52 protein-coding genes, 1 pseudogene and 1 riboswitch (1 of these 54 only partly in view) are annotated in these 57189 nt (G+C 64.3%); of the genes and pseudogenes, 30 read left to right on the plus strand and 23 right to left on the minus strand.

Going from position 1 to position 57189, the window contains the following annotated elements; genetic code table 11:
- Positions 1–56: 56 nt before the first annotated feature.
- On the plus strand, positions 57–479 hold the full coding sequence (locus FJV83_RS02090; protein ID WP_142884926.1) for a GNAT family N-acetyltransferase: 423 nt from the start codon (positions 57–59) through the stop codon (positions 477–479).
- Here the strand turns inward: FJV83_RS02090 and FJV83_RS02095 are convergent.
- The 9 genes from FJV83_RS02095 to murA all read right to left on the minus strand — a co-directional run bounded on the left by FJV83_RS02095 (position 476) and on the right by murA (position 11259).
- A complete protein-coding gene (locus tag FJV83_RS02095) occupies positions 476–1591 on the minus strand; it encodes an anhydro-N-acetylmuramic acid kinase (protein ID WP_142885063.1) in 1116 nt (371 codons plus the stop codon). The genes FJV83_RS02090 and FJV83_RS02095 overlap by 4 nt on opposite strands.
- Positions 1591–2592, minus strand: coding sequence for a serine hydrolase (locus tag FJV83_RS02100; protein WP_142884927.1), 1002 nt, complete (start codon positions 2590–2592; stop codon positions 1591–1593). The genes FJV83_RS02095 and FJV83_RS02100 overlap by 1 nt, the downstream gene beginning before the upstream one ends.
- A 223-nt stretch (positions 2593–2815) precedes the next feature.
- Positions 2816–4564: an ABC transporter ATP-binding protein gene (locus FJV83_RS02110; RefSeq protein ID WP_142884929.1), complete on the minus strand. Its 1749-nt coding sequence runs from the start codon at positions 4562–4564 to the stop codon at positions 2816–2818.
- Complete coding sequence (locus FJV83_RS02115; RefSeq protein WP_142884930.1) at positions 4561–5400, minus strand: ABC transporter permease; 840 nt, start codon at positions 5398–5400, stop codon at positions 4561–4563. The genes FJV83_RS02110 and FJV83_RS02115 overlap by 4 nt, the downstream gene beginning before the upstream one ends.
- Complete coding sequence (locus tag FJV83_RS02120; protein WP_095771191.1) at positions 5400–6359, minus strand: ABC transporter permease; 960 nt, start codon at positions 6357–6359, stop codon at positions 5400–5402. Before FJV83_RS02120 ends, FJV83_RS02115 begins: the two co-directional genes overlap by 1 nt.
- 34 nt (positions 6360–6393) lie before the next feature.
- Complete coding sequence (locus tag FJV83_RS02125) at positions 6394–7911, minus strand: ABC transporter substrate-binding protein (RefSeq protein ID WP_095786720.1); 1518 nt, start codon at positions 7909–7911, stop codon at positions 6394–6396.
- A gap of 124 nt (positions 7912–8035) precedes the next feature.
- Positions 8036–8959, minus strand: coding sequence for an N-acetylmuramic acid 6-phosphate etherase (gene murQ, locus FJV83_RS02130; RefSeq protein ID WP_142875309.1), 924 nt, complete (start codon positions 8957–8959; stop codon positions 8036–8038).
- Positions 8960–9121: 162 nt separating this feature from the next.
- The gene (locus FJV83_RS02135) at positions 9122–10006 is read right to left on the minus strand and encodes an N-acetylglucosamine kinase (protein ID WP_142884931.1); all 885 of its coding nucleotides are present in this window, start codon (positions 10004–10006) and stop codon (positions 9122–9124) included.
- Positions 10003–11259, minus strand: a complete 1257-nt coding sequence (murA, locus tag FJV83_RS02140) for a UDP-N-acetylglucosamine 1-carboxyvinyltransferase (RefSeq protein ID WP_142884932.1) — start codon at positions 11257–11259, stop codon at positions 10003–10005. Before murA ends, FJV83_RS02135 begins: the two co-directional genes overlap by 4 nt.
- Positions 11260–11423: 164 nt before the next feature.
- Between murA and FJV83_RS02145 the strand changes: the two genes are divergently transcribed.
- The 4 genes from FJV83_RS02145 (at position 11424) to FJV83_RS02160 (ending at position 15640) form a co-directional block, all read left to right on the plus strand.
- A complete protein-coding gene (locus FJV83_RS02145; protein ID WP_095786716.1) occupies positions 11424–12284 on the plus strand; it encodes a MurR/RpiR family transcriptional regulator in 861 nt (286 codons plus the stop codon).
- A 353-nt stretch (positions 12285–12637) separates the two neighbouring features.
- Positions 12638–13468 (plus strand): transporter substrate-binding domain-containing protein, encoded by an 831-nt coding sequence (locus FJV83_RS02150; RefSeq protein WP_185973307.1) that lies wholly within the window; start codon positions 12638–12640, stop codon positions 13466–13468.
- A gap of 64 nt (positions 13469–13532) precedes the next feature.
- Positions 13533–14831 (plus strand): cation:dicarboxylase symporter family transporter, encoded by a 1299-nt coding sequence (locus tag FJV83_RS02155; protein WP_246691778.1) that lies wholly within the window; start codon positions 13533–13535, stop codon positions 14829–14831.
- A complete protein-coding gene (locus FJV83_RS02160; protein WP_095786714.1) occupies positions 14828–15640 on the plus strand; it encodes an amino acid racemase in 813 nt (270 codons plus the stop codon). The genes FJV83_RS02155 and FJV83_RS02160 overlap by 4 nt, the downstream gene beginning before the upstream one ends.
- Before the next feature lie 11 nt (positions 15641–15651).
- On the opposite strand, the gene FJV83_RS02165 is transcribed toward FJV83_RS02160, so the two are convergent.
- The 3 genes from FJV83_RS02165 to FJV83_RS02175 form a co-directional block, all read right to left on the minus strand.
- Complete coding sequence (locus FJV83_RS02165) at positions 15652–15816, minus strand: helix-turn-helix transcriptional regulator (protein WP_179295777.1); 165 nt, start codon at positions 15814–15816, stop codon at positions 15652–15654.
- A 58-nt stretch (positions 15817–15874) separates the two neighbouring features.
- Positions 15875–17230, minus strand: a complete 1356-nt coding sequence (locus FJV83_RS02170) for a glutamine synthetase family protein (protein ID WP_095771183.1) — start codon at positions 17228–17230, stop codon at positions 15875–15877.
- A gap of 289 nt (positions 17231–17519) precedes the next feature.
- Positions 17520–18218: a GntR family transcriptional regulator gene (locus FJV83_RS02175; protein ID WP_095771182.1), complete on the minus strand. Its 699-nt coding sequence runs from the start codon at positions 18216–18218 to the stop codon at positions 17520–17522.
- A gap of 555 nt (positions 18219–18773) precedes the next feature.
- Between FJV83_RS02175 and ftsZ the strand changes: the two are divergent.
- The 7 genes and pseudogenes from ftsZ to FJV83_RS02210 all read left to right on the plus strand — a co-directional run.
- Positions 18774–19730, plus strand: a pseudogene (ftsZ, locus tag FJV83_RS02180) (cell division protein FtsZ); the annotation flags it as partial.
- A 253-nt stretch (positions 19731–19983) separates the two neighbouring features.
- On the plus strand, positions 19984–21027 hold the full coding sequence (locus FJV83_RS02185) for a substrate-binding domain-containing protein (protein ID WP_142884933.1): 1044 nt from the start codon (positions 19984–19986) through the stop codon (positions 21025–21027).
- A 36-nt stretch (positions 21028–21063) separates the two neighbouring features.
- Positions 21064–22335 (plus strand): ABC transporter substrate-binding protein, encoded by a 1272-nt coding sequence (locus tag FJV83_RS02190; protein ID WP_142884934.1) that lies wholly within the window; start codon positions 21064–21066, stop codon positions 22333–22335.
- A 167-nt stretch (positions 22336–22502) separates the two neighbouring features.
- A complete protein-coding gene (locus FJV83_RS02195) occupies positions 22503–23348 on the plus strand; it encodes a sugar ABC transporter permease (protein ID WP_142875315.1) in 846 nt (281 codons plus the stop codon).
- Positions 23349–23361: 13 nt separating this feature from the next.
- Positions 23362–24207 (plus strand): carbohydrate ABC transporter permease, encoded by an 846-nt coding sequence (locus FJV83_RS02200; protein WP_142884935.1) that lies wholly within the window; start codon positions 23362–23364, stop codon positions 24205–24207.
- A gap of 21 nt (positions 24208–24228) precedes the next feature.
- Entirely contained in the window at positions 24229–25269 is a 1041-nt protein-coding gene (locus FJV83_RS02205; protein WP_142884936.1) for an ABC transporter ATP-binding protein, read from the plus strand.
- A 22-nt stretch (positions 25270–25291) separates the two neighbouring features.
- The gene (locus FJV83_RS02210) at positions 25292–26569 is read left to right on the plus strand and encodes a trehalase family glycosidase (protein ID WP_142884937.1); all 1278 of its coding nucleotides are present in this window, start codon (positions 25292–25294) and stop codon (positions 26567–26569) included.
- A gap of 17 nt (positions 26570–26586) precedes the next feature.
- Here FJV83_RS02210 and FJV83_RS02215 read toward each other — a convergent pair whose 3' ends face one another.
- Positions 26587–27312, minus strand: a complete 726-nt coding sequence (locus FJV83_RS02215; RefSeq protein ID WP_095786709.1) for an MgtC/SapB family protein — start codon at positions 27310–27312, stop codon at positions 26587–26589.
- A 106-nt stretch (positions 27313–27418) separates the two neighbouring features.
- Positions 27419–27577: a peptide ABC transporter permease gene (locus FJV83_RS02220; protein WP_095771174.1), complete on the minus strand. Its 159-nt coding sequence runs from the start codon at positions 27575–27577 to the stop codon at positions 27419–27421.
- A gap of 188 nt (positions 27578–27765) precedes the next feature.
- On the opposite strand from FJV83_RS02220, the gene FJV83_RS02225 reads away from it, so the two are divergent.
- The 11 genes from FJV83_RS02225 (at position 27766) to FJV83_RS02275 (ending at position 40639) form a co-directional block, all read left to right on the plus strand.
- Entirely contained in the window at positions 27766–28740 is a 975-nt protein-coding gene (locus tag FJV83_RS02225) for a sugar-binding transcriptional regulator (RefSeq protein WP_095198847.1), read from the plus strand.
- A 46-nt stretch (positions 28741–28786) separates the two neighbouring features.
- Positions 28787–30232, plus strand: coding sequence for an extracellular solute-binding protein (locus FJV83_RS02230; RefSeq protein WP_095771173.1), 1446 nt, complete (start codon positions 28787–28789; stop codon positions 30230–30232).
- A gap of 158 nt (positions 30233–30390) precedes the next feature.
- Complete coding sequence (locus tag FJV83_RS02235; RefSeq protein WP_095771172.1) at positions 30391–31314, plus strand: sugar ABC transporter permease; 924 nt, start codon at positions 30391–30393, stop codon at positions 31312–31314.
- Between the two features lie 9 nt (positions 31315–31323).
- Complete coding sequence (locus FJV83_RS02240; RefSeq protein ID WP_095771171.1) at positions 31324–32181, plus strand: carbohydrate ABC transporter permease; 858 nt, start codon at positions 31324–31326, stop codon at positions 32179–32181.
- A 2-nt stretch (positions 32182–32183) separates the two neighbouring features.
- The gene (locus FJV83_RS02245; RefSeq protein WP_095771170.1) at positions 32184–33302 is read left to right on the plus strand and encodes an ABC transporter ATP-binding protein; all 1119 of its coding nucleotides are present in this window, start codon (positions 32184–32186) and stop codon (positions 33300–33302) included.
- Positions 33299–34423, plus strand: coding sequence for an ABC transporter ATP-binding protein (locus FJV83_RS02250; protein WP_142884938.1), 1125 nt, complete (start codon positions 33299–33301; stop codon positions 34421–34423). The genes FJV83_RS02245 and FJV83_RS02250 overlap by 4 nt, the downstream gene beginning before the upstream one ends.
- Positions 34423–35976 carry an FGGY-family carbohydrate kinase gene (locus FJV83_RS02255; protein ID WP_095771168.1) on the plus strand — a complete coding sequence of 518 codons (1554 nt, stop codon included), beginning with the start codon at positions 34423–34425 and terminating at the stop codon, positions 35974–35976. The genes FJV83_RS02250 and FJV83_RS02255 overlap by 1 nt, the downstream gene beginning before the upstream one ends.
- 10 nt (positions 35977–35986) lie before the next feature.
- Positions 35987–37027, plus strand: a complete 1041-nt coding sequence (locus FJV83_RS02260) for a 2-hydroxyacid dehydrogenase (RefSeq protein ID WP_095786706.1) — start codon at positions 35987–35989, stop codon at positions 37025–37027.
- A 45-nt stretch (positions 37028–37072) separates the two neighbouring features.
- Positions 37073–38590, plus strand: a complete 1518-nt coding sequence (locus tag FJV83_RS02265) for a glycerol-3-phosphate dehydrogenase (RefSeq protein ID WP_095791233.1) — start codon at positions 37073–37075, stop codon at positions 38588–38590.
- Positions 38590–39648, plus strand: coding sequence for a class II aldolase (locus FJV83_RS02270; RefSeq protein ID WP_185973308.1), 1059 nt, complete (start codon positions 38590–38592; stop codon positions 39646–39648). The genes FJV83_RS02265 and FJV83_RS02270 overlap by 1 nt, the downstream gene beginning before the upstream one ends.
- Positions 39649–39697: 49 nt before the next feature.
- Positions 39698–40639 carry a TIM barrel protein gene (locus tag FJV83_RS02275; protein WP_095771164.1) on the plus strand — a complete coding sequence of 314 codons (942 nt, stop codon included), beginning with the start codon at positions 39698–39700 and terminating at the stop codon, positions 40637–40639.
- Between the two features lie 61 nt (positions 40640–40700).
- Here FJV83_RS02275 and fba read toward each other — a convergent pair whose 3' ends face one another.
- Positions 40701–41765: a class II fructose-bisphosphate aldolase gene (gene fba / locus FJV83_RS02280; RefSeq protein WP_142884940.1), complete on the minus strand. Its 1065-nt coding sequence runs from the start codon at positions 41763–41765 to the stop codon at positions 40701–40703.
- 275 nt (positions 41766–42040) lie between these two features.
- Between fba and FJV83_RS02285 the strand changes: the two genes are divergently transcribed.
- From FJV83_RS02285 to FJV83_RS02295, 3 genes are read left to right on the plus strand one after another with little or no spacing between them, the layout of a single operon-like run.
- Positions 42041–42811, plus strand: a complete 771-nt coding sequence (locus tag FJV83_RS02285) for a DeoR/GlpR family DNA-binding transcription regulator (RefSeq protein WP_142884941.1) — start codon at positions 42041–42043, stop codon at positions 42809–42811.
- Positions 42812–42858: 47 nt separating this feature from the next.
- Positions 42859–43617, plus strand: a complete 759-nt coding sequence (locus FJV83_RS02290) for a triose-phosphate isomerase (RefSeq protein WP_142875322.1) — start codon at positions 42859–42861, stop codon at positions 43615–43617.
- A gap of 27 nt (positions 43618–43644) precedes the next feature.
- The gene (locus tag FJV83_RS02295; RefSeq protein ID WP_095791237.1) at positions 43645–44085 is read left to right on the plus strand and encodes an RpiB/LacA/LacB family sugar-phosphate isomerase; all 441 of its coding nucleotides are present in this window, start codon (positions 43645–43647) and stop codon (positions 44083–44085) included.
- On the opposite strand, the gene dhaL is transcribed toward FJV83_RS02295, so the two are convergent.
- The 4 genes from dhaL to FJV83_RS02315 all read right to left on the minus strand — a co-directional run bounded on the left by dhaL (position 44082) and on the right by FJV83_RS02315 (position 47787).
- Complete coding sequence (gene dhaL / locus FJV83_RS02300) at positions 44082–44717, minus strand: dihydroxyacetone kinase subunit DhaL (RefSeq protein WP_142875323.1); 636 nt, start codon at positions 44715–44717, stop codon at positions 44082–44084. The two genes, FJV83_RS02295 and dhaL, sit on opposite strands and share 4 nt — an antisense overlap.
- Before the next feature lie 15 nt (positions 44718–44732).
- Positions 44733–45746: a dihydroxyacetone kinase subunit DhaK gene (locus FJV83_RS02305; RefSeq protein ID WP_185973309.1), complete on the minus strand. Its 1014-nt coding sequence runs from the start codon at positions 45744–45746 to the stop codon at positions 44733–44735.
- Positions 45747–45815: 69 nt separating this feature from the next.
- Positions 45816–46289, minus strand: a complete 474-nt coding sequence (locus tag FJV83_RS02310) for a 6,7-dimethyl-8-ribityllumazine synthase (RefSeq protein WP_142875325.1) — start codon at positions 46287–46289, stop codon at positions 45816–45818.
- Between the two features lie 77 nt (positions 46290–46366).
- Positions 46367–46511, minus strand: a riboswitch (FMN riboswitch).
- 100 nt (positions 46512–46611) lie between these two features.
- Positions 46612–47787: an MFS transporter gene (locus FJV83_RS02315; protein WP_142875326.1), complete on the minus strand. Its 1176-nt coding sequence runs from the start codon at positions 47785–47787 to the stop codon at positions 46612–46614.
- Between the two features lie 48 nt (positions 47788–47835).
- On the opposite strand from FJV83_RS02315, the gene FJV83_RS02320 reads away from it, so the two are divergent.
- Positions 47836–48375: an Lrp/AsnC family transcriptional regulator gene (locus FJV83_RS02320; RefSeq protein ID WP_142884942.1), complete on the plus strand. Its 540-nt coding sequence runs from the start codon at positions 47836–47838 to the stop codon at positions 48373–48375.
- An 11-nt stretch (positions 48376–48386) separates the two neighbouring features.
- Here the strand turns inward: FJV83_RS02320 and mtnA are convergent, their stop codons facing one another.
- Positions 48387–49481 carry an S-methyl-5-thioribose-1-phosphate isomerase gene (gene mtnA / locus FJV83_RS02325; RefSeq protein WP_142875328.1) on the minus strand — a complete coding sequence of 365 codons (1095 nt, stop codon included), beginning with the start codon at positions 49479–49481 and terminating at the stop codon, positions 48387–48389.
- A complete protein-coding gene (gene mtnK / locus FJV83_RS02330; protein ID WP_142875329.1) occupies positions 49478–50749 on the minus strand; it encodes an S-methyl-5-thioribose kinase in 1272 nt (423 codons plus the stop codon). Before mtnK ends, mtnA begins: the two co-directional genes overlap by 4 nt.
- A 137-nt stretch (positions 50750–50886) precedes the next feature.
- Here mtnK and FJV83_RS02335 point away from each other — a divergent pair, with 137 nt between their 5' ends.
- The 3 genes from FJV83_RS02335 to FJV83_RS02345 all read left to right on the plus strand — a co-directional run bounded on the left by FJV83_RS02335 (position 50887) and on the right by FJV83_RS02345 (position 54573).
- Positions 50887–52398, plus strand: coding sequence for a sugar ABC transporter ATP-binding protein (locus tag FJV83_RS02335; RefSeq protein WP_142875330.1), 1512 nt, complete (start codon positions 50887–50889; stop codon positions 52396–52398).
- 81 nt (positions 52399–52479) lie between these two features.
- Positions 52480–53475: an ABC transporter permease gene (locus FJV83_RS02340; protein WP_095791243.1), complete on the plus strand. Its 996-nt coding sequence runs from the start codon at positions 52480–52482 to the stop codon at positions 53473–53475.
- Between the two features lie 45 nt (positions 53476–53520).
- The gene (locus FJV83_RS02345; RefSeq protein ID WP_096455692.1) at positions 53521–54573 is read left to right on the plus strand and encodes a substrate-binding domain-containing protein; all 1053 of its coding nucleotides are present in this window, start codon (positions 53521–53523) and stop codon (positions 54571–54573) included.
- 66 nt (positions 54574–54639) lie between these two features.
- On the opposite strand, the gene FJV83_RS02350 is transcribed toward FJV83_RS02345, so the two are convergent.
- Positions 54640–56694: a bifunctional aldolase/short-chain dehydrogenase gene (locus FJV83_RS02350; protein WP_142884943.1), complete on the minus strand. Its 2055-nt coding sequence runs from the start codon at positions 56692–56694 to the stop codon at positions 54640–54642.
- A gap of 86 nt (positions 56695–56780) precedes the next feature.
- A protein-coding gene (locus tag FJV83_RS02355) for a sugar-binding transcriptional regulator (protein WP_095786694.1) crosses the window boundary here: on the minus strand, positions 56781–57189 show its 3' end. 557 nt of this gene lie beyond the right edge of the window; the window shows 409 of its 966 coding nt (coding positions 558–966); the start codon falls outside the window, past its right edge; its stop codon occupies positions 56781–56783.

The raw sequence follows: 57189 nt of genomic DNA on the forward strand, positions 1-57189 counted from the left end.
AGCCTCGTGCTCCGCAACCCTTCATCCCATCCAGCCGAGCTTTGCGGAAAGAGCCCATGAACACGACACTCGAAACAACGGCAAACCCCTTGCCGGAAGACCTCGCCTTTCTCGGCGAGCGTCTGACGGCATTCAATGACGGCGATGTCGGCGCCTCCCAAAGAAAGGCGCTCGCTGTGTTCGTGCGCGACGAGGATGGCGCGGTCGTCGCGGGCATTTCGGGCTACACCGCCTGGGGCTGGCTCTACGTGCAGTGGCTGTGGGTCGATGAAAGGCTGCGCGGCCAGCACATGGCAGGCCGGATGCTGGACGCGGCCGAGCAGGAAGCCGTGGCGCGCGGTTGCAACAACGCCTGGATCGACACCTTCAATCCAAACGCCGCCAAGGTCTACCAGCGCCAGGGCTATCAGCTCTTCGGCAGGCTGGCCGATTTCCCGGTCGGTCGCAGCCGCATCTTCCTGCAGAAGAGGCTGGTTTAGCCGGCAAGCTTTCCGCCGCGCATCGGCTGCGGCGCGCCGGTGGTGCTTGGAAAACTGATCGGCAGGCCGCGCAGCACGCGCACCGCCAGGAAGGCAAAACATTCTGCCTCCACCGCGTCGCCGCTCCAGCCGAGGTTTTCCGCCTGCACCACCTCGACGCCGGCGCGGTTCGCGAGCATTGCCATCATCGTCGGATTGTGGCGCCCGCCGCCGCTGACCACCAATTTTCGGGGCCGGCTCGGCAACAGGTCGAGTGCCTTGCCGACGGCGCCGGCCGTGAAGGCGGTGAGCAGGGCCGCGCCATCCTCGGCATTGAGGCCGTCGGCCATGGCTGCGCCGAAATCGAAACGGTCCAGCGATTTGGGATAGGGCTTGGTCAGATAGGGATGCTGCAACAGCTTGGCGAGCCGGGCCTCGTCGACCTTGCCCGCGCGGCCGAGCGCGCCGTCGCGGTCCATGTCGCCGAGCCCCTTCGATTTGATGAAATCGTTGAGCGGCGCATTGGCCGGTCCGGTGTCGAAGGCGACGACATTGTCGGCGCCGTCCCACCAGGTGATGTTGGCGACCCCGCCGAGATTGAGCACGGCCACCTCGCCACTGGCGCCGGCGCTGCGCATCAGAGCAGTGTGATAGGCGGCGGCCAGTGGCGCGCCTTGCCCGCCGGCGCGCATGTCGGCCGAGCGGAAATCGTAGGCGACCTTGGTGCCCAACAGGGAATGCATCAGCTCGCCGTCACCCAATTGCCGCGTCTGGCCGAGCCGCCCGACCTGCGGTGCGCGATGCAGCACCGTCTGGCCGTGAAAGCCGACGACGCCGATATCGGCCATCGTCATGCCGTAGCCCTCGACCAATTCGTTGACCGCCGCCGACTGGGCACGCGTCAGCGCTTCCTCGGCCTTGCGGAAGATCGCCGGTTCCGGCCCGACAAAATTCCAGGCCCGCGCCGCCGTCAGCGTCTCTTCCAGCAGCGAGCGGATCGATGGGGGATAAGGCATCAGCCGGTAGGTGCCGAAATCATCGATGCGCTCGCCATCGGTCTTGATCAGCGCGACGTCGATATTGCCGTCAAGCACGGTGCCGGTCATCAGGCCGACGGCCCAGATTGGTCCCATCATTGAACTCCATTCATCAGATCGCCGACCGCTTGCCGAAGCTGAACGATTCCGCTGTCGAAATGACGTGTCGGATGGATCCGGTTGGTGAGCAAGGTCCAGGCCTTGCCCTTGTCGAAATCGATCCACAAGCCGGTGCCGGTAAAGCCGGTGTGGCCGATCGTTCCCGGGCTGCACAAGGCCCCGCCGGACCAGCCGTCATAGGAGCGCTCCCAGCCATGGGTGCGGGTGGCGGACAAGGGCGTGCGCATCAGCGCGGTCGAATTCTTGGAAGCACCGGACAGCAGCCCTTGCGCGAAATCAAGCACCGAAGCCGCCGTGCCGAACAGCCCGGCATGACCGGCGCCTTGCAGCGCCGAGCAATTGTCGTCGTGGACCTCGCCGGACAGCACACGATGGCGCCAGGTGCAGTCCTCGGTCGCCGCGGCGGCATCCGGCTGCGTGGACCAGGCAAATCCGGTGCCGGGATCCATGTCGCGGATGGTCTTGCCCGACACCCGCTCCAGCGCAAAGCCGAGCAGGATGAAATTGATGTCGGAATAGACGGGGTCACGGGCTCGCCATTCGCGCTGCAGGATGAAGGCACGCAGCAATTCGGGATCGCGCCCGTAAGTGTAGATCGGTTCGACAGCCGGGAAGGGGGTCTGGTGGCCGAGGCACTGGCGAAACGTCACCTTCCGCTCCCACGCCGATTGATCGTACTGGCGAAGGTCGGGCAGCACGGAGGTCAGCGGCGCGTCGAGATCGATGACGCCGGTTTCCGCCAGCGCCAGGATGCGCGGCGTGGTGAAGATGACCTTGGTCAGCGATGCCAGGTCGAACCAGGTTTCGACGGTCATTGGACGCTGCTTGGGCACGAGGTGCGCCGAGCCGATTGCCCTGACGATGCGATGGCCATTGCTGTCGACAATGCCGAGCACGCCGCCGGGAATGCGCTTGGTGGACACCGCGGCTTCCAACGGTGCGAACGAGCGGTCGAAGAGCTGGGCGAGGGCGCTCAACGCCACCCTCCTCTTGAAAGGCCGAGATCCTTTGCGCCCCCCTCTGTCCTGCCGGACATCTCCCCCACGAGGGGGGGGATCAGCAGCGTTGATGTTCCGCCAACCTTCCAACGTTGGAGATTGGCGAAAGCCGCGACGACATCCGATCTCCCCCCATGTGGGGGAGATGCCCGGCAGGGCAGAGGGGGGCGCTGTCCCGCTAACCTGAGATATCCCTGGGCCATCACGCCTCGACCCTCGCCATATGATCCCTGCCAAACTGCTCCCATTTCGCCGGCGCCGGCTCGAACCCTTGCGGGCGCACCAGCGAGGGAACCTGGCGGGTGTCGATCTCGAAATGCTCGCGCCGCCGCTCGATGGTCGGAACGGCGGCGATCAGCTTCTTCGTATAGGAGTGCTTCGGTTTCGACAGCACCGAGGCCGCGTCGCCGATCTCGACGATCTGGCCGGCATAGATGACGGCGATGCGGTGCGCGATCCGCTCGACCACCGCCATGTCGTGCGAGATGAAGAGATAGGCCAGACCGAACTCGCGCTGCAATTCGACCAGCAACTCCAGCACCTTGGCCTGCACCGAGACGTCCAGTGCCGACACCGCCTCATCGAGAACGACCACCGACGGGTTGAGCATCAGCGCGCGGGCAATGCACAGCCTCTGCCGCTGGCCGCCAGAGAATTCATGCGGATAGCGCTGCAGGCTATTTCGGGGCAAGCCGACGCGTTCCAGCAGGCTCGCCATTCTGGCGCGTGTCTCGGTGTCCACACGACCACCATTGGCGATCACCGGTTCGGCCAGGATGCTCTCGATGGCCAGCCTCGGATTGAGCGAGGCGTAGGGGTTCTGAAACACCATCTGCACGGGCTTGGCGCGGCGCTCCGCGGAAGCCTTTCGAGTGCCAACCGAGAAGCTGCCGCGCGTCGAGCGCACCAGCCCAAGCACCGCCTTCGCGGTGGTGGATTTGCCCGAACCGCTCTCGCCGACGATGGCCAAAGTCTCGCCCGGCATCAGGTCGAAATCGACGCCATCGACGGCATGCACGGCGCCGGTGGCGCGGCTGAAGAAATTGCTCTTGAGGGGGAACCGCACCACCAGTCCGTCGACCTTCAAGGCCGGCTCCGTGTTTTCACCCTTGTCGCGCAGGCCGTCCGCGCGGGTCGCGCTTCCATTGGCGAAATGCGGCACGTCCTGCAGCAGATGCTGGGTGTAGGGGTGCCGCGGCCTGTCGAGGATCTGGTTCAGCTCGCCTTGCTCCACGGCCTGCCCGTTCTGCATCACCATCACCTTGTCGGCGATGCCGGCAACCAGGCCGATATCGTGGGTGATGAAGATGACGGACATGCCTGTTTCGCGCTTCAACTCGGCCAGCAGCGCCATGATCTGCGCCTGCACGGTGACGTCGAGCGCGGTGGTCGGCTCGTCGGCGATCAGCAGGCGTGGGTTGCAGGCTAGCGCAATGGCGATCATCACCCTTTGCAGCATGCCGCCCGACAGCTGGTTTGGCGTGTATTTCAGCCGCCGCGCGGCATCGGGAATACGCACGCGGTCGAGCGCATCCTTGGCCGCCGCCGTGGCTTGCCGGCCGGTAAGGCCGCGATGCAGCCGGAACGATTCCTCGATCTGTGTGCCGATGGTCAGCACCGGATTGAGCGAGGTCATTGGCTCCTGGAAGATCATGCCGATCTCGGCACCGCGAATGCCGGTCAGATGCGGTTCGGTGGCAGTTATCAGGTCGAAGAGGCTGCCGTCGGCCCGCTTCAACATCATCGCGCCGCCGGTAATGCGGCCGCCGCCAAAATCGATCAGCCGGTTGATCGACAGCGCGGTGACGGATTTGCCCGAGCCGCTTTCGCCGACAATGGCCAGTGTTTCGCCATCGGCGAGGTCGAAGCTGACGCCGCGCACCACCTCGTTGGTGTGCGGATCGCGGCCGAAGCCGACGCGCAGATCGCGGACCGACAGCAGCGGCGTCATGCCGGCACCCTCCGCATCCTGGGGTCAAGGATATCGCGCAAGGCATCACCCAGCAGGTTGAAGCCGAGGATGCTGATCATTATGGTCAGTCCCGGAAAGATCATCAGCCAGGGCGCGGTCTCCATCAGATTGCGGCTGTCGCTCAGCATCAGGCCGAGCGAGGCGGCGGGCGGCTGTGTGCCCAGCCCAAGGAAGCTCAACCCGGCTTCCGTCAGCAGCGCCCAGGCCAGCGCCAGCGTCACCTGCACGGTCAGCGGCGCCACCAGATTGAGCAGCAGGTGCCGCGTGACGATGTAGCTGGGACTGCTGCCGAAAGTGCGCGCGGCGTCGACGAATTCACGTGCCTTGAGCGACAGGGCAGGGCCGCGCACCACGCGCGTGAAGATCGGCGTGTAGACGATGCCGATGGCAACGACGCTGGTCCATGTGCCTGGCCCGGCGACGGTGACGATGAGCAGTGCCAGAAGGATGGCGGGGAAGGCCAGCAGCACATCCATGATGCGCATCACTACGCCATCCCAGCGGCGTCCGAGCCAGGCTGCGGCCAGCCCGAGCACGGTGCCGGCAAGGGTCGCGAAGGCCACCGAGAAGAAGGCGACGGTGAAGGATTGGCCGGTGCCGGCCATCAATCGGCTGGCGACGTCGCGGCCGAAAAGGTCGGTGCCCATCCAGTAGGCGCCGTTCGGTGCGTGCAGCCGGTCGACGCGGAACTGCGTGATCGGATTGTGCGGCGTCAGCCCGAGCAGGCCGAGGATGGCGATCATGACATAGATGCCGACGATGACGCCGCCGATGCGGCCGCTGCCATGGCCGAAGATGGCGCGCAGGATGCGCATCACTGCTCTCCCAGCCGGATGCGCGGATCGAGCGCGACATAGGCGAGGTCGACCAGGAGATTGACGATCATGAAGTTGAAGGCGATGAACAGCACGGCTCCCTGCACCAGCGCGTAGTCGCGCTGCAGGATGGCGTCCAGCACCATGCGACCGAGGCCGGGCAAGGCATAAATCTGCTCGACGATGACGGCGCCGCCCAGGAGATAGCCGAATTCGATGCCGCTCAGCGTCACCACCGGGATCAGCGCATTGGGGAGCGCATGCCGCCAGATGACGCTGCGGGCCGACGCCCCCTTGCTGCGCGCGGTGCGTACATAGTCATCGCTCAAAACGTCGAGCATGGCCGAACGCGATATGCGCGTGACCGACGCTGCGAAGGCAAAGCCGAGCGTGATGGCGGGCAGGATCAGTTGGCTGAGATTGCGCAAGGGATCTTGCCAGAGCGGCGCGAATTCGCCCATCGCCGGCAGCACGCCGAAGCCGGCCGACAGCGTGTAGATGATCAAGAGACCGAGCACGAAGCTCGGCGTCGACTGGCCGATCATGGCGACGACGCGGACCCCGAGATCGGACGGTTTGTCGCTATGCGTGGCGGCATAGATGCCGGCCGGCATGCCGACGGCAAGCGCGATGACCATCGACAGCAGAGCCAATTCCAGCGTCAGCGGGAAGCGTTCGAGGATGACATCGAGCACCGGCTTGCCATAGGTGACCGAAATGCCGAAATTGCCGTGCAGGATGCCGCCGATCCAGCGCCAGTACTGGACGAACCAGGGCTGGTCGATGCCGAAATAGGCGGCGAGCGAATCCCGCTGTGCCGGCGTCAGCAGCCCCGCCTCCGTCCCCAGCATCGCCGTGATCGAATCGCCCGGCACCATCCGGATCGCCACGAAGACAAGGATGGACACGCCAAGCAGGACGAGAGGAAACGTCGCCAGTCGTCGCATCAGATAGTTCACGCGAAGGATACCTCTCGTCCAATGCCTGCTGCGGCTACTTCTGGATGGTAACCTTGCTCAGGCTGAACAGCGTGCCTGTCGGCGTCGGCACGAAGCCGGCGATGTTCTTCTGCTGGGCCGTGTAGCTGTAGGAGGTGTAGAGCCAGATCCACGGCGACATCTCGGCGAGGTGCTTCTCGAATGCGGCGAAGATCGCCTTGCGTTTGGCCGGTTCGGTCTCGGCGCGGCCCTGCTGCATCTGGCTGTCCAGCGTGTCGTCGATGTAGTTGGCCACCTTCTGCAGATTGCCTGCCTTGGTCCAGTAGCGGTTGTACATCGTGTACGGGTCGGCGCGGCCGCCATTGAGCGCGATCGCCATGTCGAAATCGCCCTTCAGCCAGGCGTCGACATAGACGTTGAGCTCCATCATCTTGATGTCGAGCTTGACGCCGATTTCAGCCAGCTGCGACTGGATGACCTGGGCTTCCGCGGCCGCCGTCGGCGGCTCGCCGGTGGCGCCGATCACGGTCGCCGAAAAGCCGTCGGCAAAGCCGGCCTCGGCCATCAGCTTCTTGGCCTTTTCGACATCGCGCTTGTAGCAGAACAGCTGGCTCGGATCGGTCGCCAGCGCTGGGATGGTCAGCGGTCCGGTGACCTTGCCTTCGCCCAGCGAAGCCGTGTCCAGCACCTCCTGCCGGTCGATGGCGCAGGAGATCGCCTGGCGCACCTTGAGCTCGGTCATCGGCTTGCGCGACGGGTTGAGCTGCAGCACGTGATAGGCAAGCACCGGCACGCGGTTCAGCTGCAGGCTGGCCTCCTTCGGCACCAGTGTCGCGACCAGCGGATCGTTGAGCAGGGCGAAATCGATCTGCTTGGTGCGCATGGCGGCCAGGATCGCCGCTTCGTCCGGCAGCACGCTGATCTCGATGCCGTCGACGCCGGTCGCGCCGCCGGCCCAGTCCTTGTTGGCGCTGAGCACCTCCTTGGCGTTGGGGTCCCATTTGTCGAGCTTGAACGGGCCGGAACCAAGCGCCTTGGTGCCGATCGACCCGGCCTTGATTTCACTGGCTGGGACGATCGCCGCGTTGACATCGCTCATCGCCGTCAGGATCGGCACGTCGGGTTGCGACAAATGGAAGACGACGGTGGCCGCATCAGGCGTGTCGATGCCGGCGATCGACAGGAAATTGGCGCGCGCGGCCGCGCCGGTCTTCTCGTCGAGGATGCGCTCGAACGAGGCCTTGACGTCGGCGGAGGTGACGGCCGTGCCGTCCTGGAATTTCGCCTTGGGATCGAGCTTGAAGGTCAGCTCCTTGCCGTCCTTGGAGAATTCCCAGGAAGTGGCGATTGCCGGGATGATCTGCAGGCTGGCATCGACGCGCACCAGCGGCTCATAGATCAGTTCCAGGAGCCGCAGCGACGAAAAGGCCGTCTGTTTATGCGGGTCAAGTCCCGTGGCGTCCTGCGACCACGCCATGTGCAGCGTCGCGGCCTGTGTCGAAACCACAGCCACGCCGAGCATCGCGGCAACCGTGATGGCCGACAGGAGTGTTCTTGTGAGATGCCTTGCCATTTTCGTCTCCCATTATGATTTGAACTTGAGGCCTTGCAGTTTCTACGGACCGCTTCCAAGACACACATGCTTTGGAGTATCGGCCCAGTCTATGCGGCTTCACGCCGTCTTGTCTAAAGCGGCTTCATGCCGTCCTGTCGCTGATCGCCTTTCGCAGGAAACCTCCGGCCTTGCCGAGCGCCGCGCGCGCCGCCTCGACATCGAAGCCTGTGATCGCCACCAGGATCGCCAGCTTCACATCATTGCCGGTCTGGGCGAGCACCTGTTTGGCACGCTGCGCCGTGCAGCCGCTGGTCTGCATGACGATCCTGATGGCTCTCGCGACCAGCTTTTTGTTGGACGGGTTGAGGTCGACCATCAGATTCTCATAGCTCTTGCCGATGCGGATCATCGAGGCCGTGGTCAGCATGTTGAGCACCAGCTTCTGCGCCGTTCCCGACTTCAGCCGGGTCGATCCGGTGAGAACCTCAGGCCCGACGACCGGCGAGATGGCGATGTCGGCGATGCCGGCAATGGTCGATGCCGGATTGCAGGACAGGGCAACCGTGGTCGCGCCGACCTGCTTCGCATAGTTCAATCCGCCGATGACGTAAGGCGTGCGCCCGCTGACGGCGATGCCCACCACGACATCGTCCGGTGTGAGCCCGATCTCCTGCAGGGCCTGCGCGCCCATTTTCGGGTCATCCTCGGCACCTTCCGTCGACCGCACCAAAGCGTCCGGGCCGCCGGCGATCAGGCCGATCACCATGTCCTCGGGCACGCCGAAGGTGGGCGGGCATTCCGACGCATCGAGGACGCCGAGCCGGCCGCTGGTGCCGGCGCCGACATAGATAAGCCGCGCGCCTTTCTGGAAGGCAAGCACGATCCGGTCGACCGCGGCGGCGATTTCCGGCAGCACCTTTTCGACAGCCACAGGCACAATCCTGTCCTCGTCATTGATCTTGCGCAGCACATCGATGGTCGGCAGCAGGTCGATATCCATCGTCCGCGGATTGCGGCCTTCGGAAACCAGCAGGTCCAGCTCAGACATCAACCCTTGCTCGGTCATTCCAGTGCTTTCAAAAAATTCTGCTGCCGGCGTCCGACATGGCTCAACGGGCCACAGGCACACGGACCTTGGGTCCGTCATCATAGGTTTTTCATTGTTAACTTTTTAGAATTGGATATTCGTATCGTCAACAGGAAATTGGAATATTTTATTCCTATGTCGCTAAGCCTGCCCTACGCAGAATGATCTCTTGGCAAGGATGATCGCACCGGACACGGCGTCGCCGTCGGCGGGCTTCAGGCGGCGCCTTACATCGGGCGAAAGCCAGGGTTCGAGCGCACTGGCGAGGCCGCCCAGCAGGGTCACGCGCGGCGCGCCTTTTTCGAACAGCACCCGCACCAGCGTGTCGATCTGCTCGGCGGCACTTTGCACGATGCGTCGTCCGGCCGGATCGCCCTGGTCGGCATGGCGCATCACCATCGGCGCCAGCGCGGCGTAATCCGTGGCGCTGGCGCCGTCCATCCAGGCGACCGCTTCCATGGGATCGCCCTCGAAGCGCTGCATCACTTCCGCCAGCAGCGCCGTCCGCTCGTGCCGCCCGTCATGGGCGCGCAACGCCATTTGCACGGCTTTCAGGCCGAGATCGGCGCCGCTGCCTTCGTCGGAGATCGGAAAGCCATAGCCGCCGACGCGCAGGTCGCGCCCTTCGACGAAGCCGAGGCCGATCGAGCCGGTCCCGGCAATTACGATGGCGCCATCCCTGCCGGAATGGGCGCCCAGGCAGGCGCCGACACCGTCGCTGACGTAATCGATGCTCGCAAAGGGGTGCGCGATCGCCCGCAGCACTTCCAACGCGCCCTTCCGGCCGATACCGGCAAGCCCGATGCCGGCGCGGATCCGGGAGGTCTCGCTCGGCCCAAAGCCAGCCTCCTCGATCGCCGCACCAAAGGCTTTGGCTATGGAGGCCCAGGCCGCGTCGATGCCGAGCCGCGTCGTCGCCGGGCCGGACAGGCCCTGTCCAAGCACGTAGCCTTCCGCATCTTCGATACGAGCCCTGCAGCCGGTGCCGCCACCATCGACGCCGAGAAAATAGTCAGCGCCGCTCATGTGCTCAGCCGCTCGATGTCGGCACCGCAAAGCCGCAGCTTGCGGTCCAACTGCTCATAGCCGCGGTCGAGATGATAGACGCGGTTGATGATCGTCTCGCCTTCGCTGACCAGCGCTGCCAGAACCAGCGACACCGAGGCGCGCAGGTCGGTGGCCATCACCTGCGCGCCATGCAGTTTCTCGCCGCCGCGCACCAAAGCCATGGTGCCTTGCAGCTTGATGTTGGCGCCGAGGCGCATCAGTTCGGGCACATGCATGAAGCGGTTCTCGAAGATGGTTTCACGCAGCAGCGACGCACCCTCGGCGCAACACATCAGCGCCATGAACTGTGCCTGCAGGTCGGTCGGAAACCCCGGATAGGGTTCCGTCGTGAGATCGGCGGCCTTGAGCGGCCGGTCGCGCGACACGATGAGCCCGCGATCGCCGGGCCAGACGCTGACGCCGGTGGTTTCCAGCAATTGCACCACCGAGGCCATATGCTCGAGCCGGGCATGGGTGAGCTCGAGCTGGCCGCCGGTGATTGCCGCGGCGATGGCATAGGTCCCGGCCTCGATGCGGTCGGGAATGATGTCGTGCCTGGCCGCGTGCCAACCGGTGTCGCCGGCGATCAGGATGCGGTGCGTGCCGGCGCCCTCGATGCGCGCTCCCATGGCGTTGAGGCAAGCGGCGAGATCGGCCACTTCCGGCTCGCGCGCCGCGTTGAGGATCTCGGTTTCGCCCCTGGCCGTGGTCGCCGCCATCATGGCGGTTTCCGTTGCCCCGACGGACGGCGAGCTGAGCACGATGCGCGTCCCGGTCAGCCCGTTCGGCGCCGAAGCGACGATCAAGCCGTTCTCGATGGCGATCCTGGCGCCGAGCGCGGCGAGCGCTGCGACATGCATGTCGACCGGCCGCGCGCCGATCGCGCAGCCGCCCGGCAGCGAAACACGGGCATGGCCGAAACGGGCCAGCAGCGGCGCCAGAACCAGCACCGTCGCGCGCATTTTTCGTACCGTGTCGTAGGATGTCTCCTTGGAAACGGCGGCACTTGTGTCGATCATCGCGGCATGCGCCGATCGCGTCACTTCGGCGCCGTGAAGCCGCACCACGCCCAGCATGTTCTCGACGTCGGTCACATCAGGCAAATTGGTCAGCTCGAGCGGGTAGGGGCTGAGCAGGGCGGCCGCGATCTGTGGCAAGGCAGCGTTCTTGGCGCCGGAAATGGTGACCGCGCCTTCCAGTCTTGGTCCGCCGACGATCCGCAATCTGTCCATGGCTGAACCCTTTCGTGGCGAAAGCCCGGTCGGAGGCCGGTCTCTCCGGGAGAGCCATTCGATTCTCGAACCTGGCAGGTTCGAGATTTAATTCTGCGTTCTTGGCTGTCAATCGAAATTGGAATATTTTATTCCTCCGAGCATCGAAGCGCTCCTGAGGGTCCATGTCCGTTCTCAAGAAGATCAATGCGAAGCTCGACGGCATGGCGCCCGGCGACCGCGAGATCGGCCAGTACATCGTCGACAATCCCGACCAGATGCTGCGCCTGTCGACGGCAGCGCTGGCAGCCGAGATCGGGCGCAGTCAGTCGAGTGTCGTCAAGTTCAGCCAGAAGCTCGGCTATGCCAGCTACCAGGAACTCAAGCTCGCCGTCAGCGAGGCCAAGGCACAGGACTGGCAGGTGCCGGCCGGCGTCATCCACGGCTCGATCGAGGTTGGAGACACCTATCCGGTCATCCTCAAGAAACTGATCGGCAGCAAGCTTCTATCGATGCAGCAGACCGTCGCCGCCAACAGCGAGCGCATCATCTCCCGGACGCTGGAGCTGCTCGATGGCGCGCGCCGCATCCACCTGGTCGGCGTCGGCGCCTCCTCGCTGGTGGCGCGCGATTTCTCCTACAAGCTGATGAAGCTCGGCCGCAACGTGCTGCACGACAGCGACAGCCACATCCAGATGGCCAATGCCGCGACGCTCGGGCCTGGCGACGTGTTGTTCGCGCTGTCCTATTCCGGCGCCAGCATCGAAACCTTGCGCATCGCCGAGCTCGCCGCCAAGCGCGGCACGACAGTGATCGCCGTCACCGGCCTGCACGACAATCCGCTGAGCCGGGTCGCCGACATCCGCCTCTACACCATCGCCGACGAGGAGCGCGCGCGCTCTTCCTCAATCACCGCACGCGACGCGCAGCTGACGCTGACCGATCTGTTGTTCATCCTTTTTCTGCAGAAGCAGCCGGACGCCAACGACTATGTCCACAACAGCGAGGCTGCGGTCTCGGTGCTGAAGGCCGAGCGGTCCTCGTAGGCGTAGGCCGCCTGGTCGGCGGATGGGTTATCGCTGGCGGGGTCAGCAAGGCGCTACCAGGTCGTGTGCACCCTCAGCTTGAACGAACGGCCTTCGGCCAGGCGCGCCCGGTGCCGATCCAACCACCGGCTTGAACCGGCAGGTCGGCCCGCGATTGCCCTCAAACGTGCAGCAACGCGCCCATTTCCGCGATCTTATCTATCAGGAAATACTTATATTTTGAGATGCTGTGCCGCTTCGCTCACTATCCAGAAAGAGCGCAATGTAAAATATACGCTTACTTAACCTCCGCGTGCATACTGCGGAGTGGGCAGACCTGCTTGCTTGCTCTCCCGCACGAATTGAGAATGCGCATGTCGGTTACGCGTCGTACGCTGCTTATGGCCGGAAGCGGTGGGTTGCTGATCTCGCAGGCTCAGGCGGCCAGCACTCAGGCGCAGGACGCCCCAAAGCCCGTCGCAGGCGGCGATGTGTTGCGTATCGCAATGCCGGCTTTTGCTTCCAATCCGTTCTTCCCGGCCGATGGGCTGGGCGACAATGGCATAGACATGGAACTGGCGCACAGCATCGCTGCGCAGCTTGGCGTGGAGCCGGTGTTCGACCGCTCCGCCGCAACATTCGACGGCATGGTGAACCTGGTGAGTTCCGGCCAAGCGGATCTGGCGATCGGCAAGCTCAGCCGGACCCTTCAGCGCGGTCGGTCGATCGTCTATTCCCGGCCCTACGCCATGCTGCGCCAAGGGCTGATCGCCAACCGGCTCAACCTGGCGCGTATTGCGCAAGGCAAGCCGCCCGAGCAGATCATCCGCGAATTCACGGGCGATCTCGGCGTGATCGAGGGCTCTTCATTCGCCACCTATGCGCCGACAACCTTCCCGCACGCGCAGATCCGCCGCTTCGCCAGCTGGGATTTGATCATCGATGCGATCCGCAACGGGACGCTCGACATGGCCTACCGCGATGATTTCGAGATCAAGAAGCTGATGGTCGACGATCCGTCGATGACGGTCGTCGCGCGCTCGATCACGCTGACCGACAAGGTCGACACCATCGCCGTCGGCGTGCGGCCGGACAATCCGCACCTCGCGGCCTTTGTCGACCTCTATCTCGATCTCGCCCGGGGGCAGCAGGTCCTCAACACGGACGAGATCATCGCCCGCTATCGCCAGGGGAGCAAAGCCTGACATGGCCATCTCCGACGTAGCCGGTCCCGTGCCTTTCGATTGGCGCCTCGCGGCAAGGCGCATCTTGCGCTCGCCGGTGACGACGCTCGCGATGATCGGGGCAGGGATCCTGTGCGGTCTCTACTATCCGGCCTTTGCCCATGCGATCAGCCCTGTCGCGCAGCTCTACCTGAATTTCCTCAAGATGGTCGTCCTGCCTTACCTGGTCTCGTCGGTCATCTTCTCCATCACGGCGATGGTCCAGGACCCCAAATCGGTGCGTTACCTCGGCAAGGTGGGTATGGCCGTTCTGGTCGTGTCGTTCCTGGGCGTACTGGTGAGCGGCAGCTTGTCGCTGATCCTCCAGCCGGGCCAGATCGAGAACCCCCAGTCGCGAATCGAGCTTGGCGAGTTCATCAATTCGCAGGGCAGCGTCTCCACCGATCTCGCCTTCCCGTTCCAGCCGCCATCCAACGAAGGCGCCGACACCGGGCATTCGATCCTGCTCGACCTGGTGCCGAACAATGTCTTCAACGCGCTGGCCTCGGGCCAGACCATCCAGGTCCTGCTGTTCTGCCTGCTTTTCGGGCTCGCCATGGGCAAGATCCCCCAACCTTCGTCCATGAGCCTGACTCAGGCGCTCAACGCGGTCTACCGGGCCTGTACGGTCCTCACTAACTGGTTCATCTGGGGATTGCCCTTCGCAACCTTCATCCTGATCGCGGACCAGACCGCGACGACCGGGACCAAGCCGCTCATGCTGATGGGCGGTTACCTGCTGGTGATGGGGCTTTCCTGCCTCATATTCGTCGCCGGCGCCTTTGCCATTATCGCCATCCGGTCGCGGCGCAGCTACTGGACGACGATCAAGACCTGCCAGCCCCTGCTGATGGTGGCCATCACCACGCGCTCCACCGTCGCTTCGCTGCCGTGGGTCATCAACCTGTTGAGCGAGCGCCTGCGGTTCAACCTGGTGGTCGTCGAACTGCTGGTGCCGCTGCAGGCGGCGTTGCTGCGCACCGGCCCGGCGCTGCTCTACACCTCGGGCACCCTGTTCATCGCCCAGCTCTACGGCCATCCGCTCGGCGTGTCGGACCTCGTGCTCGTCGGCATCGCTTCCGCGCTTCTCGCACTCACGACCGGCGGCATGGGCAGCCTGCTCATCCTGTCCCAGATGTCCATCGTGTGCGGCTACCTGAAGCTCCCCTTTGAAGCGGCGTTCGCCCTGTTCGTCGCGGTGGATGCGGCCGTGGACACGTTCATGACGCTGGCCAGCGTTTGCACGGTCGCCGCGAGCACGGCAATGATCGCGCCCAGCCACAGGGAGGCGACGCAGCCTGTCGAAACCGTCTCGGAACACCTCGAAGCCGAGCCGGTCCGATGATCGACGACAGCATCCGTCCCCAACTCGGCATTATCGGCGGCCTCGGGCCGCTTGCATCGGCCGACTTCTACTTCAAGCTGACCCGAATGACCCAGGCATTCCGGGACAACGACCATGTGCCTGCCGTCATCCTCAGCGTGCCACAGCTGCCCGACAGGACCGAGGCGATCCTTGGCAACCATGACGGACCACTGGCGCCTCTGAAAGCCGCGGTCTCGACGCTCAATGTGCTCGGTGTTACCTGTATTGCCATGCCTTGCAACACCGCCCATCATTGGTACGACCAACTGGCGGCGAATTCGCAAGCGCAGATCGTCCATATCGGCGACGCAGCCGTGGCCGAAACGCGTCGTGGCCTGGACCGGGGCCGGGTTGCGATTCTCGCCACCCAGGGCACGCTGGTCTCCGGCTTCTATCAGGACAAGATGTCGGCGGCGGGATTTGGGCTCTGCCTTCCCGCGAACACCGAGTTCCAGGAGCGCGTCGACAACGCGATCAGTCTCGTCAAGGCCGGTTCGACGATGGAGGCGGCGATCGAGACCGAGCGCGCGCTTGATATCGCGCAAACGGCCGGCGCCGATGCCGCCCTTCTTGGCTGCACCGAACTGTCGGTGGTGGCCGCCAGCCTCAACGATGTCAGTGGATTGGTCGTCATCGACAGCAATGCGGCCCTGGCGCGAGCCTGTCTGACACGATTGGGTTTCGGTGCGCAAGACGCTCGGGGCCTGCTGGCCGTACCGCAGCTGCCGGGACATGACCGATCGCTGCACGCCAGTTCTGTCATACTGGCTAGATGCTCGGTTCCATGAAGGTGGAAATGTCACGGGCTGCCGGCGCTCTTCATCCAGGCGCCGGGCGTCACTCCGACCACGGACTTGAACACGCGCGTCAGATGCGCCTGGCCGAAGAAGCCGGTCGCTTCCGCGGCAAGCGCGGCGGCGTCATGTGCCATCATCGCCTTCGGCCTGCCGATCCGCGTCTGCATCTGCCAGCAATGCGGCTGCTGGAAAGTCGTCCGCGCCGATGCTTATGGTCAGTTGAGCCTAAACGCTTTCGAGATAGGTCTCGATCTCGAAATCGCTGACGTTGAGAGCAAACGTATTCAACTCCTGGCGTTTGCAGGCGACGAAGGAGTCGCGCAGGATCGCCGGGAAGATCTCCGCCACATGCGTACCGCTTTCGAAGGTGGCGATCGCCGAGGCCCAGTCCGGCGGCAGCTTGGCTGGTGCCGCGCCTTGTCCGTCGCTCCCGGTCGGCTCGCCCGGCGACATCTGCCTTTCGATGCCGATCAGGGCCGCACCCAATATGGCGGCAAGCACCAGATAGGGATTGGCGTCCGCCCCCGATACGCGATGCTCGATGCGGCGCGCTCCGGTCGGGCCGCCGGGAATGCGGATCGCGACCATGCGGTTCTCGTAACCCCAGGCGACCGCGGTCGGCGCATAGGAACGCGGGCGGAGCCTGCGGTAGGAATTGAAGTGCGGTGCGAACACCAGCGTGCTCTCGGCCATCGCCGCCAACAGCCCGCCGACCGCGTGGCGCATGGTTTCCGAGCCCTGGTCGGTGCCGTCGTCGAACACATTGCGCCCTTCGGCGTCGACCAGGCTGAAATGGACGTGAAAGCCGTTGCCGGCGCGGTCGCCATAGGGTTTGGCCATGAAGCAGGCGGCAAAGCCGTGCTTGCGGGCAATGCCCTTCACCGTGCGCTTGAACAGCACGGCGTCGTCGGCCGCCCGCAGCGCGTCGGCGACATGGTTCAGATTGATCTCGAACTGGCCGACGCCATTTTCGGCAATCGCCGTGTCGACAGGAATGCCTTGCGCCCGGCAGGCTTCGTAGACGTCGTGGATGAAGGCTTCGAAATCGTCGATCTCGTCGATCGACAGCGCCGCGTCGGAATCGAGGCGCCGCCCGGTGACCGGCGAGACAGGGCCGACCGGCCGCTGCGATTGCGGATCAACCAGATAGAATTCAAGTTCCGTTGCCGCGACCGGGGTCAGGCCGAGCGCCCTGTAGCGGTCGAGGATACGGGCCAGCGCCCGCCGGGGATCGCCGAGATACGGCGCGCCGCTTTCATCGGCGAGCCAGAGCGGGACAAGCGCGGTCGGATGCGCCGTCCAGTCCACCGGTAGGATGCCGCGTCCCGTCCATTGGCAGAGTCCATCGGCATCGCCGGTGGAGAAGACCAGCGTGTTGCCTTCGATATCCTCGCCCCAGATGTCGAGCCCGATCAGCGAATAGGGCATGCGCAGCTTGCCTTCCAGCGCCTTGCGGGCCTGCTCCACCGGTATGCGTTTTCCCCGCATGACGCCGTTGAGGTCGCACACCGCCGCCCTCAGGCTCTGTATGTCGCTTCTGCTTTCAAGCCAGCTCAGAACGTCCGCAATTGCATCGCTCAATTTTAAAACCTCTGGTTTTCGAAGGTGCCCAAGCCCTGCCGGCTGCGCTATCCCTGGTAAAAAACGCTTGTGAGTTTTCGGAAAGCCTATCCAGCCACTGCGGGATATTTTTCCTTATTTTTTCAAGTCACTAGCTGGGATATCGGGAGGCATTTCAAAACCAATTGCGCGATCTGCGATCGCAACATAGAGGCTAGAAGGCGGAAAGCCAAGGGGCATTCGGCATGCCTGCTTCGCCGCCGGGCTGGCACGATCGGCCTTTGGGGCGAGCGACTATCGCCGTCCAATCCTAGCCTCTGGCGCCCGGAAATCTGGCCTGGCGCAGGATGTGCGCCGCGCCTTCGTCGATGTCGCGAGCGATGGCCGCGCGAGCACGCGCCGCGTCTTGCGCCTCGATCGCGGCGACGACTTCCTCGTGATAGTCGATGTCGAGGATGGAGGCGAGATCGTCCTCGAACCCCATGGCGAGGTTCCTGAGGAAGGGGCCGACCTGCATCCACACGGTCTCGATCAGGAAGATCATCTGCTCGTTACCACAATGGCGATAGATCGAGAATTTGAAGGCGTAATTCTTCCTGAGATAGTCGTCGATATCGCCCTCGCGCGCAGCCAGGGTCAATTCGGTGCTGTGGCGTCGGATCGTCCGCAGATTGTTGCCGTTGATGCGCTTTGTCGCGAGTTCGGTCGCCGAGCCTTCCAGAATCGTGCGCACGGCGGTCAATTGCGAAAACCGTTCGGCCGAAATGACCGGCACTTCGACGCTGCCGTTCGGCATCGGGCTTAGCGCGCGCAGCGCCTGCAGCCGCATGAAGGCGCTGCGCACTGGCATGTCGCTGGTGCCGAGTTCCTTGGCGAGCTTGCGCGACGTCAGCTTCTGGCCGGGCGTGAACTGGCCCGACATCAGTGCCCGCACAAGCTCCAGATAGACCTTCTCATGCAGGGGTACGCTGTCGATGGCGCTCAGCCCGAATCGTGTTCTGTCGGCCATTGGCGGGCGCTACTTCGTTCGTTCTGAAATCTGGCCTGACGACGGCAGCCGCAGGTGATCCTGATTGGGCCGAGCACGGCGGACGCCGAAGTCAGCGATATATCGGTGCATGATAGACGCCTCAATCGTTACGCGGCAAGCCGTCAGCAATGCGGCCAAGGGCAGGTCGCGCGACACGATGCCGGCGCAGGCGGGAGATTGTCCTGCAGCCCGGTTTCGCGCAGCTCGGACAACGCAGCCGGCTTTGTCTGTGATTGGCATGCATGATCAGCGTCGGCGCCATGTATCGCGTTCGCCTCGGCGCAACGTTCGCTGGGCAGCGTAATTGCTGGCCTCTCGGCTTGGGTTGCAGGCACGCGGCATCCGCGTGGCGGTTTGCAATATCGCGCTCACAAATCTTGACCTTGCGCGCACTTGCACGTCCGGCCGCTCTCTGGCTTTTTGGGGCACCCATCCGAGCGGACTGATTCGCGTCATGCCGCTCGATTGCAGTGTCTTGCAGACAGTCTGCTCGTGGGTCGTGAAGCGCGCGCAATTGGCGAAGGAGAAGCAGGCATGGCCGAGTTCAAGAAGCCGGAAATCTCCGAGATGAGGCCCAAGATCACCGTTATCGGCGTCGGCGGCGGCGGCGGCAATGCCATCAACAACATGATCGTGGAGCAGCTTCAGGGAACCGAATTCATCGCCGCCAACACAGATGCCCAGGCGCTGACCATGTCGAAGGCGACGCGGTTGATCCAGCTTGGCGCGCATGTCACCGAAGGTCTGGGCGCCGGCTCGCTGCCCGAGATCGGTCGCGCCGCGGCCGAGGAATCGCTCGACGAGATCATGGACCATCTGGCCGGCACGCATATGTGCTTCGTTACTGCCGGCATGGGCGGCGGCACCGGCACCGGCGCAGCCCCGATCATCGCGCAAGCGGCGCGCAAGGCCGGCATACTGACGGTGGGCGTCGTCACCAAGCCCTTCACTTTCGAGGGCCGGCGCCGCATGCAGATGGCCGAGGAGGGCATCGAGCGGCTGCGCGAAGCCGCCGACACCGTGATCGTCATCCCGAACCAGAACCTGTTCCGCATCGCCGATGCCAAGACCACCTTCGCCGATGCGTTCGTCATTGCCGACCGGGTGCTTTATTCCGGCGTCAGCTGCATCACCGATCTCATCGTCAAGGAAGGCCTGATCAATCTCGACTTCGCCGACGTCAAATCGGTCATGCGGGGCATGGGCCGCGCCATGATGGGAACCGGCGAGGCATCAGGCGAAAGCCGGGCGATGAAGGCGGCGGAAGCCGCGATCGCCAACCCACTGCTCGACGAAGTGTCGATGAAGGGCGCCAAGGGCGTGCTGGTCTCGATATCGGGCGGCCGCGACATGACCCTGTTCGAGGTCGACGAGGCCGCCACCCGCATCCGCGAAGAGGTCTACGAGGATGCCGATATCATCGTCGGCGCCATCTTCGACAAGAGCATGGAAGGCCGTTTCAGGGTTTCCGTGGTAGCAACCGGTCTCGATAGGGCGATCGGCGACGCCGATGCCGGCATCGCGCATGACCATTCCATGCCGTCCGCGGCACGGATCTTGCAGTAGACTTTTCTCCTCGAATTGACGGAGCCTTGGGGAGGCGGCCTGCGGAATGACGCAGGCGCGCCGCACTTGCTTGCGCTCCATGTTCGGGCAAAACGGCCATCTCCGATCGAAATTTAAAACGTTTGCATTTTTGCAAAAGGCAATTACAAACGTTTCAAACTCGCCTGAGGGAGGATCGATGACCACCCGCGTCATCACGCTGAAGGAGCTTGCGGCAAGCCTCGACCTGTCGATCACGACGGTTTCGCGGGCGCTTGCAGGCCATGAGCAGATCGCGCTGAAGACGCGTGAGCGCGTCGCGCAGGCGGCGCGCCAGGCCGGCTATGTGCCCAACACCGCGGCGCGTACGCTCGTCTCGGGTCGCAGCGGTTTCGTCGGCCTCGTCCTGCCGATACGCGGCCCCAATCTTGTCGATTCCTTCCTGGGCGAATTCGTCACCGGGCTCGGCGAAGGGCTGGTCTCGCATGGCGCCGACCTCATTTTGGCCACGGCCGCACTTGGCCATTCCGAACTGTCGGTGCTGCGCCACGTCGTCGAATCGGGGCGCGCCGATGGCGTCGTCGTCACCCGCATTGCCGAGACCGACGAGCGCCTTGCCTATCTGCGCGAGCGTGGCTTCCCGTTCGTCGCTCACGGCCGGCTGCTCGACAGCGACTTTGGCTACAACTGGCTCGACACGGATGGCGCGCACGCCTTCGGCGAAGCCTTCGACATGCTCTATGATCTCGGCCACCGCCATTTCGGCCTGGTGACGATCTCGGAAGCGATGACCTTTCGCCATCTCAGGCAAGATGGCCTTGCCGCGGCCATCGCCCGGCGGGGCGACCCCTCGGTGCGGCTCGACGTGGTCACGGCGCCGCGCTTCGACCAAGAGGCGCGCATCGAGGCCGTCAACCGGATGCTGCGAGGCCCCGACAAGCCGACGGCCATTGTCGCTTTGTTCGACGAACTGGCGCTGACCGTGATGGAGGAGGCCGCCCGTGCGGGGCTCGGTGTGCCGCGCGACCTGTCCGTCATCGGCTTCGACAACATCGCCGCCTCCGCCTATGCGCCGCCGGGCCTCACCACATTCGACGCCTCGATCCGCCACTGCGCGCGCGAGATCGCCGACATGCTGCTCACTGTCATTGCCGAGAAACCCGGCAAGCCGCTGACGCGGCTGATCCGGCCGACACTGGTTGCGCGGGCAAGCCATGGGCCGGCGCCGCGGACAAGAAGCTGACGCCGCAATGCAGGCGCATATCCAGGGAGGAAGACCATGATGAGAACATTGAAGACATTGGCAGGAGTGGCGCTGACGCTGTCGGTCGCCGTCGGTGGTGCGCAGGCCCAGCAGGTGCTGTTCTGGTCGACGCAGGCGCGCCCGGTCGAAGAGACGCAGAAGATGCGCGACGAGGTGCTCAAGGGCTTCGAGGGCGCGGTCGACTATCAGGTTGCCGAGGACGGTCCCTGGCTCACCCGCCTGCAGGCGGAATTGCAGGCCGGCTCCGGCACGATCGGCCTGCTTGGCGGCCTGCACGGCGATTTCTCCACCGTCGGCGCCAACCTTGTCGACCTGTCGGCTGTCGATGTCGGCGGGGTCAAGGTCAACGAGGCCTACAAGAAGCTCGGCATGCTCGGCACCGGCGAGCAGAAATACATGCCCTGGATGCAGGCCACCTACCTGATGGCGGCCAACAAGCAGGCTCTGCAATATCTGCCAGCGGGCACCGATCTCAACACCATCACCTATGACCAGCTGATCGAATGGTCGAAGAATATCGCCGAGAAGACCGGCTCGCCGAGATTCGGTTTTCCGGCTGGCCCCAAGGGGCTGAAGCATCGCTTCTTCGAAGGCTTTCTCTATCCGTCCTACACCGGTTCGATGGTCACGAAATTCCGTTCGGCCGAGGCCGAGACGGCGTGGAACAAGTTCAAGGAATTGTGGCAGTACACCAACCCGAACTCGACCAACTATGCCTTCATGCAGGAGCCGCTGCTTTCGGGCGAAGTCTGGGTGGCGTTCGACCATGTCGCGCGGCTCGCCGATGCCTTCAACAAGAAGCCGGATCAGTTTGTCGCTTTTCCCGCGCCGGCCGGGCCTGCCGGCCGCGGCTTCATGCCTGTCGTGGCCGGCATTGCCATTCCGAAGACCTCGCCGGACCAGGAGAAGGCCAAGGCGCTGGTCGCCTATATGCTGAAGCCGGAAACACAGATCGCGACGCTCAAGGCGACCAATTTCTTCCCCGTCGTCGACGTCAAGCTGCCCGACGACATGCCTGCCTCGGTGAAGGCGTTCGGCCCTGCCATCGCCACCATGACCGGTGCTCCCGATGCTCTGCCGGCGCTGTTGCCGATGGGGCTTGGCGACCTCGGCGGCAAGTTCAACCAGGTCTACACCGACTCCTTCGAGCGCATCGTGCTCGGCGGTGAGGACGTGCACGGCGTCCTCGAACAGCAGGCCGCCGCCCTGAAGGCGATCATCGACCAGGCGAAGGCGCCATGCTGGGCGCCCGACAAGCCATCCCAGGGCGCTTGCCCGGTGGAATAGGCAGACCATGATCCCGAACCGAAGGACCGCGTCAGCGAAAAGTGGAAGCCGGTTTTCGCAAAAGATCATGGTCAAACGATAAGACATCCTCCCGAGGGGGCGTCCGGGGTTTGTTGCACTCCGGGCGCCCAGGCCGCGGCACGGCGGCATCGCAAAGGACAAACACCATGCACGGCAAGGCTCTGCCCTATCTGCTGCTGATGCCGGCGACGCTGTTCCTGTGCATCTTCTTCCTCTATCCATTCGCGCTCGTCGCCTTCGAGGCGGTGACCCGCGACGGCGCCTTCACCCTCGACAATTTCCGCACCATGGCGGGCAGCTGGAAATTCCCCGCCACGGTGCGCAACACCTTGCTGCTTGCCGCGATCGTCGTGCCGATCCAACTGACCATGGCGTTGCTGATGGCCAGCGTCGTGTCGCGGCTGGAGACCGGGCGCAGCGCAGCCCTTTACGTCTTCGCCATTCCGCTCGGCATTTCCGACCTCGCCGCCGGCCTGATCTGGCTCGCCATCTTCGACCAGTCCGGCTTCCTCAACACGCTGCTTTCCAGCCTGGGCGTCGTCGACAGGCCGGTCATGTTCCTCGGCTACCAGAGCAAGCTGACCATCTTCATCGCCGTGGCGCTGGCGGAGATCTGGCGGGCCACTGCAATCATGATGGTCATCCTCGTCGCCGGCATGGGCCTGATCCCCAAGGAATATTACGAGGCGGCCGAGGTGTTCGGGGCAAGCCCGTGGCAGCGCTTTGTGCGCATCACGCTGCCGTTGCTGCGCCCCAGCCTGCAGACGGCGATCATCCTGCGCGTCATCCTCGCCTTCGAGGTCTTCGCCGTGGTCGCGGCACTCGGCGGTACCAATCTGCCGGTGCTGATGGGCGAAACCTACAACTGGCAGTTCACGCTGCAGGACCGCAATGTCGCCGCCGCTTCGGCGCTGCTCATCCTCGCCATCTCGATCGGCTTCACGCTGTTTTTCCTCAGGGTGCTGCGTGTGCCCAAGGAGGCACGGATATGAAGGAGGCCCGGATATGAGCGCCGTTGCAGAGACGCCGGTCGCAGCCGTCGCCGACGCACGCAAGGCCGGCGACTGGCTGCTGTTCGCCACCGCCATCCTGCTTGGCGTCTGGGTGCTGTTGCCGATCTATCTGCTGATCGTCAACGCGCTGTCGTCGCCCGATCAGGTGACGGCTTTCCCAAAGCGCTTCTTCCCGTCCTTCGATCTCGGCAGCCTCTCGTTCTTCATCAATTTCGCCGGCGTTGCCAGGGCGCTGTGGAATTCGGTGCTCGTCGCCACGCTGACGATGATCCTGGCCATCGGTTTCGGCGCGCCGGCCGGTTACGCGCTGTCGCGCTTCGATTTTCCAGGGAAGGGCAGCTTCCGCTTCCTGGTGCTGATGACCAGGGCCTTCCCGCTGCCGCTTCTGGCGCTGCCGCTGGCGGTGATGTTCATCCGCACCGGCCTCGACGACACCGCCATCGGGCTGGCGCTGGTGCACACCACACTGGCGCTGCCGTTCGCCGTGCTGATCACCTTCTCGCTGTTTTCGGGCATTCCCGTTGAGCTGGAGGAAGCAGCCTGGACGCTCGGCTGCACGCGCTGGCAGGCCTTCCGCAAGGTGATCCTGCCGCTGGCGCTGCCGGGCATAGCCGCATCGGCGGTATTTGCCTTCACCATCTCCTGGAACGAGGTGTTCGCGGCTGCCGTGCTCACCATCGAAAACCGTACGCTGACCGCCTTCCTGCTGCAGAGCCTTGGCGAGTCGCCGCTCTACCTCAAATTCGCCGGCGGGGCGGCGCTGGTCGTGCCGGCGCTGATCTTCATCTTCGCCGTCCGCAAATACCTTTTCGCCATGTGGGGGATCGCCAACCGATGATGCGTTACACGGAGACGGCCCATGGCTGAAATCGCGATCAAGGGCGTGGCCAAGCGCTTCGGCGGCTTCACCGCGCTGCATCAGGTCGACCTCACAATATCTGACCAGGAATTCATGGTGCTGCTCGGCGCGTCGGGCTGCGGCAAAACCACGTTGCTCAGGATTGTCGCCGGGCTGGAACGCCCAAGCCAGGGCGAGGTGTGGATCGGTGGGCGCCGCGTCGACCATCTGCCGCCACGTGAGCGCGGCATCGCCATGGTGTTCCAGAACTATGCGGTCTTTCCGCATCTGACCGTGTTCGAGAACATCGCCTTCGGCCTGCGCATGAAGAAATTACCGCAGCGGGAGGTCGAGCGCCGCGTCAACCGCACCGCCGAACTCATGCACATCGAGCAATTGCTGAAGCGCTATTCCGGCCAATTGTCCGGCGGCCAGCGCCAGCGTGTCGCGGTCGCCCGCGCGCTCGCCATGGAGCCCGACGTCATCCTGATGGACGAGCCGCTGTCGAACCTCGACGCGCTGCTGCGGCTGGAAATGCGCGCCGAACTCAAGGGCGTGCTGGCGGCATCGAAGACCACCACCATCTATGTCACCCACGACCAGGTCGAGGCGATGAGCCTCGCCGACCGCATCGCCGTCATGCATCAGGGCCGCATCGTCCAGGCGGCCTCGCCGGTCGAGGTCTACCGCAATCCGGCCGCGCGTTTCGTCGGCTCCTTCATCGGCAATCCGCCGATGAATTTTATCCCGGCGACCAAGGCCGCGAACGGCAGCTGGACCGTTGCCGGGCTGACGCTGCCAGGTCCCAGCTTAGATAAGCAGAAGCTCGAATTCGCCATCCGTCCCGAGGATGTCGACGCGGGCGCCGAGGGTTTGCACGCCACGGTGCGCGTCATCGAGCCGCTCGGGCCGCACACGCTGGTCACCTGCGATGTCGAGGGCGGCCTGTTCCGCGCCATCCTGGACTCCAACGCCAGCGTTCAGGTCGGCGACGATCTGCGCCTGGCGCCCAAACCCGACCGCATCCGCTGGTTCGATCCCGAAACCACCAATGCCCTTTGACACCGAAAGCCCTGAAACGCCCATGACTTCTTCTGCCAATGCCGACATCATCGCCCGCGCCGTCGAGGTGCTCAGGGAGAACGACCATGGCGCCTACACCATCCCGACAAAGGATCTCTACCCGTTCCAGTGGAATTGGGATTCCTGCCTGACCGCGCTCGGCCTTGCCCATTACGACGAGGCGCGGGCCTGGACCGAGATGGAGACCTTGTTCGCGCATCAGTGGCCGGACGGCATGGTGCCGCACATCGTCTTTCATGTCTGGAACGACGGCTATTTTCCCGGCCCCGAAGTCTGGCGGACTGGCCGTCCGACAGCGACATCCGGCATCACCCAGCCGGCGGTCGCCGGCTTTGCCGCGCGCCGGCTGTTCGACCGGGCGAACGACAAGAAACTGGCGGCGGAGCGGGCTCGCGCATTGCTGCCGAAGATCGATGCCTGGCACCGCTGGTTCTATGAGAACCGCGACCCCAAGGGGGAGGGGCTGGTCGCCATCATCCATCCCTGGGAGTCCGGCCGCGACAATTCCATTGACTGGGACGATGCCTTCGAGCGCGTGCCGACCGACGGCGTCGAGCCCTATACGCGCCGCGACACCTTGCACGCCGACCCGGCGCATCGGCCAACGCGCGAGCAGTATGACCGCTACATCTGGCTGGTGCAGCACTTTCGCGGGCTTGCCTGGGACAATGCCAGGCTGCATGACGCCTCGCCCTTCCAGGTCGTCGATCCCGGCTTCAACGCCATCCTGATCCGTGCCGCGACCGATCTTGCCGATCTCGCCGAGGCGCTCGGCGAGACCGAAATTGCCGCCGCCAACCGTGCTCGCGCGCAAAAGGGCCTGGCGGCCATGGAGCGGCTGTGGAGCGAGGCGCGTGGCCAATACCTCTGCCTCGACCGCGTCACCGGCGATTTGATCGACAGCGCGTCGGTGGGCGGCCTCCTTCCGGCCTTCGCGGCCATCCCCAAGCCTCGTGCCGCCGCAATCGCCGCAACCGTCGAACGGCTTGCCGGCAAGGCACGCTATGTCGTGCCGTCGCATGATCCAGGCGATCCGCGCTTCGACGCCAAGCGCTATTGGCGCGGTCCGGTCTGGCTGGTGGTCAACTACATGATATCAGATGGGCTTACCGCCGCCGGCCACGGCCAAGTGGCGCGGCGCATCACTCAGTCCAGCCTCGATCTGATCCGGGAAAGCGGCTTTGCCGAATACTACGATCCGCTGACCGGCGAGCCGCTCGGCGGCGGCCGTTTCACATGGACGGCGGCGATGGTGATCGAGTTCCTGCGTGGTGCGTAAGTGCGCTGGCCGCCTCTTCAGGACGCTTTCTCGCCGATCAACTCAAACCGTTCGATCTCGCATTGCCGGGCGACCAGCGCCAGGATTTCCGTCGACGGTTCGATCGCGTCGGGCTGCTTCCATTCGAGATTGAACGAGTAGATGAAGCGGTCGCGGTCGGCGTCGTGCTCCATCATCGAAAGGCGCGCGTCATAGCCAAGCGGGCGCACCATCTCCTGAAGGTCGGGCGGGGATTCCTTCGCCCAGGAGACAGACAGGACCGCATGGTGGTCGCGCGGGATCCGGAGGTCGACCCATTTCAGCGCCTGAAGCGTCACCAGGGTCAGCAGCGTCGTGATTGCGGCAAGGCCGAACTGGCCGCCGCCAAACGCAAGCCCGATCATCGTCATGATCCACATCGTGGCGGCGGTGGTGACGCCGGTCACGAGATCGCCGCGCCGGAGGATGGCGCCGCCGCCGATGAAGCCGACGCCGGTCAGCACGCCAAGCGGAAAACGCAACACATCCATGCGAGCGAAGGAGTCCGCTCCCTTGCCCATCGTATCGAGCAGCAAGTTGGCCTGGATCATGGCAACCGCGGCGGCAAGCCCGACCAGGATGGTCGTCCGAAGCCCTGCGGTGTGGCCGCGCGCTTCCCTGTTCAGACCGATCAAGAAACCTGCCGCCAGCACAAGCAGGAGGCGTGCGACGAGATCGGGCCAGGTCGGATGAAGCGGCATATCGCAGCAAAGCGGTTCGAACATCGTTCCGTGCTCCGCCCCCCATTCCCGGGATTTTCAACACCGCCCGGCACCGATGGTTCCTCGCGGCGCTATGCTTCACGCCCTCGGGGCGAGCCTGGCGTGTCGGTCACCGGACGGCGAAACCCAGCACCAGTGCCAGGACAACGATACCGACCAGGCCGGCGATGAAGATGATTCGCTGCGCGCGGGTGCGCAGGATGATTTCGCCCTGCCTTGCGTCCTGTCCGGAAAAAACCGGTCCCTGCCTGCCGCGATCCTTGCTCATGACGTGCTCCTTCCGGCCGGCGCTGCGACCCTGAACCTCAACTGAAGAACCGTTTTGCCCCCCGGAGGTTCCAGCCGAACGCGCGGCCCATCGACCACGCCGCCGCGCGATTTGAACGGCGGCGCTTGACTCCGGCGAAGCCTTGTGAAAAATTTTGCAGCAATTGATAAAAATATCATAGGGTGGAAATGGTAGGGTTCGGCAACGGCCTCCTGCGCGACGACGAAACCAGCATGGCGACGCGTGCCGCGTGGCTTCACTATGCCGGCGGCCTGACCCAGTCCGAGGTCGCCAAGCGGCTGGGGCTGACCAGCCTCAAGGCCCATCGCCTCATCACCAAGGCCAACCAGGAAGGGCTGGTGAAGGTCTATATCGACGGCGAAGTGTCGGAATGCGTCGAGCTCGAGGATGAACTGTCCCGCCGCTACGGCCTCGATTATTGCGAGGTGGTTCCGGACTTCGATTCCGAGGATCTGCCGCTCAAGGCGCTCGGCATTGCCGGCGCGCAGTTCCTCAAGCGCGAGATCGAGCGCGGCGAGGAAGCGCTGATCGGCGTCGGCCATGGCCGCACGCTTGCCGCCTGCGTGGAATATCTGCCGCGCACCTCGACCGACAAGATCCGCTTCGTCTCGCTGCTGGGCGGCCTGACGCGCAAATTCTCGGCCAACCCGCATGACGTCATCCACCGCCTGGCCGAACGCACGGGCGCCGAAGCCTATGTCATGCCGGTGCCGATGTTCGCCAACACGGCCGAGGACCGCACCGTCCTGCTCGGGCAGAAGGGCATCAGCGAGGTCTTCGATCTCGCGCGCTCCGCCGACCTGTTGTTCGCTGGCATCGGCACCGCCGAACGCGAGGCGTCGCTGGTTGCCACCGGCATGATCGAAAAGGGCGAGATGGAGGAGATCCGCCGCAATGGCGGCGTCGGCGAATTGCTCGGCCATTTCTTCGATGAGGCCGGCAAGGCGGTGGCGACGACCGTTTCCGACCGGGCGCTGGCCTTGACGCGCGAGGACATTGCCAGCCGCCGGATCGTCGCCGTCGCCGGCGGCAAGATCAAGGTTCGCGCCATCAAGTCGGTGCTCGAAGGCCGCTATCTCAAGGGCTTGATAACAGACGAGCGGACGGCGCGATCGCTCGTGGAAGAGACGCCGGTCGGGTAGCCGGCATCAGTTTCAGTTGAAACTACCCTGTGGAGGAGAAGACGAAATGCATGAGAAAGAGAAAGACCTCATTGATGCCTTCCTGCGCGGACAAGTCGACCGTCGCGGGCTGATCAAGGGCCTCGGTGCCATGGGCCTTGCCGCCGGCACCGCCGGCACGCTGCTCAATCTTGGGCAGACCCGCGCGCTTGCCGCCGACTTCGACTGGCAGGCGCATAAGGGCAAGACCATCAAGCTCCTGCTCAACAAGCATCCCTATGCCGATGCGATGATCGCCGATCTCGAAAACTTCAAGAAGCTGACCGGCATGAACGTCGTCTATGACGTGTTCCCGGAAGACGTCTATTTCGACAAGGTCACGGCAGCCCTTTCGGCAAGCTCGCCCGAATACGATGCCTTCATGACCGGCGCCTACATGACCTGGACCTATGGCCCTGCCGGCTGGATCACCGACCTCAATGAATGGATCAAGGATCCGGCCAAGACCAACCCGAACTATGCCTGGGACGACTTCCTGCCCGGCGTCAAGAATTCCTGTGCCTGGAATGGCAAGCCGGGCGGCGCGCTGGGTTCGGATGATGCAAAGCAGTGGTGCATTCCGTGGGGCTTCGAACAGAACAACATCACCTACAACAAGGCGATGTTCGACAAGGCCGGCGTCACCATTCCCGGCAACATGGACGAGATGGTTGCCGCGGCGGCCAAGCTCACCAAGGATGTCGGTGGCGGCGTCTATGGCATCGGCGTGCGTGGCTCGCGTTCCTGGGCGACGATCCATCCGGGCTTCCTGTCGGCCTACGCCAATTTTGACCAGAAGGACCTCAACGTTTCGGCGGACGGCAAATTGTCGGCCGCTATGAACACCACCCAGTCCAAGGCTTTCCACAAGCAGTGGGTTCAGATGATCCAGGAGAGCGGCCCCAAGGACTGGTCGACCTACACCTGGTATCAGGTCGGCACCGATCTCGGTGCCGGCGCCTCGGCGATGATCTTCGACGCCGATATCCTCGGTTACTTCATGAACGGCGGCGACAACAAGATGGCCGGCAAGCTCGCCTTCGCAAGCTTCAAGGCCAACCCGGCAGCCAAGGCGGCGACACCCAACATCTGGATCTGGTCGCTGGCGATGTCCAATTTCTCGAAGGACAAGGACGCCACCTGGTATTTCATGCAATGGGCCTCCGGGCCGGAGCATGGGCTGTTCGGCGCGACCAAGATGGACTTCGTCAATCCGGTCCGCCAGTCGGTCTGGAAGGACGAGATGTTCCGCGAAAAGCTGAACAAGAGCTATCCCGGTTATGTCGAGATGTTCGACGCCTCGGCGCCGGGCGCCTCGATCAAGTTCACCGCTCAGCCGCTGTTTTTCGATCTCACCACCGAATGGGCGGCGACGCTGCAGAAGATGGTGGCCAAGGAAGTGCCGGTCGACGAGGGCCTCGACAAGCTCGCCGAAAGCATCAACGGCCAGCTCAAGGAAGCCGGGCTCGGCTAAGTCGCAACGAGGGCCGGCCTGCCTGGCCGGCCGGCCCTCATCACGCCTTTTCACGTTTGCGATGCGGTGCCGGAAGGTGGCCGCCATTCGCCCCACCGGTCGCCTTGCTCCCTTGGGCGGCCGGCAGGGCGAAGCGACAGCAACAACGGAGCAACTCGATGACTGCGGTGGTATCGCAAAGGCCCAAGCCATCCGGCTTCAGGATCAGCAAGCGGGTGCTGCCCTATGTGCTCAGCCTGCCGGCGTTGCTCGTCTGCATCGGCATCCTGATCCCGTTCCTCACCTCGGTCGTCTATTCCTTCCAGCGCTATCGGCTGAGCCAGCCTTGGGCGCGGCAGTTCAACTGGGGCGACAACTACATCTCCTTCTTCACCGACCCGAAATTCTGGAACACGCTCAAGGTGTCGCTGCTCTATGCCGGCACCACAGTCGTGCTGGAACTGCTTCTCGGCCTCGCCATCGCCTTGCTGCTGCAGAAGCGCTCGACGCTGAACAACTTCATCTCGATCATGCTGTTGATGCCGCTGATGACGGCGCCCGCACTTGCCGCGCTGATGTGGAAGCTGATGACCAATCCCGGCTTCGGCGTGCTCAGCTATGTCGCCAGCCTCATCGGCCTGCAGGATTTCCGCTGGGCGTCGTCGCCGTCGACGGCGCTGTTCACGGTGGTGCTGGTCGATATCTGGGTCTACACGCCCTTCATCATGATCCTGCTGCTCGCGGGCCTGCGCAGCCTGCCGACGCAGCCCTTCGAAGCGGCCGCGCTCGATGGCGTGCCGCGAAGCTTCGTCTTCTTCCGCATCACACTGCCGATGCTGACGCCCTACATCCTGACGGCGACTTTGTTCCGGCTGCTCGATTCCATCCAGCAGTTCGATATCATCTATGCGATGACACAAGGCGGGCCGGGCGACACGCTGACCGTCTTCCAGGTCGAGGCCTATCTCAACTTCTTCCAGTCGACAAATGTCGGCCGCTCGGCGGCGCTGATGATCATCCTGTGGGCGATCACCTATTTCCTCTCCAACATCTTCATCAAGAACTGGCTCAGGCTGCGCGAACGCGCCCGTGGCCAGGCATAGGAGGCCGGGATGGAACACACCTCGCTTCTCGAGCGCATCCTGCGCGGCATAGCCCTGACGCTGGTCGTGATCTTCTTCATGTTCCCGATCGTCTGGATCTTCATGATGTCGTTCCAGACCAACGAGACGATCCTGCGCATCCCGCCGCAGCTGATCTTCGAGCCGACGCTCGCCAACTACACCGCGCTGGTCACCGGCAAGCTGATGACCGCCGCCGGCACGCTCGACATCGCCTTCATGCGCAACCTCTGGAATTCGGTGTTCCTGTCGGTGACCTCGGTCGCGGTCTCGCTGCTTCTCGGCGTGCCGGCGGCCTATGCCTTCGCGCGCCACAAATTCCGAGGCTCGGAGGACATCGCCTTCACACTGCTGTCGTTCAAATTCGCGCCGGCGCTGCTGGTGCTGCTGCCGCTCACCCTCTATTTCCAGAAGCTCGGGCTCGCCAACACCTATGTCGGCCTGATCTGGGTCTACCAGCTGATCTGCCTGCCGCTAATCCTGTGGATCGTGCGCGGCTATTTCGAGGATATTCCGGCCGACATCGAATATGCCTACCGCATCGGCGGCCATTCCTGGTTCGCCACCTTCCGCAAGATCGCGCTGCCGCTCGCCGGTCCCGGCATCGCCGCCGCCGGCCTGCTCGCCTTCATCTTCGCTTGGAACAATTTCGTCTTCGCGCTGGTGCTGGCCTCGGCCGACAAGCAGCCGGTGACGGTCGGCGCGCTTGCCTTCATCACCTCCTCCGGCATCCAGTACGGCCAGATCTCGGCGGCCATCGTGCTCTCGATCACACCGACGCTGGCGCTCGCCCTCTATGCGCAGCGCTATCTCGTCGAAGGCCTCTCGCTTGGCGCGGTGAAAGGATAGACATGGCCAGCCTCGAACTCAAAAACATCGTCAAGCGCTACAAGAGCCAGACCGTCCTCGACAATCTGTCGCTGACGGTTGCCGACGGCGAGACCCTTGTCCTGTTCGGCCCGTCCGGCGCCGGCAAGACGGTGCTGCTGCGCCTGGTCGCCGGCGTCATCGATCCGGATGAGGGCAAGATCTTCATCGGCGGCGACGACATGACCGATGTCGACGCGGAATTCCGTGGCGTCGGCATGGCGTTCCAGAATTTCGCGCTGTTTCCGCATATGAGTGCGTTCGACAACATCGCAACGCCTCTGGAGGCCAAGCGGTCCTCGCCAGGCGCCATCAAGGCCGGCGTCGAAAGCGTCGCCAAGCTGTTGAAGATCGCCCATGTGCTCTCGCACAAGCCGCGCGCGCTTTCCAACGGCCAGAAGCAGCGCACCGCGCTTGCCCGTGCGCTGGTCGGTTCGCCGCCGCTGCTGTTGCTCGACGACCCCTTGCGCAATGTCGACGCCAAGCTGCGTTTCGAGATGCGGCTCGAACTGCCGCGCCTGCTTGCCGATCGCGGCGCCACCGTCGTCTACGTCACCCAGGATTACAAGGAAGCCATGGCACTCGGCGATCGCATTGCCGTCATGTCACAGGGCGTCATCCGGCAGCTCGGCACGCCCGAGCAGATCTATCGCGAACCGGCCAATATCGAGATCGCGCGGCTGTTCGGCGACCCCACCATCAATCTGCTCGACGTGAAGCCCGCGCGGGATACCAGGGGGATCTATGTCGGCCTGTCCAACGTCCAGGTCCATCTGGCCGGCGCTTACGACGCGGCGGTCGGCCGCGATTGCGTCATCGGTTTGCGGCCGGAAGCGCTGAGCTTCGTCGAGGAGGGTATCCCGGGCGCCATCCCGGTGACGGTCGAGGCCGAGACGCCGCTCAACGAAAAGATCGTCACGCTTGTGCGCACCGTGCGCGGCCGCGAGATCCTGGTCTCGCGCCCGGCCGGAACGCCGGGCCGCAGCGAGGGCAAGGTCCATATCGCCGTCGACGGCAAGAGCGCCTTGCTGTTCGATCACGCCAGCGGCGACCGCCTCGGTTCGAAGAACGTCGTCACCTTGCGCAATGGAGAAGCCGCATGAGCCAGAGCGCGCTCACCATTTCAGGTGTCGACAAATTTTACGGCCCGATCGATCGCGGCGTGCATGCGGTCAAGAACCTGACGATGGAAATCGGCAAGGGCGAGATCGTCGCCCTGCTTGGCTCGTCCGGCTGCGGCAAGACGTCGACGCTGCGCATGATTGCCGGTTTCGAGGAGGTGTCGCGCGGCGCCATCTCGGTCGGTGGCCGTCGGGTGCACACCTTGCCGCCGGTCAAGCGCAATGTGGCGATGGCCTTCGAAGGCTATTCGCTCTATCCACCGCTGACCGTGCGCGAGAATATGGCCTTTGCGCTCAAGGCTGCCCGGCTGCCGAAAAGCGAGGTCGACGCCAAGGTCGCCAGCATCGCCAAATTGCTCGAGATCGAGGACATATTGGAGCGCTATCCGAGTTCGATTTCCGGCGGCCAGCAGCAACGCGCCAGCCTTGGACGGGCACTGATCCGCGAGGCCGACCTGCATCTGCTGGACGAGCCGATGGGACAGCTCGAACCGCAGCTTCGCGCCGTGCTGCGCGGCCGTATCAAGCACTTCATCAAGGAGCGCGGCCTGACCGCGATCCTGGTCACTCACGATCAGACCGAAGCCAATGCGCTTGCCGACCGCATCGCGGTGATGGAAGGCGGCGTGCTGCAGCAGTTCGACACGCCGGACCAGATCAAGGAACGCCCGGCGAACCTGTTCACCGGCACCTTCGTCGGCGAGCCGCCGATGAACGTCTTCGAGGCCTATGTCGCAACCGCCGCCGGCCGCATCAATCTCAAGCTGCCCGACGGCCTGTCGCTCGACTACGACAAGGACGCCTTCAGCGCTCCGGTTCGCGATCAATTGCTCAGTCGCGAGCGGGTGGTTATCGGCATCAGGCCTTACGCGGTCCGACGCTCGAAGGAGGGTGTTCCCGCCAGGGTCTCGGCCAACCAATGGCTCGGCGACCAGACCCACATCGCCGCCGACTTCGCCGGCGGTTCGCTGGTCCTGGTCGAACACGACCGCACCCGCCTCGATCTGGGTGCGCCGATCAATGTCACCATCGATCCGAAAAACCTGCATGTCTTCGACCTGGCGAGCGGCAAGGCGATCTCGCACGGCATGGAGCTTGCCTGATGCGCGACATCCTGATCGGCATCGACGCCGGCACCTCCGTCATCAAATCCATCGCCTTCGACACGTCGGGCCGGCAGATTGCCGCCGCCGCGTTGCCCAACCACTATGAAACGCTGCCGGGCGGCGGCGCCGAACAGGATCTGGCGCGCACATGGAGCGATGCCGCCACGACCTTGCGACAGCTCGCCGACAAAGTGCCCAATCTGGCCAACCGGACGGTGGCGATAGCAGTCACTGGACAGGGCGACGGCACCTGGCTGATCGACGACAAGGGCGAGCCGGTCGCCAAAGGCTGGCTCTGGCTCGACGCGCGCGCCGCGGCCATCGTCGAGGAAATCCGCGCGCGGCCCGAGGACCGGCTTCGCTTCGAGAAGACCGGCAGCGGGCTCGCCGCCTGCCAGCAGGGTTCGCAATTCGTCTTCATGAAGCGCGCCATGCCCGAAATGCTTGGTAAGGCGGCAACGGCATTCCATTGCAAGGACTGGCTCTATTTCAAGCTGACCGGTGAACGCGCCACCGATCCGTCCGAGGGCACCTTCACTTTCGGCGATTTCCACACCCGCGACTACAGCGACGATGTGCTCGACGTGCTCGGCGTCACCGATCTGAGACATCTGCTGCCGCCGATCGTCGATGGCACCAGGCACAGCACCGCACTGTCGCAGGCAGCAGCCGATGCCACCGGCATGCTGGCTGGCACGCCGGTCGTGCTCGGCTATGTCGACGTCGTCTGCACCGCGCTCGGCGCCGGCCTGCTCGACCGCGAGCGCAAGCCCGGCTGCTCGATCATCGGTTCCACCGGCATGCATATGCGGCTGGCCGCAACCCCTGACGACGTGCAACTGAACGAAGCGGCGACCGGTTATACGATGGCGATGCCGGCGCCCGGCGTGTTCGCGCAGATGCAATCCAACATGGCGGCGACGCTCAACATCGATTGGGTGCTTGGGCTCGCCTCGGGCATTCTCGCCTCGCAAGGCATTTCGCGCAGCAATGGCGAGATGATCGCGCTGGTCGATGCCTGGATCGCGGCCGCGCAGCCGGCCTCGCTGCTCTATCAGCCCTATGTGTCGGAAGCCGGTGAGCGGGGGCCATTCGTCGATGCCAATGCCAGGGCCGGCTTCGTCGGCATTTCCTCGCGGCACGGCTATGCCGACCTTGTCCGCGCCGTCTTCGAGGGCTTGGCGTTCGCGGCACGCGACTGCTACGCGGCCATGGGGCCGCTGCCGCGCGAAGTCCGCCTCACCGGCGGCGCCGCCAGAAGCCCGGCGCTGCGCAAGATCCTGGGGGCGGCGGTGGGGGCCGATATCCGCACCAGCGCGCGCGAGGAGGCGGGCGCCGCGGGCGCGGCGATGATCGCCGCGGTCTGCGTGGGTCTCTACCCGTCCATGGACGCGTGCGTCGGCGAATGGGTGACGCCGCTGCTGGGCGAGGCCGAGCCGAGCGACCGGAACCTCGCCGCGATCTACGACAAGATGACCCCGTCCTACATGTTGGCGCATCAGGCGTTGCGGCCTGTCTGGCGCGCGATGGCTTCAGTGCAGGCAAATTGAGAAGTCGAGTATGCGTAAGAAAATAGCGATCATTGGCGACAACTTCATGCTTCCGCAGGTGTTTCGCGCCGAAATCGAGAAGGTCGCGCGTGGCGACCTGGATATCAGGACATTGCAGACGGCCTGGCCCGATGAACCGATGGAATTCGGCGATCCGGCGCTCGGCCTCGACAAGGTCAAGGAGTATTTCGGCCATCCCGACGAGGTCGTTGATTTCATCGGCGATGCCGAGATCCTCGTCACCCAGCTGGCGCCCCTGTCGGAGGCCATGATGCGGCGCTTGCCGACGCTTAGACTGGTCGCGGTCTCGCGCGGCGGACCGATCAACATCGACATGGCGGCGGCCAAGGCGCAAGGCATCACCGTGGTCAATGTGCCCGGCCGCAACGCGAGTGCCGTGGCCGAGTTCACCCTTGGCGCCATCCTGGCCGAGACACGGCTGATCCGGGTCGGCCACGAGGCCTTGCGCAAGGGCGAATGGCGCGGCGACCTATACCGCGCCGACCGCACCGGCCGCGAGCTCAGTGAGATGACCGTCGGCGTCATCGGCTACGGCAACATCGGCACCAAGGTCGTTCGGCTGCTGCGCGCCTTCGGCTGCCGCGTCCTGGTTTGCGACCCCTATGTGCAGTTGAGCGCCGACGACCGCAATGCCGGTGTCGAACTCGTCGCTCTGGACAATCTGCTCGTCCGCTCCGACGTGGTCACGCTGCATCCCCGGGTGACCGAGGAGACGCGCGGCCTCATCGGCAAGGACACCATCGCGCTGATGAAACCGGGCGTGATTCTCATCAACACCGCGCGCGGGCCGCTGGTCGACTATGACGCGCTCTACGAGGCGCTGGTTTCAGGGCAGATCGCCAGCGCCATGCTGGAGACGTTCGCCGTCGAGCCGGTGCCGTCGGACTGGCCCTTGCTGCTGCTTCCCAACGTGACGCTGACGCCGCACATCGCCGGCGCTTCGGTGCGCACCGTCACCTATGCCGCCGAACAGGCCGCCGAAGAGGTGCGCCGCTACCTCGCCGGCCTGCCTCCGGTCAATCCGTGCTGAGGCAGTGGCCATGACGCATGAAACCGGCATCGAGGCTGCGGCGACATGAACGGCGGCCTTGAAATCGTCGACCTCTTCGTTGTCGGCGGCGGCGTCAATGGCGCCGGCATCGCCCGCGACGCAGCGGGCCGCGGCCTTTCCGTCATCCTGTGCGAAAAGGACGATCTCGCCGAAGGCACCAGTTCGCGCTCGGGCAAGCTCGTCCATGGCGGCCTGCGCTATCTCGAATATTACGAGTTCCGCCTGGTGCGGGAGGCGCTGATCGAGCGTGAGGTGCTGCTGGAATCGGCGCCGCACATCATCTGGCCGATGCGCTTCGTGCTGCCGCACAGCCCCGACGACAGGCCGGCCTGGCTGGTGCGGCTCGGCCTGTTCCTCTACGACCATCTCGGCGGCCGCAAGCGGCTGCCGGCGACTCGAACGCTCAACCTGCGCACCGCGCCCGAGGGCGCGCCGATCAAGGATGCCTTCCGGCGCGGCTTCGAATATTCTGACTGCTGGGTCGACGATGCCCGCCTCGTCGTCATCAATGCGCTCGACGCCGCGGAGCGGGGCGCCAGGGTTTTCACGCGGACCGCCTGCACCGCCGCCCGCCGCGAGAACGGCCTGTGGGTTGTCGAGATGCAGGAGGGCAGGACGGGTATCAGGACGGTGGTTCGGGCGCGCGCGCTGATCAATGCCGCCGGCCCCTGGGTCAACGACATCGTCAACCGCGTTGCCGGCCAGAACTCCAGGCGCAACGTACGCCTGGTCAAGGGCAGCCACATCGTCGTGCCGAAATTCTGGGAGGGGCGGCAAGCCTATCTCATCCAGAACAGCGACAAGCGCGTGATCTTCATCAACCCATATCAGAACGATCTCGCTCTGATCGGCACCACCGACATTCCCTATGAGGGCCGGCCCGAGGACGTGGCGGCGGATGAGAGCGAGATCGATTACCTGATCAAGGTGGTCAACCGCTATTTCAAGCGCGGCCTTGGGCGCGGCGATGTCGTCTATTCGTTCTCCGGCGTCAGGCCGCTCTATGACGACAATGCCGACAACCCAAGTGCCGTGACCCGCGACTATATTTTCGAGCTCGACGCGCCGGACGCACAGGCGCCGCTGCTCTCCGTCTTCGGCGGCAAGATCACCACCTTCCGCAAACTGGCCGAGCATGCGCTGGACAGGATCGCGCCGTTCTTTCCCAAAATGGGCAAGCCCTGGACCGCGAAGGCGCATCTGCCCGGCGGCGATATCGCCAATGCCGATTTCGAACAGTTCCTCGGCGATCTCGGAGGCGAATATCCCTGGATGCCGGCATCTCTGCTGAAGCATTACGGCCGGCTCTACGGCACCAGGACACGGGCTTTGGTTGGCGCGGCGCGTTCGCTCGATGAGCTCGGGCGCTGCTTCGGCAAGGATTTCTTCGAGCGCGAGGCCGCCTATCTCTTCGACCGGGAATGGGCCGTGACGTCAGCCGATATTCTCGAGCGTCGCACCAAGCACGGCCTGCATCTGTCCGCCGAGGAAAGGGTGGCCTTCGAGCATTGGTGCGCGAACCGGTTGGCGAGGGCAGGCTGATGGTCCATTCCATCGATACTGGCACTGCGGAATTCCGCATGCTGCGCTCCTTGTCGGCCAGCATCGGCGCCGACCCGTTGCTGGTTCAGGGTGCCGGCGGCAACACCTCCATCAAGCAGGCCGGTGTGCTGTGGATAAAGGCGTCGGGCACGTGGCTGAAGAACGCGCGCGACGACGAGATCATGGTGCCGGTCGCGCTGGCGCCGTTGCTCGATGCCGTGGCGCATCGCAGCCCGGCGGCGGAGACCGCGGGGCAGTTCACGCTGGCGGACCTCAACCCTCGTCAGCTGCGGCCCTCCATCGAGACGACGGTGCATGCGCTGCTGCCGCAGAAGATCGTGGTCCACGTCCATTGCGTCGAGACGATCTCGATCGCCGTGCAGGCCAATGCCGAAGCCTTGCTGGAGGGGCGCCTGCGCGGCCTCGACTGGGCCTTCGTGCCCTATCGCCGACCCGGCCTGCCGCTGGCGCAGGCGATCGCCGAGCGGCTGAAGCCCGCGGCCAACGTGCTCGTGCTTGGCAATCACGGCCTGGTGGTCGCCGCCGATACGGTCGCCGAGGCAGCCTTGCTGCTGCAACGGGTGACCGGGCTGCTCGCACGGCAGCCGCGCCCGGCTCCGACGCCCGATCTCGATGCGCTGCTGAGGCTCGCCTCAGGCAGCAACTACCGGCTGCCGGCCTCGACCGCCGCGCATGCCGTTGCGACCGACCTCGCCAGTTGCCGCATCGCCGCCTCCGGCAGCCTCTACCCGGATCATGTGATCTTCCTTGGCGTCGGCTCGGTGATCGCCGGCCCTGGCGAGGACGCGGCGGCGGTCGTTGCCCGCACTGCAGCCGCGCCGACGTCCATCCTCTTTCCCGGCAAGGGTGTGCTCATGCGCCGGGATGCCAATGCCGGCGCCGAAGCGATGGCGCGTTGCCTGGCCGACGTCGTCGCGCGCGTCGATGGCGCTGCGCGCGTCAACTATCTCAGTCCGAAGGAAAACGCCGAACTGCTGAACTGGGACGCCGAGAAATACCGCCAGCAACTCAACCGCGAAGGGGTGACGCTGCAATGATGGCATTCCGCTCCGATGTCTTGCTTTGCGTCGGGGAGGGATAGCGACCTTGGCCTTCACGCTCTCCCTCAACACCAATCCGCTGGTCAATCGCTTCGCCGATCCGGACGACCTGATCGACACCATCGCCTATGACATCGGCATAAGGGACGTGCAGCTCACGCATGAATTCATCAATCCCGGCTGGCCCGCCGCGACGATCGTCAAATTCGTCCGCCTGTTTCGCGGCGCACTCGCCCGCACCGGCGTGCGTGTCACGTCCGGCATGACCGGTCCTTACGGCAGGCTCAATCATTTCGGTCACCCCGACGCCGATGTGCGCCGCTACTATGTTGACTGGTTCAAGACCTTTGCCGACCTCTCGGCCGAGCTTGGCGCCGGTGGCATGGGCACGCAATTCGCCATCTTCACCCATCGCGACTTTGACGACCCCCAGCGCCGCGTGCGGTTGTTCGACATCGCGCTGGACTGCTGGCGCGAGGTCGCCGAGCACGCCCGTGCGGCCGGCCTGACCTATCTGTTCTGGGAACCGATGTCGGTTGGCCGCGAGTTCGGCCACACCATCGAGAATTGCCGGCTGCTGCAGCGTACGATCGACGCCGCAGGTATGGCGATCCCGCTGGAGATGATGGTCGACATCGACCATGGCGACGTCACCTCGAGCAATCCGGCTGACATCGATCCGTACGCCTGGGCCGAAGCCTTTCCCACGAAATCGCCGATCATCCACATCAAACAGTCGTCGATGAACAAGGGCGGCCATTGGCCGTTCACATCAGCCTACAACAGGGACGGCCGCATCACGCCTGAAAAACTGCTGCAGACGGTGCGGCGCGGCGGCGGCACCGACAACGAGATCTGCCTCGAACTGTCGTTTCGTGAGCGCGAGCCGGTCGACCATCAGGTGGTCGCCATGATCCGCGAGTCCGTCGACTACTGGGCGCCGTTCATCGAGACAGGCAGGTCCGATCTTCTGCCAAAGGCCGGTTAGAAAACGGGCAGGGGCCGATGCGGCTCCTGCCCGTTGAATTCAGCAGATAATCGCCCGGAACTCAGCCGAATTTGGGGTCGAGGCTGCCCGACTTGTAGCGCTTGGCCATTTCCGAGACCGGCAGCGGCTTGATCTTCGGTGCGTTGCCGGCGGTGCCGAACTGCTCGAAGCGCTCCTTGCAGAGCTTGCGCATCGCGGCCATTGCCGGCGTCAGATATTTGCGCGGATCGAACTCGCTGGGGTTTTCCGCCAGCACCTTGCGGATCGCTCCGGTCAGCGCCATGCGGTTGTCGGTGTCGATGTTGATCTTGCGCACGCCATGCTTGATGCCGCGCTGGATTTCCTCCACCGGCACGCCCCAGGTCGGCTTCATCTGGCCGCCATATTTGTTGATGATCTCCTGCAGGTCCTCCGGTACCGAAGACGAACCGTGCATGACCAGATGCATGTTCGGCAGGCGGCGATGGATCTCCTCGATGACGTTCATCGCCAGCACCGCGCCGTCCGGCTTGCGCGAGAATTTGTAGGCGCCGTGGCTGGTGCCCATGGCAACCGCCAGCGCGTCGACATGGGTGTCGCGCACGAACTGTTCGGCCTGCACCGGATCGGTGAGCAATTGGTCGTGGCTGATCGCGCCTTCGACGCCGTGGCCGTCTTCCTGCTCGCCGCCGCCGCTCTCCAGCGATCCCAGCACGCCGATCTCGCCTTCGACAGACACGCCACCCCAGTGCGCCATGTCGACGACGCGCTTGGTGATGCCGGAATTATAGGCGTAGTCGGCCGGCGACTTGCCGTCTTCCTTGAGCGAACCGTCCATCATCACCGAGGTGAAGCCGTACTGGATCGCGGTGACGCAGGTGGCTTCGTTGTTGCCGTGGTCGAGATGCATGCAGACCGGGATGTCGGGATGGATCTCGACCAGCGCGTCGATCAGCTTGGCCAGCACCACGTCATTGGCATAGGCACGCGCACCGCGGCTTGCCTGCAGGATGACAGGCGATTTGGTCTCTTCCGCCGCCTCCATGATGGCGAGGCCCTGTTCCATGTTGTTCATGTTGAAGGCCGGCACGCCATAGCCGTATTCGGCGGCGTGATCGAGCAATTGTCTCAGTGTGATGCGAGCCAACGAATAGTCTCCCGTATCTGGTTTCAAACCTGGTGGTTGCGGACTGTCCGCGCATCGTCCAGCCCACCGATGCTTCTGGCCGGATTTCCGCGCAACCGCAACCGTCACCGGCCGTCCCGGCAGCAATTCTTGTTACAGCGCCACGATCGGGGCAAGCGGAATATCCCAAGAATCCATCTCATTATCACAGAAAACTTGATACTTTTGCGACGATAGCTGTTATATCTCTGAACTCCGATCAAGCAGCCGCGCTTCGGCGTTGGCGGTCAGCGGCAATGAAGAGCGACATCAGACGGCAAGGCATTATGGAGTTTCTGATGGACGCCGGTCAGGCCGGCGTCGACGATCTCGCCTTGCGCTTTGGCGTCTCGAAGATGACCGTGCATCGCGACCTCGACGAGCTCGAGGAAAGCGGTTTCCTGCGCAAGGTGCGCGGCGGCGCTTCGATCCAGCCGAGCAGCCTGTTCGAAAGCGACTTCCGCTACCGGCAGAAGCAGGCGACCGAGGAAAAGCAGCGTCTGGCGGTGGCTGCCGTGGCCATGATCGAACCTGGCCAGACGGTGATCATCGATGACGGCTCGACGGCAGGAGGCATTGCGCGCCATCTCACCGATCTGCGGCCGCTGACGGTGATCTCCAACAATCTGGCCGTCATCCAGGAACTGGCCGGCGCCGGGGGGATCAACCTGATCGCGCTCGGCGGCCAATACAGCAAGAAGTTCCACGGCTTCTTCGGCCTGCTGGCCGAGGCTTCGCTCAAATCGCTGCGCGCCGACGTCGCCTTCCTGTCGTCTTCGGCCATCCATGGCGCTTCCGCCTTCCACCAGGATCAGGAGGTGGTGCAGGCCAAGTGGCTGATGATGGCGGCGGCGACCCGCAAATATCTGCTGGTCGACCACGGCAAGTTCGGCCGCACGGCGCTGCATTTCCTGACTGATCTCAGCGCATTCGACGCGGTCTTCACCGGCCGCGCGCCGGAGCCGGGCGTGCGCGCGGTGCTGGATGCCGGCGGCGTCTCGCTGACGGTCATCGACAAGGGATCATGATCCCGGCATCGGGAGATCGTGATCAGCAAAATTAAGGAGCAGTACGCGTGGTCTACTGGGTCGGTACAAGCTGGAAGATGAACAAGACGCTCGCCGAGGCGCTGGATTTCGCGCAGCGCCTGGCCGGCTTCATTCCCGGTTTCGATGACCGCATCCAGCCCTTCGTCATACCGCCCTTCACGGCGGTGCGCGAGGTCAAGCAGGCGCTGTCGTCGACGCATATCAAGGTCGGTGCCCAGAATATGCATTGGGCCGACGCCGGCGCCTGGACCGGCGAGATCTCGCCGCTGATGCTGAGGGATTGCGGGCTCGATCTGGTCGAACTCGGCCATAGCGAACGGCGCGAGCATTTTGGCGAGACCGATCGCACGGTTGGCCTGAAAACGGCGGCGGCTGTGAAGCACGGGTTGATCCCGTTGATCTGTGTCGGCGAGACGCTGGCCGAGCGCGAAAGCGGGCAGGCCGATGCCGTGCTGGGCGCCCAGGTCGAGGGCGCGCTGCAATTCCTTGAAGGCGAGGCGAAGGGCGCGAAAATCCTCTTCGCCTACGAGCCGGTCTGGGCGATCGGCGACAAGGGCATTCCGGCCAGCGCGGACTATGCCGACAAGCAGCAGGCATTGATCAAGACAGTGGCCGGCGCCGTGCTGCCGTCGGTGCCGCCGGTGCTTTATGGCGGCAGCGTCAATCCAGGCAATGCCGCCGAGCTGGTCGGCCAGCCCAATATAGACGGCCTCTTCATCGGCCGCTCCGCCTGGCAGGCGGACGGTTACATCGACATTCTCGGCCGCGCCTCGGCGGCGATCTGAAACCATCCGAACCGCAAAGGGAAAACCATGAAAATAGCCATTGGAGCCGACAGCGCCGGCAAACCGCTGCTCGACGTCATCGCCGCCCACCTTGCCACCAAATCCGGCCTGACGGTCAGCGATCTCAGCCAGGCCGGCTACTATGCCGACCTGTCGCAAAAACTCGCCCAGACCATCGTCGACGGCGAGAACGATCGCGGCATCCTGTTCTGCGGCACCGGCATCGGCGTCTCCATCTCGGCCAACAAGGTGCCGGGCATCCGCGCCGCGCTCACCCACGACACCTATTCGGCCGAGCGCGCGGCGAAATCCAACAACGCGCAGATCATCACCATGGGCGCCCGCGTCATCGGCCCCGAACTGGCCAAGGCGATCGTCGATACGTGGCTCGCCTCCGAGTTCGACGAACAAGGTCCCTCGGCCGGCAATGTCCAGGCGATCGACAGGCTCGATGCGGCGAAGCGCTAGCTCAAGCTCTTGCGCATCGCGCCGATCACGGTGACGGCCGACGCCGCGCCGGGGTCGATATGCCCGAGCGATCGCTCGCCGAGCCGCGAGGAGCGGCCCTTGGCGGCAATCATGTCCTTGGTTGCTTCCGCCCCACGCGCGGCGGCGGCAAGGGCCGCCTCGAGACACTGAGCCAAGGTCTTGCCGGCTACACTGGCCGCGGCGGCCGCTTCGGCCGCCGGTTGCCAGGCATCGACCATCGTCTTTTCGCCCGGTTCGGCCTTGCCGCGATCCTTGATGCCTTGTGCCATGGCCTGGAACAGGGCGGTGAAGTCCGCGTCCGCCAGCGTCGCCTTGCCCTTGACGGCAGCACCGGCGCGCATGAAGGCCGTCGCATAGAGCGGGCCAGAGGACGCGCCGACGGCGTTGAGGAACGATTTCGCCGCCGTGTTGAGCAACGCCGTCGGCTCGGTCGCCGCGAGGTCGAGCGAGGCCAGCGCATCGCGCACGGCATTGAAGCCGAGCGCCATGGCAATGCCGTGATCGGCGTCGCCAATGACGCCGTCGAGCTGGCAGAGCCGGTCCTTGTCGGCCTCGATCGCCACCGCGATCGTATCGAACATTCTTTTCAGGTCAGCGGTGTCGATGGTCACGGGAACGCTCTTTCGTCAGCCGGCACGGAACATGGCGCAGTCGCAGGGGTGGTCGAGCATGGTCTGCAAATCCTCGTCGAGATGAAAAAGCGTCACCGAGGCGCCGGCCATTTCCAGTGACGTGCAGTAATTGCCGACCCAGGTCGCGTGGATGGAAACGCCGATGTCGTCGAGCCGCTGCTTGACCCGCCGGTTCATGACGTAGAGCTCCATCAGCGGCGTCGAGCCGAGCGAATTGACCAGCACCGCGACCTTGTCGCCGCGCTTCGGCGCCATCTCGGCGAAAATCTTGTCCAGCATCTCGTCGGTGATCGCGTCGGCGGTCCCGAGCTTGCCGCGGGCGATGCCGGGTTCGCCATGGATGCCCATGCCGATCTCCATTTCGTCCGCGCCGATCTCGAAATTCGGCCGCCTTGTCTGCGGCAGCGAGCAGGGCGACAGCGCCACGCCCATGGTGAAGGTGTGGTCGTTGGCCTTGCGGGCGACGCGCTCCACCTCGTCCAGGGAGAACATCCGGTCGCAGGCCGCACCGGCGGCCTTGAAGATGAAGAAATTGCCGGCGACGCCGCGGCGCTTCTGCCGCTGGTCGCGCGGCGCCGAGGCGACGTCATCGGTGGTCAGCACTGTACGCACCTCGATGTCGTCCATCGCTGCCATCTCGGCCGCCATGTCGAAATTCATCACGTCGCCGGCATAGTTGCCATACATGAACAAGACGCCGGCGCCGCCGCTGACCGCCTTGGCGCATTCGAGGATCGGATCGGGCGGCGGCGAGGCAAAGACATTGCCGATGGCCGCCGCATCCGCCAGTCCCTTGCCGACAAAGCCGAGAAAGGTCGGCTCATGGCCGGAACCGCCGCCGATCACCAGCCCGACCTTGCCGGGGCGTGGCCCGTCGCGGGCGATGATCGAGCGCGGGCTGCCGTCCGCGCTCCTGAGGTGGCGAGGATGCGCGGCGAGGATCCCTTCGAGCATTTCGTCGACGGCGCGGTTGCCGTCATTGATGATCTTCTTGGTCTGCACCGGCATCCTCCCCGAACTCGGTATTTCGCAAATACTACCGGGTGTTATCGCGATTTCCACCCGGCCGGGAAGATTTCATGCCGCGATCTTTTCCCGCGCGGCGAGAATTTCCACGCAGGCCCTGGCCGCTTCCTTGCCCTTGACGGTGAAGTGCTCGAAGAAGAAGCGATGGTGGTCGGCGCTGTCGTGATAATTGTGCGGCGTCAGCACCGCCGAAAGCACCGGAACGCCGGCTGACAGCTGCACGTTCATCATGCCGTCGATAACGGCGCTGGCGACGAACTCATGCCTGTAGATGCCGCCATTGACGACGAAAGCCGTGCCGAGGATCGCGCCATAGCGGCCGGTCTCAGCCAAGGTCTTGGCGTGCAGCGGGATTTCGTAGGCGCCGGGCACATCGAAGACATCGACGGCGAACCGGTCGCCTCCGATGCCGGCCAGTTCCGCTACGAAGGCGTTGACGCACTGATCGACGATATCCGCATGCCAGCGCGCGCGGATGACGGCGATGCGAACAGTTTCATAGTCTTTGTGGGAATGCTGATTCATGGGTCCATCCTTCCGTTTCGAACCAGAATCAGGACGCACGATACGCAATCCGGCCCGCCGGAGCGGTCCGTTTTCCGTTTCGTTCTCTTTCATCCGGACTGTAACCGTCGGCTCCGGAATCACACCGGATCTGCTGACCTTTCCGATTTCGGAAAGCGCTCGCGGGCTTTGGCCGAAACCATTACCGCCGGTGGGGATTTTCACCCCGCCCTGAGAACATTAACGCCTCTGTATGGAAGGGCAGGGGTGCCGCTGTCAACCAGGCGACAGGCCGGTGGCCAATCACGTTCTGTCGACTGGCGCAATTCTGTGAAGAGCCGCTCTATCGCGTGCGCCACGCCGCAGCCGCTGCTGCAACCAGCATCAGCAGCGCCGCAACCATCGCGCAGACGGCAAAGCCGAAGCCGGAATAGATCGGCCCGAAGCCGGTGGTGCCGATAAAGACCGCGAGATAGGTCACGGCGCTGTTCAGGCCCATGATCGTACCGCGCTGTGAGGGATCGAGCGCCGCCAGCCGCATCACCAGAACATTCAATCCGAAATGATTGGCAAGCCCCCAGATAGCCACCATGGCGAGCGTCAGGCCGAAACTGTTGCTCGTCGCGGCAATGGCGACATAGACGGCCGCGACAAGAAGATAGGCGAACGGCATGACGCGGCGGGCGCCCAGGCGATCGATCGCGCCATCGAGGAGAGCAGCCGTGCCGAAGCCAATGCCGTAAGCGAGCGCGGCCCAGCCATTGGCGCTCACCGGCTTGCCCAGTCCGCTGTGCAGGTGGTCGCCGAGATAGCCATAGACACCGTAGAAGGCGGTCATGAAGGCTGCGCAGGCGATGAGAAGCGGCACAATGCCGGGAATGCCGAGCGCCGCCAGCGGCGTTGGTGCCGGGCCGCTCTTCCTGATGTCGCTCAGCGACGTCATGCTGAGGCTGGTCAGCGCCAGCACTGCCAGCACCGCGACGGCGGCGAACACGGCGCGCCAATGCACGAGATCAGCAAGCACGGCCGAGAGCGAAACGCCGGCCACCATGCTGAGCGTCCATCCGGTCAGCACCACGCCGATGGTGCCGCTTTCGCGGCCGGGCGGCGCGATCGCCGCCGAACTCGCATAGATCGCCGGCATGGCGACGCCGGCGGCGATGCCGGCGATGAATTGCGCCGCGACAAGCATGATCAGTACCGGTGCGGCCGCGCTGGCGACGAGAGCAATGGCCAGCAACAGCAATGCCCCTTGCAGCATCCGGCGGGCGCCGAGCCGGTCGATGTAACGGGCGAGGAACAGGGCGCTCGCCGAGGTGCCGAGGCCAAAGGCGGCCGCCGCGATCATCACGGTCGGGACGCTGCTCGAGAAGGACGATGCCACGGCCGGGGCTATGGGCCCCAGGACCAGCGAATTCGAGCCGATCACGGCGATGCATCCGGTCAACAGATAGGCGAGGGCCGGGATCGCCGGCCTGGCGTCTGCTGCTAGGGCGGTGGCTTGATTGCTGTTCGACATATCGTCATAATGGCCGTATTAAATTCCGTGGCAATCAGGATTATCGACATGGATGAAGAAACAGATGGCATTCTGCAGAACAGGCCGGCGCCCCGCGATGTCGATGCAATTGACCGAAAAATATTAAGCGTTCTCGTTGACGACGCGACGGTCAGCTACGCCGAACTCGGCGATCGGGTCGGGCTTTCACCGCCAGCAGCGCATGAGCGGGTCAAGCGTCTTCGGCGCAGCGGCGCCATTCGCGGCACGGCAGCGATCATCGACCCCAAGGCGGTGAAGAAGCCGCTGCTCGCCTTCGTGCATATCGACACCAGGGGCTGGGGCAAGACCCCGGAGCTGATGGCGGTTTCGCAATATCCGGAAGTCGAGGAGATCCATACCGTCGCAGGCGATACCTGCATGCTGCTGAAGGTCCGCACGGAAGACACGAGGGCGCTGGAAGGGCTGCTTGCTCGCCTCTACGAAACGCCCGGCGTTACCTCGACGCGCAGCTATGTGGTGCTGTCGACCTATCTCGAGCGGCCGGTGCAGCCCGGCATCACCGACAAGTGGCCGACACCGGGGCACATGAGCAAGCCGCTGTACTAGCCGGCGTCGGGCTATGCTCGTTCGGGGAACATCGCCTTCAGGCCGTCGCGCGAGGCCTTGGCGATGCCGCGTTCGGTGATCAGCCCGGTCACCAGTCGCGCAGGGGTCACGTCGAAGGCCGGGTTCGCGGCCGGCGTCGCGTCGGGCGAGATGCGCACCTGGGCGATCTCGCCGCTGTCGGTCTTACCCCAGACAAGCGAGACCTCGTCGGCTGAGCGCTGCTCGATCGGGATCTCCTCGAGCCCGTCATGCACCGTCCAGTCGATGGTCGGCGAGGGCAGCGCGACATAGAACGGTACGTCATTGTCGGCGGCGGCGAGCGCCTTCAGATAGGTGCCGATCTTGTTGCAGACATCGCCATCGGCGGTTGTGCGGTCGGTGCCGACGATGACCATGTCGATCGCGCCGCGCTGCATCAGATGGCCGCCGGCATTGTCGACGATCAGCGTGTGCGGCACGCCGTGGCCGGCCATCTCCCAGGCGGTAAGCTGGGCGCCCTGGTTGCGCGGCCGCGTTTCGTCGACATAGACATGGACCGAGATGCCGGCTTCGGTTGCCAGATAGATCGGCGCGGTGGCGGTGCCGTAGTCGACGGTCGCCAGCCAGCCGGCATTGCAATGGGTCAGGATATTGACCGTCTCGCCCGGCTGCTTGCGCGCCGCGATCGCCTGGATGACGGCAAGTCCGTTCTCGCCAATGGCGCGGTTCAGTCCGACATCCTCGTCGGCGATCTCGGCGGCGCGACGATAGGCGGCTGCGGCGCGTTGTTCCGTTGGCAGCGGCTTGAGGAAGCGCCGCATCTCGTCCAGCGCCCAGCGCAAATTGATCGCCGTCGGGCGCGTCTCGTGCAGCGTCTCCCACACGGCATCGAGCGCTGCGTCGGACGGATCATCCGCCATCTGCATGGCGACGCCGTAGGCCGCGGTGACGCCGATCAGCGGCGCGCCGCGCACCCACATGTCGCGGATGGCGGTGGCGATGCCGGCAACCGTGCCGATCGTTTCGATGCGGAAATCATGCGGCAGCCAGCGCTGGTCGATGATCTCGACCGAACGCCCGTCATCGCTCAGCCAGATGGTGCGGTAGTGGCGGTCGCCGACGTTCAAATGCTGCTCTCCTGTTCAATCAGCGCGGCCAGGGTGTTGACCTCGTCGATGCTGTGTATCTGGCGCCGGTTGACGGCGATGTGACGGCCGAATTTTAGCGCCTTTGCCTCACAACTGGCGCGAAGCTCTTCATCGGCAATGGTCTCGAAATCGGCATTGTGGGCGAGGCCGAGGATACGCCTGTGCACCTCGATGCCGGCAAAGCCGAGCAGGTCGGTCCAGATCTGGTGCAGCACATGGTCGAGCGCCTGTTCCGCACCCAGCCTGTCGCCCTGATCCTCGAACAGGCTTTTTTGATAGAGCATGCCGCTGCGCTCGGTGCGCCACAGATGCGAGAATTCGGCGCGGAACACCGCCCATGTCTCTGCGGTAACCCCGAGCAGATAGGCGCGCATGGCATCGCGCTTGCCCTTCTCCTCATGTCCACGCTGCGAGAAGAAGGACATCCAGAAATTGGCGAGCAGCATGCCGACATCGAAGGCCATCGGTCCGTAGAAGGCGAACTCCGGATCGATCATCCGGGTCTCCGTGTCGGTGACCATGATCGAGCCGGAATGCAGATCGCCATGCAGCAATGTCTCGGCATTGGCGGCGAAAATGTGCTTTAGCCGCTGCGCCTCGACCTTGAGGTCGCGATCGGCGCGCAGTTCGGCAACGACTCCGTCGAGCTGCGGCGTATGCCGATTCATCTTGGCGTCGAAATAGGGATCGGAGAACACCAGGTTCTCGGTGATGTCGCAGAGCTCGACATTGTCGGCGAACAGCGCCAGATCGGCCTTGCGATCCTTGGCCACCATCGACAGGTCGGAACCGCGAAACAGCGTGCGGGCCATGAACAGGCCGATATCCCTGGCAATGTTGGGAAGCTGGCGCCCGTCGATCAGGGCACGCCTGAGAATGACGTGTGGCGGCGCCAGATACTCCATGATGATCAGCGCCTGGCCTTCATCGAAATGATAGATCGCCGGCACCGAGCCCGGCGCGCGCGCCTCTTGCCTTGTCAGCGCGTGATACTCGAAGAAGGAACGTTTCAGCGGCAGCGGCCAGCTGTCGCCGACCAGGCGGACATAGGGCAGGGCCTGCTTGACCACGGCCGCGCCGCCGGCGCCCTCGACGATGAAGACGAGGTTGAGATTGCCGTCGCCGACCTCGCGTACCTTCCAGTGTATCGTGTCCCTGCCGATCTTGGCGCACAGCGCCGCGTTCGTGCCGAGGCGCGTTGCAAGCGTCTCCACCGACAGTGCTTCGAACGGCAATTTCCCGGTCATTCGTGTCCCTCCCGCCTGTGCGCTCCGATCATAAGGGAGCCTTGACGGCGGGGCCAAGCTAGGAAGCGACCTGGCAATTGTCAATCGTGTTGACAATTGCCGATGTAGCCCATAGCGTCATGGTCAGGGAGGAACGCATGGTCGGCAATGCCGTGTTCCGTGTAGAGGGACTGAGGAAATCCTTTGGCCGCAACGAGGTGCTTGGCGGCATCTCGCTCGAGCTGCGTTCCGGCGAGGTCACTGTGCTGATGGGCGCCAATGGCGCCGGCAAATCCACCCTCGTCAAGATCATCAGCGGCGTCTACGAGTGCGGCGGCGGTACGATGACCCTCGCGGACCAGGATTTTGCGCCGAACACGCCGGCGGAGGCGATCCGCGCCGGCGTCGTCACCGTGCACCAGAACATCAATGACGGTGTGGTCGCCGACCTCGACGTCGCCACAAACCTCACACTCGACAGGTTGAGCGGCAGGGGCGTGCCGACGCTGTTCAATCCGACCCGCGTGCGCCGCGAGGCCAAGGCCGTCGCCGACCGCATGGGGTTGGCCATCGATCTCAAGGCCCGCGTCAACGACCTTTCGCTGGCCGATCGCCAGATGGTGGCGATCGCGCGCGCCTTGGCGCATCAGCCGAAAGTGCTGATCCTCGACGAGCCGACGTCCTCGCTCTCCAGCGCCGAGGCCGACCGGCTGTTCGCGCTGGTCGACAGGCTGCGCGAGCAAGGCGTGGCGATCCTCTATATCTCGCACCGCATGTCCGACATCAGGCGGCTTGCCGATCGCATCGTCTCGATGCGTGACGGCATTATTTCGGGTGTCTTTGACACCAAGCCGCTCGACTATGAAGGCGCGGTCAATGCCATGCTCGGCCGCAAGATCCATCTCGACCAGATCGTTGCCAGGAGTTCCGCCAAACCGGTCCTGACGGTCGAAGGCCTGCGCTTCGGGCATGGGGCCAGGCCGATTTCGCTGACGCTTGGCGATGGCGAGGTCGTTGCCATCACCGGCCTCGTCGGCGTCGGCAAGACCGCGCTTGCCGAGACGCTGTTCGGCGTGCGCAAGCCGCTGGCCGGCACGATGACGATGAACGGCAAGCCCTATGCGCCGCGATCGGCGGGTGACGCGATCGCGGCCGGCGTGTTCCTCGTCGCCAAGGATCGCGCGACCAGCGGCATCGTCGGCGGCTTCAACATCGAGCGCAATGTCAGCCTGCCGTTCCTCAAGCGCATGTCGAATCTTGGTGTGCTCAAGCGCCGCCTCGAACGCGCCACCGCGCGCCGGCAGATCGAGGAACTCAGCATCGTCTGCCGTTCCGAGAAGGACGAGATGTCGGCATTGTCCGGCGGTAACCAGCAGAAGGTCATGGTCGCCCGCTGGATGGCGCAGAATGCAGCGCTGTTCATCCTCGACGAGCCCTTTCAGGGCGTCGACATCTCGGCCAGGCGCGACATCGCCGCCAAACTGAGGGCAAGCGCCAATGGCCGCGCGACGCTGTTGTTCGTCACCGAACTCGACGAGGCGCTGGAGACGGCCGACCGCATCCTGGTGATGTCGGAACACACGATCGTCGGTGAACACCGCAACGCCGAGGTCGATCTCGATCGCCTGCTGGCCGAGGTCGCCGGCGGGCCGCTGCATAGCGCCGCCTAAGCCGCGCGGCGGGTAGAATTGGAATGGAGAGACTATGGGTCCGAGTTGGATAAGAATGGCTGCGTCGCGCGGGTGGGCTGAATGACGCTGCGCGACTACGCCATCCGCTATGGGTTCATCGTCCTCTTGTTCGGGCTGGTCGCCTATTTCGCGATCGCCGCCGACGGGTTCGTCTCGCCGCAAAGTGCCGTCTTCATCTTCCAGTCGGTGGCCATCACCGGCGTGCTGGCGCTCGGCGTCACCGCCACGCTGGTCGTCGGCGGCTTCGACCTGTCGATCGGCTCGGTCGCCACATCGGCTATGATGGCGGCTGCCTATGTCATGGTGGTGCTCGAGCAGAACGCCGTCGTGGCGGTCGTCGTCTGCCTGCTGATCGGCGCCATTGTCGGCCTGATCAATGGCTGGCTGATCGTCTATATGCGCGTGCCCGATCTCTTGGCGACGCTCGGCATGATGTTCCTGCTGGTCGGCCTACAGCGCATCCCGACCGAAGGCCGCTCGATCGCCACCGGCATGACCATGCCAGACGGTTCGGTAGCCAATGGCAAGTTCGGCGACGCCTTCCTGGCGCTCGGCCGCCACCGCTTCGATTTCTTTATCCCGAACCTCATTCCGGTGTCGGTGGTGGTGCTGCTGGTTCTGGCCGTGCTGATCTGGTTCTTCCTCGAATACACCCGCTTCGGCCGCATGATGTATGCGGTCGGCTCCAATGAGCGCGCGGCCGAACTCGCTGGTGCGCCTGTCAAGGCATACAAGATCTGGGCCTACGTTATTTCAGGAGTTTTTGCCTCGATCGGCGGCATTTTGCTCGCCGCACGGCTTGGACGCGGCGACATCGCCTCGGGTAATAATCTGCTGCTCGATGCGGTTGCCGCGGCGCTGATCGGCTACGCGGTGCTCGGTGCCGCCAAGCCGAACGCCTTCGGCACCGCTGTTGGTGCGCTGTTCGTCGGCATCTTGCTGCAAGGCCTGACGATGATGAACGCGCCTTACTACACGCAGGATTTCGTCAAGGGCGTGGTTCTGGTCGTCGCCCTTGTCTTCACCTTTGCCCTCTCGGGCAGGGGCAGGGGGTAGTCTCGACCGGACAGGATTGGGTTCAACAAGAGTGGAGGAAAACAAGTGAACATCACGAGAAGACTTCTGGGGAAGGTGGCGCTCGGGCTGGCCGGCGCAACCATGCTGATGCAGGTCCCGGCTTTTGCCGCGGACAAGCCGGCCCCGTTCGACAAGCCCGGCGTCAAGATCGCGCTGGTGCGCTATCTCTCGACCGGTGACTTCTTCCAGGCCTATCTCTCGGGCGTCGAGGCGCAGTCCAAGGCGCTCGGCATCGACCTGCGCGTGCTCGACAGTCGCCAGGATGCCGCCCTTCAGTCCGACATGGTCGACCAGGCCATCGCGCTCGGCGTGCAGGGCATCATCATCCAGCACGGCCTGACGGAATCGATGAAGGATGCGGCCCAGCGCGCGGTCGACGCCGGCATCAAGGTCGTGGCCTTCGACGTCAATGTCGAAAACCCCAAGATCCCGCAGATCGAGCAGTCGGACAAAGACCTTGCCCGCCTCGCGCTCGAACAGGCGGTGAAGGACAATGGCGAGAGCTGGAATGCCGGCTATGTCTACGTCGCCGGTATCGCGCCGCTCGACCGCCGCAACGAGACCTGGGTCGACGTCAAGAAGAAATATGCCGGCATCAAGGAAGTCGCGATGTTCGGCACGCTCGACAACCCGATCGCCAACTCGGTCGCCAACCAGGCGCGTTCGGTGCTGTCGGCTCATCCCGACATCAAGGTGATGTTCGCCCCCTATGACGAGTTCGCCAAGGGCGTGAAGATCGCCGTCGACGAAGCCGGCCTGAACAAGGGCATCAAGATCTATTCGGCCGATATCTCGACATCGGACATATCGGCGATGCGCGAGCCCGACAGCGCCTGGGCGGCGACCGCCGCCACCAACCCGGCCGTCGTTGGCCAGGTCTCGGTGCGCGCGCTGGCGCAGTTGCTCGCCGGTGAAGACCCTGGCCACAACGTCATCGTGCCGCCGACGCTGATCACCCAGAAAGAGCTGATCGACAAGGACATCAAGAACATGGAAGACCTGTCGGCCAAGCTGCCGCAGTTCGCCCATGCAGATGTCGCCATGCCGGCCTGGATGCCGAACCCGAACGCGAAGTAGGGGTCGTCATAGCACATATGAAAAGGGCGGCCTGCGAGCCGCCCTTTTTGTTATCTGCCGGAAACCCTACCGCAGCGCCGCCGCGATGTTGCCCCCATCCACCGTCGTCACGTCGGCGGTGGTGCGTTCGGCCAGCGCGTGATGCAGGAAGGCCTGCGCCACATCCTGCGCCGTCACTTCCTGGCCAAGCAGATTGCCGGACATGTATTCCTTTTCCGATACGCCGCGCGCGCCGGAGCGGCTGGCGATCATGGCGTCGGTCAAAAGGCCGGAGCGGATGCGGTCGGCGTTGACGGCGTTCGAGCGGATGCCATGGGCGCCGTAGTCGAGCGCATATTGCCTGGACAGGAACAAAGTCGCCGCCTTCGGCACGCCATAGGCGCCGAATTTCGGACCGGGATTGACCGCCTGCTTAGAGGTGTTGAACAACAGCACACCGCCGGTGCCCTGTTCCAGCATGATGCGCACGGCGTTCTGCGCCACCGACTGGTGGGCGAAGAAATTGAGTTCGAAGCTCTTGCGCAGCAGCGCATCGTCGAGCTCGCCGATCCGGCCTTCCCAGGCCGCGCCCGCATTGGAGACCAGGATATCGACGCCGCCGAAGACGGCCACAGCTTTGTCGAAGGCGGCGCGCACCTGGGCCGGGTCGGTGATGTCGGCGGCGACGCCGATCGAATTGTTGCCGGCTTTCTTGGCGGCATCGGCGGCCTTCTCGGCATCGAGATCGACGACGACGGCATGGGCGCCATTATCGGCGAACAGCTTTGCCGTCGCAGCGCCGATCGCGCCGGCGCCGCCGGTGATCAGCACCACCTGGCCGGTCAGCGGCTTCGGCTTGTTGGAGGCAAGCTTGGCCTGTTCGAGCGACCAGTATTCGAGCGGGAACAAATCGGCCTTGGACAGCGGATGGAAACGGCCGACGGCTTCGGCGCCGCGCACCGCCTCGATCCACATCTCGCCGACATCGGAGGCGATCCTGGCATCCTTCAGCGTGCGGCCGTGGCCGAACATGCCGAGCCCCGGCACCAGCGTCAGCCGCGGCATCGGGTCGAGCATGGTGCGCTTGACGTCGTCGAGTGCGTCATTGGTCTCGAAATAGGCCCGGTACTCCTTGGCGAAGGCGTCGACATAGCTCTTGATGACGGCCTTGTAGTCGCCGACCTTGTCGGCATCGGGCGCCGGCACCGCCATCGGCCCGGTCTTGATGCGGATCGACAGATCCGGTGTCGACACGCCGCGTCCGGCATAGTCGGCGATGGCGGCCGAATTGATGAAATCGACGATCCCGTCGGAGGTGCGGAAGTCAGAGATCATGCGGTCGAAGCGGCCTTCGCCGCGCGCCACCGCAACGGCGCCGCGCAGCATCGGCGCGATGGACGCCGGCGTCGCGAGCCTTGCCGGCAACGCCGCCTTGGCAGCCTTCGGCTTGGCGTTCCTGGCGACGTACTCCTCGGCGACGTTCACATAGTGGATCATCCGGTCATAGGCCTGTTTGGCATCGTTACCAAAGGTGAAGATGCCGTGCTTGTCGAGGATCAGTCCTTCCACCGTCGGGTCGGCATCGAAGACGTCGGCCGCCGCCTTGGCAAGGTCGAAGCCCGGCATGATGTAGGGCACGTAGCCCATCTTCTCGCCGAAGACCGTCTTTACTAGCGGCTTCGAGTCTTCCTGGTCGACGATGGCCAGGATAGCGGTCGAATGGGTGTGGTCGACGAATTTATGCGGCAGGAAGGCATGCAGCAGCGTCTCGACCGAGGGATTGGGCGAGGACGGATCGATGAGGTTTGCCCGCTGCAGCGCCACCATGTCCTCGTCAGCGAGCTTGTCCAGCGCGCGCGCCTTGAGCAGGGCGCCCATCTTGACCGCCGGCAGTCCCTGCGGCTCGATAACGGCCATGTCCCAGCCACTGCCCTTGACGCACAGCACATCCCATTCATCGCCGACGAGGTCGGTCGCCTTGATCTTGCAGGACGTGTTGCCGCCGCCATGCAGGACCAGCTGCGGCACGCCGCCCAGCAGCCGCGTCGTGTAGACGCGCAGCGCGAGGTCGCGGCCGACGCCCTTCTTGGCATAGTCGGCGACGAGTTTCTCGGCCGTGTCGTCGTTCCACAAATTCTTCATGTTCGCTTCGTCCAGTTGCTGTCTTGGGTGGTGAAACAGGAATGCCGCGACGCCTTGATGACAATGCGCCGGCGAAGGGTGCCTTTTCAGGATGCTTTTTGTGGTGCCGCTCCGGCATGATCGAGCAGCCGTTGCGCCATATGCGCACCGACCACAAGATGCGTGCAAAGCTCGCCCGCGAGCGCCGCGAGCAGGGGCTCGAACTTGCTGTCCTCCTGCACCACCATCAAGCGTTTTTCGATGGCACGCAGCGAGCCGAGTTCAGCCGAAATGACCCGACGGTTGTAGCTGCAATCGAGCGCCTCGCCCCTGGCGTCGATGATCTGTCCGGCAATCACCCCGGCTGCGCCGATGCCGCGCAGCGCGGCCATTTCGTCCGGGTCGAGCGCGCCGCATTTGACGACATGGCTGTCTGCATCGACGGTGCCGACGGAGAAAAGCGCGAGATTGCAATCGCTGATGCCGGCCAGCTGTTCGCGGATCACCGGCTCGGCG

Source organism: Mesorhizobium sp. WSM4307, assembly GCF_007003945.1.
Lineage (GTDB): Bacteria > Pseudomonadota > Alphaproteobacteria > Rhizobiales > Rhizobiaceae > Mesorhizobium.

Bases quoted from the DNA above. Each gene is read 5' to 3' on its own strand.
- FJV83_RS02150 (WP_185973307.1), top strand. From the start codon at position 12,638: ATGTCGGTTACGCGTCGTACGCTGCTTATGGCCGGAAGCGGTGGGTTG.
- FJV83_RS02175 (WP_095771182.1), bottom strand. From the start codon at position 18,218: ATGGCCGACAGAACACGATTCGGGCTGAGCGCCATCGACAGCGTACCC.
- FJV83_RS02265 (WP_095791233.1), top strand. From the start codon at position 37,073: ATGAACGGCGGCCTTGAAATCGTCGACCTCTTCGTTGTCGGCGGCGGC.
- FJV83_RS02215 (WP_095786709.1), bottom strand. From the start codon at position 27,312: ATGTTCGAACCGCTTTGCTGCGATATGCCGCTTCATCCGACCTGGCCC.
- FJV83_RS02225 (WP_095198847.1), top strand. From the start codon at position 27,766: ATGGTAGGGTTCGGCAACGGCCTCCTGCGCGACGACGAAACCAGCATG.
- FJV83_RS02095 (WP_142885063.1), bottom strand. From the start codon at position 1,591: ATGGGACCAATCTGGGCCGTCGGCCTGATGACCGGCACCGTGCTTGAC.
- FJV83_RS02165 (WP_179295777.1), bottom strand. From the start codon at position 15,816: ATGCAGACGCGGATCGGCAGGCCGAAGGCGATGATGGCACATGACGCC.
- mtnK (WP_142875329.1), bottom strand. From the start codon at position 50,749: ATGACCGGGAAATTGCCGTTCGAAGCACTGTCGGTGGAGACGCTTGCA.
- FJV83_RS02270 (WP_185973308.1), top strand. From the start codon at position 38,590: ATGGTCCATTCCATCGATACTGGCACTGCGGAATTCCGCATGCTGCGC.
- murA (WP_142884932.1), bottom strand. From the start codon at position 11,259: ATGGACAGATTGCGGATCGTCGGCGGACCAAGACTGGAAGGCGCGGTC.
- FJV83_RS02135 (WP_142884931.1), bottom strand. From the start codon at position 10,006: ATGAGCGGCGCTGACTATTTTCTCGGCGTCGATGGTGGCGGCACCGGC.
- FJV83_RS02195 (WP_142875315.1), top strand. From the start codon at position 22,503: ATGCACGGCAAGGCTCTGCCCTATCTGCTGCTGATGCCGGCGACGCTG.
- FJV83_RS02295 (WP_095791237.1), top strand. From the start codon at position 43,645: ATGAAAATAGCCATTGGAGCCGACAGCGCCGGCAAACCGCTGCTCGAC.
- FJV83_RS02145 (WP_095786716.1), top strand. From the start codon at position 11,424: ATGTCCGTTCTCAAGAAGATCAATGCGAAGCTCGACGGCATGGCGCCC.
- FJV83_RS02190 (WP_142884934.1), top strand. From the start codon at position 21,064: ATGATGAGAACATTGAAGACATTGGCAGGAGTGGCGCTGACGCTGTCG.
- FJV83_RS02205 (WP_142884936.1), top strand. From the start codon at position 24,229: ATGGCTGAAATCGCGATCAAGGGCGTGGCCAAGCGCTTCGGCGGCTTC.
- FJV83_RS02240 (WP_095771171.1), top strand. From the start codon at position 31,324: ATGGAACACACCTCGCTTCTCGAGCGCATCCTGCGCGGCATAGCCCTG.
- FJV83_RS02250 (WP_142884938.1), top strand. From the start codon at position 33,299: ATGAGCCAGAGCGCGCTCACCATTTCAGGTGTCGACAAATTTTACGGC.
- murQ (WP_142875309.1), bottom strand. From the start codon at position 8,959: ATGACCGAGCAAGGGTTGATGTCTGAGCTGGACCTGCTGGTTTCCGAA.
- FJV83_RS02125 (WP_095786720.1), bottom strand. From the start codon at position 7,911: ATGGCAAGGCATCTCACAAGAACACTCCTGTCGGCCATCACGGTTGCC.
- FJV83_RS02210 (WP_142884937.1), top strand. From the start codon at position 25,292: ATGACTTCTTCTGCCAATGCCGACATCATCGCCCGCGCCGTCGAGGTG.
- FJV83_RS02310 (WP_142875325.1), bottom strand. From the start codon at position 46,289: ATGAATCAGCATTCCCACAAAGACTATGAAACTGTTCGCATCGCCGTC.
- FJV83_RS02335 (WP_142875330.1), top strand. From the start codon at position 50,887: ATGGTCGGCAATGCCGTGTTCCGTGTAGAGGGACTGAGGAAATCCTTT.
- FJV83_RS02200 (WP_142884935.1), top strand. From the start codon at position 23,362: ATGAGCGCCGTTGCAGAGACGCCGGTCGCAGCCGTCGCCGACGCACGC.
- FJV83_RS02160 (WP_095786714.1), top strand. From the start codon at position 14,828: ATGATCGACGACAGCATCCGTCCCCAACTCGGCATTATCGGCGGCCTC.
- FJV83_RS02255 (WP_095771168.1), top strand. From the start codon at position 34,423: ATGCGCGACATCCTGATCGGCATCGACGCCGGCACCTCCGTCATCAAA.
- FJV83_RS02235 (WP_095771172.1), top strand. From the start codon at position 30,391: ATGACTGCGGTGGTATCGCAAAGGCCCAAGCCATCCGGCTTCAGGATC.
- FJV83_RS02245 (WP_095771170.1), top strand. From the start codon at position 32,184: ATGGCCAGCCTCGAACTCAAAAACATCGTCAAGCGCTACAAGAGCCAG.
- FJV83_RS02220 (WP_095771174.1), bottom strand. From the start codon at position 27,577: ATGAGCAAGGATCGCGGCAGGCAGGGACCGGTTTTTTCCGGACAGGAC.
- FJV83_RS02090 (WP_142884926.1), top strand. From the start codon at position 57: ATGAACACGACACTCGAAACAACGGCAAACCCCTTGCCGGAAGACCTC.
- FJV83_RS02350 (WP_142884943.1), bottom strand. From the start codon at position 56,694: ATGAAGAATTTGTGGAACGACGACACGGCCGAGAAACTCGTCGCCGAC.
- FJV83_RS02340 (WP_095791243.1), top strand. From the start codon at position 52,480: ATGACGCTGCGCGACTACGCCATCCGCTATGGGTTCATCGTCCTCTTG.
- FJV83_RS02285 (WP_142884941.1), top strand. From the start codon at position 42,041: ATGAAGAGCGACATCAGACGGCAAGGCATTATGGAGTTTCTGATGGAC.
- FJV83_RS02315 (WP_142875326.1), bottom strand. From the start codon at position 47,787: ATGTCGAACAGCAATCAAGCCACCGCCCTAGCAGCAGACGCCAGGCCG.
- FJV83_RS02320 (WP_142884942.1), top strand. From the start codon at position 47,836: ATGGATGAAGAAACAGATGGCATTCTGCAGAACAGGCCGGCGCCCCGC.
- FJV83_RS02305 (WP_185973309.1), bottom strand. From the start codon at position 45,746: ATGCCGGTGCAGACCAAGAAGATCATCAATGACGGCAACCGCGCCGTC.
- FJV83_RS02110 (WP_142884929.1), bottom strand. From the start codon at position 4,564: ATGACGCCGCTGCTGTCGGTCCGCGATCTGCGCGTCGGCTTCGGCCGC.
- FJV83_RS02230 (WP_095771173.1), top strand. From the start codon at position 28,787: ATGCATGAGAAAGAGAAAGACCTCATTGATGCCTTCCTGCGCGGACAA.
- FJV83_RS02260 (WP_095786706.1), top strand. From the start codon at position 35,987: ATGCGTAAGAAAATAGCGATCATTGGCGACAACTTCATGCTTCCGCAG.
- FJV83_RS02115 (WP_142884930.1), bottom strand. From the start codon at position 5,400: ATGCGCATCCTGCGCGCCATCTTCGGCCATGGCAGCGGCCGCATCGGC.
- FJV83_RS02185 (WP_142884933.1), top strand. From the start codon at position 19,984: ATGACCACCCGCGTCATCACGCTGAAGGAGCTTGCGGCAAGCCTCGAC.